This window comes from Roseburia sp. AM16-25 (genome assembly GCF_003473825.1).
Taxonomy (GTDB): Bacteria; Bacillota; Clostridia; order Lachnospirales; family Lachnospiraceae; genus Pararoseburia; species Pararoseburia lenta.
Map to the genome: position 1 here is coordinate 231067 of NZ_QUCW01000003.1, position 57671 is coordinate 288737.

At 39.9% G+C, this 57671-nt stretch carries 43 protein-coding genes and 1 pseudogene (2 of these 44 only partly in view); 40 read left to right on the forward strand and 4 right to left on the reverse strand.

The genetic code is table 11. The annotated features are described in order from the left end of the window. The 12 genes from DW183_RS08450 to DW183_RS08505 form a co-directional block, all read left to right on the forward strand. Nucleotides 1-2177, forward strand: partial view of a hypothetical protein gene (locus DW183_RS08450; protein ID WP_147403374.1) — the 3' portion only. Its footprint begins 1081 nt before the window's first position; only the last 2177 of its 3258 coding nucleotides appear in the window; the start codon falls outside the window, past its left edge; its stop codon occupies nt 2175-2177. Nucleotides 2178-2338: 161 nt separating this feature from the next. Next, on the forward strand, nt 2339-3457 hold the full coding sequence (gene glf, locus DW183_RS08455; protein WP_118281560.1) for a UDP-galactopyranose mutase: 1119 nt from the start codon (nt 2339-2341) through the stop codon (nt 3455-3457). Nucleotide 3458: 1 nt separating this feature from the next. Continuing rightward, on the forward strand, nt 3459-4337 hold the full coding sequence (gene rfbA / locus DW183_RS08460) for a glucose-1-phosphate thymidylyltransferase RfbA (RefSeq protein ID WP_118281561.1): 879 nt from the start codon (nt 3459-3461) through the stop codon (nt 4335-4337). Between the two features lie 9 nt (nt 4338-4346). Continuing rightward, a complete protein-coding gene (locus DW183_RS08465) occupies nt 4347-6542 on the forward strand; it encodes a glycosyltransferase family 2 protein (RefSeq protein WP_118281562.1) in 2196 nt (731 codons plus the stop codon). Between the two features lie 12 nt (nt 6543-6554). Next, a complete protein-coding gene (locus tag DW183_RS08470; protein WP_118281563.1) occupies nt 6555-8465 on the forward strand; it encodes a hypothetical protein in 1911 nt (636 codons plus the stop codon). 12 nt (nt 8466-8477) lie between these two features. Next, a complete protein-coding gene (locus DW183_RS12660; protein ID WP_243069547.1) occupies nt 8478-9881 on the forward strand; it encodes an ABC transporter permease in 1404 nt (467 codons plus the stop codon). 25 nt (nt 9882-9906) lie between these two features. Beyond that, nucleotides 9907-11223, forward strand: coding sequence for an ABC transporter ATP-binding protein (locus tag DW183_RS08480; RefSeq protein ID WP_118281564.1), 1317 nt, complete (start codon nt 9907-9909; stop codon nt 11221-11223). Next, nucleotides 11220-13928, forward strand: a complete 2709-nt coding sequence (locus tag DW183_RS08485) for a glycosyltransferase (protein ID WP_118281565.1) — start codon at nt 11220-11222, stop codon at nt 13926-13928. The genes DW183_RS08480 and DW183_RS08485 overlap by 4 nt, the downstream gene beginning before the upstream one ends. A 13-nt stretch (nt 13929-13941) precedes the next feature. Further along, nucleotides 13942-16020: a GH25 family lysozyme gene (locus DW183_RS08490; protein ID WP_158573047.1), complete on the forward strand. Its 2079-nt coding sequence runs from the start codon at nt 13942-13944 to the stop codon at nt 16018-16020. Nucleotides 16021-16040: 20 nt separating this feature from the next. Next, nucleotides 16041-17897, forward strand: coding sequence for an N-acetylmuramoyl-L-alanine amidase (locus DW183_RS08495; RefSeq protein ID WP_118281567.1), 1857 nt, complete (start codon nt 16041-16043; stop codon nt 17895-17897). Nucleotides 17898-17915: 18 nt separating this feature from the next. Then, nucleotides 17916-19898 (forward strand): transglutaminase domain-containing protein, encoded by a 1983-nt coding sequence (locus DW183_RS08500; protein ID WP_118281568.1) that lies wholly within the window; start codon nt 17916-17918, stop codon nt 19896-19898. Beyond that, a complete protein-coding gene (locus tag DW183_RS08505; protein WP_118281569.1) occupies nt 19899-20921 on the forward strand; it encodes an acyltransferase in 1023 nt (340 codons plus the stop codon). It abuts the gene before it with no gap. Between the two features lie 62 nt (nt 20922-20983). Here DW183_RS08505 and DW183_RS08510 read toward each other — a convergent pair whose 3' ends face one another. Genes DW183_RS08510 through DW183_RS08520 form a run of 3 tightly spaced genes read right to left on the reverse strand, consistent with a single transcriptional unit; the run spans nt 20984 to nt 23545 of the window. Next, nucleotides 20984-21820 carry an MBL fold metallo-hydrolase gene (locus DW183_RS08510; RefSeq protein WP_118281570.1) on the reverse strand — a complete coding sequence of 279 codons (837 nt, stop codon included), beginning with the start codon at nt 21818-21820 and terminating at the stop codon, nt 20984-20986. After that, nucleotides 21744-22742 (reverse strand): YfhO family protein, encoded by a 999-nt coding sequence (locus DW183_RS08515; protein ID WP_118281571.1) that lies wholly within the window; start codon nt 22740-22742, stop codon nt 21744-21746. The genes DW183_RS08510 and DW183_RS08515 overlap by 77 nt, the downstream gene beginning before the upstream one ends. Beyond that, the gene (locus DW183_RS08520) at nt 22727-23545 is read right to left on the reverse strand and encodes a YfhO family protein (RefSeq protein ID WP_118281572.1); all 819 of its coding nucleotides are present in this window, start codon (nt 23543-23545) and stop codon (nt 22727-22729) included. Before DW183_RS08520 ends, DW183_RS08515 begins: the two co-directional genes overlap by 16 nt. A 263-nt stretch (nt 23546-23808) precedes the next feature. On the opposite strand from DW183_RS08520, the gene DW183_RS08525 reads away from it, so the two are divergent. The 27 genes from DW183_RS08525 to DW183_RS08655 all read left to right on the forward strand — a co-directional run bounded on the left by DW183_RS08525 (nt 23809) and on the right by DW183_RS08655 (nt 55959). Continuing rightward, nucleotides 23809-24012, forward strand: a complete 204-nt coding sequence (locus DW183_RS08525) for a tyrosine-type recombinase/integrase (protein ID WP_330416379.1) — start codon at nt 23809-23811, stop codon at nt 24010-24012. Nucleotides 24013-24289: 277 nt separating this feature from the next. After that, nucleotides 24290-25420, forward strand: a complete 1131-nt coding sequence (gene rffA / locus DW183_RS08530; protein ID WP_118281574.1) for a dTDP-4-amino-4,6-dideoxygalactose transaminase — start codon at nt 24290-24292, stop codon at nt 25418-25420. 10 nt (nt 25421-25430) lie between these two features. Further along, a complete protein-coding gene (locus DW183_RS08535) occupies nt 25431-26642 on the forward strand; it encodes an ATP-grasp domain-containing protein (protein WP_118281575.1) in 1212 nt (403 codons plus the stop codon). Further along, the gene (locus tag DW183_RS08540) at nt 26639-27610 is read left to right on the forward strand and encodes a glycosyltransferase family 2 protein (protein WP_243069548.1); all 972 of its coding nucleotides are present in this window, start codon (nt 26639-26641) and stop codon (nt 27608-27610) included. Before DW183_RS08535 ends, DW183_RS08540 begins: the two co-directional genes overlap by 4 nt. Then, the gene (locus DW183_RS08545; protein ID WP_118281576.1) at nt 27591-28559 is read left to right on the forward strand and encodes a hypothetical protein; all 969 of its coding nucleotides are present in this window, start codon (nt 27591-27593) and stop codon (nt 28557-28559) included. Before DW183_RS08540 ends, DW183_RS08545 begins: the two co-directional genes overlap by 20 nt. A gap of 5 nt (nt 28560-28564) precedes the next feature. Continuing rightward, nucleotides 28565-29605: a 4-hydroxy-2-oxovalerate aldolase gene (locus DW183_RS08550; protein WP_118281577.1), complete on the forward strand. Its 1041-nt coding sequence runs from the start codon at nt 28565-28567 to the stop codon at nt 29603-29605. Between the two features lie 33 nt (nt 29606-29638). Further along, nucleotides 29639-31045, forward strand: coding sequence for a lipopolysaccharide biosynthesis protein (locus DW183_RS08555; protein WP_118281578.1), 1407 nt, complete (start codon nt 29639-29641; stop codon nt 31043-31045). A 1-nt stretch (nt 31046) separates the two neighbouring features. Next, the gene (locus tag DW183_RS08560; protein ID WP_118281579.1) at nt 31047-32162 is read left to right on the forward strand and encodes a glycosyltransferase family 52; all 1116 of its coding nucleotides are present in this window, start codon (nt 31047-31049) and stop codon (nt 32160-32162) included. Nucleotides 32163-32179: 17 nt separating this feature from the next. Then, nucleotides 32180-32914, forward strand: coding sequence for a 3-deoxy-manno-octulosonate cytidylyltransferase (locus tag DW183_RS08565; RefSeq protein ID WP_118281580.1), 735 nt, complete (start codon nt 32180-32182; stop codon nt 32912-32914). Continuing rightward, on the forward strand, nt 32904-34460 hold the full coding sequence (locus DW183_RS08570) for an aldolase catalytic domain-containing protein (RefSeq protein WP_243069549.1): 1557 nt from the start codon (nt 32904-32906) through the stop codon (nt 34458-34460). The genes DW183_RS08565 and DW183_RS08570 overlap by 11 nt, the downstream gene beginning before the upstream one ends. Then, nucleotides 34453-34974, forward strand: coding sequence for a KdsC family phosphatase (locus tag DW183_RS08575; RefSeq protein ID WP_118281581.1), 522 nt, complete (start codon nt 34453-34455; stop codon nt 34972-34974). Before DW183_RS08570 ends, DW183_RS08575 begins: the two co-directional genes overlap by 8 nt. 67 nt (nt 34975-35041) lie before the next feature. Next, the gene (locus tag DW183_RS08580; RefSeq protein WP_118281582.1) at nt 35042-37090 is read left to right on the forward strand and encodes a hypothetical protein; all 2049 of its coding nucleotides are present in this window, start codon (nt 35042-35044) and stop codon (nt 37088-37090) included. A gap of 54 nt (nt 37091-37144) precedes the next feature. Continuing rightward, the gene (locus tag DW183_RS08585; protein WP_118281583.1) at nt 37145-38713 is read left to right on the forward strand and encodes a hypothetical protein; all 1569 of its coding nucleotides are present in this window, start codon (nt 37145-37147) and stop codon (nt 38711-38713) included. An 89-nt stretch (nt 38714-38802) separates the two neighbouring features. Next, nucleotides 38803-40575, forward strand: coding sequence for a DUF2142 domain-containing protein (locus tag DW183_RS08590; RefSeq protein WP_158573049.1), 1773 nt, complete (start codon nt 38803-38805; stop codon nt 40573-40575). A gap of 22 nt (nt 40576-40597) precedes the next feature. Further along, entirely contained in the window at nt 40598-41293 is a 696-nt protein-coding gene (locus DW183_RS08595; RefSeq protein WP_118281585.1) for a histidine phosphatase family protein, read from the forward strand. Between the two features lie 44 nt (nt 41294-41337). Then, on the forward strand, nt 41338-44880 hold the full coding sequence (locus DW183_RS08600; protein ID WP_118281586.1) for a YobI family P-loop NTPase: 3543 nt from the start codon (nt 41338-41340) through the stop codon (nt 44878-44880). Between the two features lie 293 nt (nt 44881-45173). Continuing rightward, the gene (locus tag DW183_RS08605) at nt 45174-46925 is read left to right on the forward strand and encodes a DUF2142 domain-containing protein (protein WP_118281587.1); all 1752 of its coding nucleotides are present in this window, start codon (nt 45174-45176) and stop codon (nt 46923-46925) included. A gap of 38 nt (nt 46926-46963) precedes the next feature. Continuing rightward, nucleotides 46964-47662: a glycosyltransferase family 2 protein gene (locus DW183_RS08610; RefSeq protein ID WP_118281588.1), complete on the forward strand. Its 699-nt coding sequence runs from the start codon at nt 46964-46966 to the stop codon at nt 47660-47662. After that, complete coding sequence (locus DW183_RS08615; protein WP_118281589.1) at nt 47662-48009, forward strand: DUF2304 domain-containing protein; 348 nt, start codon at nt 47662-47664, stop codon at nt 48007-48009. Before DW183_RS08610 ends, DW183_RS08615 begins: the two co-directional genes overlap by 1 nt. Further along, a complete protein-coding gene (locus DW183_RS08620) occupies nt 48009-48794 on the forward strand; it encodes a glycosyltransferase family 2 protein (protein ID WP_118281590.1) in 786 nt (261 codons plus the stop codon). Before DW183_RS08615 ends, DW183_RS08620 begins: the two co-directional genes overlap by 1 nt. Beyond that, a complete protein-coding gene (locus DW183_RS08625) occupies nt 48784-49773 on the forward strand; it encodes a glycosyltransferase family 2 protein (protein ID WP_158573050.1) in 990 nt (329 codons plus the stop codon). Before DW183_RS08620 ends, DW183_RS08625 begins: the two co-directional genes overlap by 11 nt. Before the next feature lie 7 nt (nt 49774-49780). Continuing rightward, nucleotides 49781-50884: a glycosyltransferase family A protein gene (locus DW183_RS08630; protein ID WP_118281592.1), complete on the forward strand. Its 1104-nt coding sequence runs from the start codon at nt 49781-49783 to the stop codon at nt 50882-50884. A gap of 1 nt (nt 50885) precedes the next feature. After that, nucleotides 50886-51461 carry an acyltransferase gene (locus DW183_RS12750; protein ID WP_147403375.1) on the forward strand — a complete coding sequence of 192 codons (576 nt, stop codon included), beginning with the start codon at nt 50886-50888 and terminating at the stop codon, nt 51459-51461. Further along, complete coding sequence (locus tag DW183_RS08640; protein WP_118281594.1) at nt 51462-52391, forward strand: glycosyltransferase; 930 nt, start codon at nt 51462-51464, stop codon at nt 52389-52391. Nucleotides 52392-52411: 20 nt separating this feature from the next. Further along, entirely contained in the window at nt 52412-53419 is a 1008-nt protein-coding gene (locus tag DW183_RS08645) for a glycosyltransferase family 92 protein (RefSeq protein WP_118281595.1), read from the forward strand. 6 nt (nt 53420-53425) lie between these two features. Continuing rightward, a complete protein-coding gene (locus tag DW183_RS08650; protein ID WP_118281596.1) occupies nt 53426-54877 on the forward strand; it encodes a lipopolysaccharide biosynthesis protein in 1452 nt (483 codons plus the stop codon). Between the two features lie 11 nt (nt 54878-54888). Continuing rightward, nucleotides 54889-55959: an acyltransferase family protein gene (locus tag DW183_RS08655; RefSeq protein ID WP_118281597.1), complete on the forward strand. Its 1071-nt coding sequence runs from the start codon at nt 54889-54891 to the stop codon at nt 55957-55959. Here the strand turns inward: DW183_RS08655 and DW183_RS08660 are convergent. Continuing rightward, complete coding sequence (locus tag DW183_RS08660) at nt 55956-56882, reverse strand: NAD-dependent epimerase/dehydratase family protein (protein ID WP_118281598.1); 927 nt, start codon at nt 56880-56882, stop codon at nt 55956-55958. The two genes, DW183_RS08655 and DW183_RS08660, sit on opposite strands and share 4 nt — an antisense overlap. A gap of 474 nt (nt 56883-57356) precedes the next feature. On the opposite strand from DW183_RS08660, the pseudogene DW183_RS12670 reads away from it, so the two are divergent. Then, a pseudogene (locus DW183_RS12670) lies at nt 57357-57671 on the forward strand (DUF6020 family protein); it runs 1054 nt beyond the window's last position.

The window sequence follows — 57671 nt, forward strand, 5'->3', positions numbered from 1 at the left end:
CTGCGGCAGGGATGCCGACCTACATATCCGGCAGACAGTCTATCGGATTGGAGGATTTGTCAAAAACGATTGTTGATAATGCCATCTGTTACAGTGACGGGCGCAATTCCGGCATGACAATCAGTGTGACTGCGCAGACGGATGACTCAATCACATTCGATGTGACATTTCCAGATTATGCAAATATGAATCTGTGGGAGACGGTGACGAGTCAGGATGGGACGACACCATTGTCCACGATGAATGCCAGTGCTACACAGTTGGCTACAGATGGAAACGCTATTTATGTTTTGGCACAGAATACAAATTCTTCGACTGTTTTACAGTATGATGGAGCGAATTGGACGAATCTAGGCAAGCCTATAGATAATGTGTCATCATCTGTGAGCATAGAGAGTTGCAATGGTAGTTTGTATGCGTTGATTTCTGATTATCGCAATAACTGCAGCGTCTTGAAAAAATATAGCGGGAATGCCTGGAAGGAAATAACGACTATGAATGCATATGCTACTAATCATCCCGTGCTGGGGGTGATCGGAGATAAACTGGCTACGATCGTCGCTAAGGACAATAAAAATCCACAGTTATATCTTTTAGAGAATGATTCCTGGAAGGCTGTGGGACCGCAGCTAAATGTTTCTTATCTGGTAAGTCCGGTATTGTTTTCGTATAATGGATTTCCTGCTCTGGCATATGGTGATTTTACAGAGCGGACAACGAGTGTGATGGTATATAAAAATGATCAATGGACTTCTACGCATAAGAATACCGATGCGTATGCGAAGAAGATCGTGGTCAAAACAACAGGGGATCATGTATATCTTTTGAGTAATGAAAGCACAGGTAGTGCCAAATTAACCACAATGGATATGTCAGGAGGCGTTACAGAAACGGTTATGTCTTCACTGGGCAGTAACCTTCTGGATATCGGTCTGACAGCAGGAAAACAAAATCTTTACTATGCCATTGTAACTGCAGATGGGAAAGTAAATGTATATAGTTCTACTGTGGCAGATCCGACCGACACGACAATGCTGGGAAGTACGGTTTATTCTCCGGCGTTTGGAACTGCGCTGGGAAGAATGGATGGAATTCTATACTGTGCATCGACACCACAGAGTGATGGGACGATGGATGTAAGGCGTTATCAGGCTCTGGATGATGAGATACCATCTACACCGGAACCAACGCCTGAGCCAGAGCCAGAGCCGGAACCAAAGCCGGAACCGACACCGAAGCCAAATCCTGAGCCGACACCAACACCGGTGGAGCGAACCTACAATGCGGTATATAATGGAGTGGATTACAGTAGTGTTTTTGATCCATACTATTATGCGGATCAGTATGCTGACTTGAAACAGGCATATGGTTATGATTGCAGTCAACTGTTACAGCACTTTATCAATTATGGCATGAGTGAAGGACGTCAGGCCAAGGCAAGTTTTAATGCGACCTCATATCGTCTGCAGTACAGTGATCTGCGTCGCGCTTATGGAAATGATCTGAAGCCTTATTATATGCATTATCTTCAGTGGGGAAGAAGCGAAGGGCGTCAGGGAACAGGATGTAATGTGCTGCAAAACGGACTGACAAGGTATGATGGCATCGATTATGCAGCAGTTTATGATTATAATACTTATGTGAGCCGGTATTCGGATGTATTTCGGGCATATGGCTACGATGATCAGGCGGTACTTCTTCATTTCATCCATTATGGAATGAATGAGGGACGCATTGCGAAAGCGTCTTTTGATGTGACCTCATATCGCCTGCAGTATAGCGATCTGCGTCGTGCTTACGGGAACAATCTGAAATCTTATTATTTGCACTATCTGCAGTGGGGAAGACAGGAAGGACGCAAGGGCAGTGGCTGCATACGCCTGCAGGGGGCGATAACAACACTTAATGGTACTGATTACGGAAAGGTTTATGATTATCAATACTATATAGATAAAAACCCGGATGTATTCCGTGCATATGGCTATGATGATCAGGCAGTACTGGCTCATTTTGTAAATTATGGTATGAAAGAAGGTCGTATCGCGAAAGCATCTTTCGTTGTAAATAATTATAAAGCGCGCTACGCGGATTTACGCCAGGCATATGGGAACAATACAGCCATGTATTATAATCACTATATAAACTGGGGATACAAGGAAGGACGCAAAGGAAACTAACTTACAGAGGGCAGAAGTCAAAGGATGACTTCTGCCTTTTCTATATGGGTGAGGAGGCTTTATCCTGTCTAATTGCTAGCATAAGGTTGTCAAAATGTTACAAAATTGCTACAATACAATTAACTATGTTCGGATTTAAATAAGAAAGGAAGACAGAGATTATGAAGCATTATGACTATCTCGTAGTAGGTGCTGGACTTTTCGGAGCCACATTTGCATACGAAGCAAAAAAGAGAGGAAAGGAAGTACTTGTTATCGATAAGCGCGATCACATCGCGGGTAACATTTATACCAAGGAAGTAGACGGTATCAACGTACATGTTTACGGTGCGCATATCTTCCATACCTCGGACAAGACTATCTGGGAATACATCAATCAGTTTGCAGAATTTAACAATTATATCAACTCTCCGATCGCAGTTTACAAGGACGAACTTTATAACCTGCCATTCAACATGAATACCTTTAGCAAGATGTGGGGCATCCGTACACCGCAGGAGGCTAAGGATATTATCGAGAAGCAGAAGGCAGAGTATGATATAGACGAGCCAAAGAATTTGGAGGAGCAGGCATTGTCTCTTGCCGGTAAAGATGTCTATGAGAAACTGGTCAAGGGTTATACCGAGAAGCAGTGGGGAAGAGACTGTACAGAACTTCCGGCATTCATCATCAAGAGACTGCCGATGCGCTTTACTTACGACAACAACTACTTTAACGACCGTTTCCAGGGTATCCCAATGGGCGGTTATACACAGATCGTTGAGAAGATGCTGGATGGCATCGATGTCGTTACCGGAGAGGATTTCTTTGATCTGAAAAAGTCCGGAAAGTTATCTGACGGCACTGAAGTCTCTTATGATCGGATACTCTTTACCGGTCAGATCGATGAATACTTTGATTCTAAGTTTGGACCACTGGAGTATCGTTCTGTCCGCTTTGAGACAGAGAAACTGGATATGGAAAACTACCAGGGAAACGCTGTAGTCAACTACACAGAGCGCGAAGTTCCATATACCCGTATCATTGAGCACAAGCATTTTGAGTTTGGCAAGCAGCCGACAACCATCATTTCAAGAGAATATTCTTCTGAGTGGAAGCCGGGCGTAGAGCCATACTATCCGGTCAACAACGAGAAGAACAATGCTTTGTATGAGAAATATGCAGAACTTGCTGCCAAGGAAGGCAATGTGATCTTTGGCGGACGTTTGGGACAGTACAAGTATTACGATATGGACAAGGTGCTCATGGCAGCGCTGGAGTGTGTAAAGGAGGAATTTTAAGATGAAAGGTATCATTTTAGCAGGTGGTTCAGGAACCAGATTATATCCATTGACCAAGGCGATCAGCAAGCAGATCATGCCGGTATATGATAAGCCGATGATTTACTATCCGCTGTCAACACTGATGTTGGCAGGTATTCGTGAAGTGTTAATTATCTCTACACCAAGGGATGTGGTTGTCTTTGAGGATCTTCTTGGAGATGGTAGTCAGTTAGGCATGGATATCCAGTATGCCATTCAGGAGCAGCCGAATGGACTTGCAGAAGCGTTTATTATCGGTGCAGACTTTATAGGAAAAGATGCAGTGGCGTTGGTACTTGGCGATAATATCTTCTATGGTCAGAGTTTTTCACAGGTATTAAGACGTGCAGCAGATAGAACTGAGAACGAACCTGGGGCTACCATCTTCGGCTACTATGTCAGAGATCCGAGAGAGTATGGCGTGGTTGAGTTTGACGAAAATGGTAAGGCTATTTCGATCGAGGAAAAGCCGGAAAATCCAAAGTCAAATTACGCGGTTCCGGGTCTGTATTTCTATGATAATTCGGTCGTTGAGATTGCAAAGACAATCAAGCCGTCTGCCAGAGGAGAACTTGAGATCACAGCAGTAAACAACGCTTATTTAGAGCGTGGAGATTTGCACGTAGAGACATTGGGACGTGGATTTGCATGGCTTGATACAGGAAACCATGACATGCTTCTTGCAGCAGCAGACTTTGTATCTGCTTTTCAGAAGCGACAGGGACTTTACATTTCTTGTATTGAAGAGATTGCATACAAGAGAGGATTTATTGATAAGGAGCAGCTGGTAAAACTGGCACAGCCGCTTTTAAAAACAGATTACGGAAAGTATCTGATGGAGATTGCAGAAGGGTTATAGTTTTACGGCATGATTAGACGAGCAGCGAGAAAAGCAAAACGTATTATAAAACGAATATTGCGCATTGGTAACTATCAGAATATTGATGTATTCCGACAGTGGATAGAAGAAGTAGAGCCGACGGTCTGGAATCAGGGGGTCTTGTCATATGCCCCTCTGATTTCTGTTGTAGTACCGGTTTATAATGTTTCAAGCCAGATGCTGCGCGACTGCATCGATTCTGTCAGAAAACAGACATATGAAAACTGGGAACTCATCCTGGTGGACGATCATTCTTCATGGGAGGATGTCCGACAGGTGCTGTCTGAGTACAGTGACATGCCGAAGATCCGTGTGATCTATCGGGAAGAAAACGGCAATATTTCAGAGGCGACCAATACAGGACTTGCACAAGTGCAAGGGGAGTTCATTGCCTTTATGGATTGTGATGACGTTCTGGCTCCGCAGGCATTATATGAGGTGGCATATCTTTTGAATGAAAACCAGGAATTGGACTTTATCTATAGTGATGAGGATAAAATTACCGAGGAGTGTCAGGCAAACAGGGAAGGCAAGTTTGCAATACCTGTAAAAGATCGTCATACACCTTTCTTTAAACCGGATTGGTCACCGGATGCCTTTATGTGTCTGAACTATACCAATCATCTGTCTGTGTATCGAACCGAGATCGTCAAAGAAGTAGGCGGTCTGCGCACAAAGTACAATGGCAGTCAGGATTACGATTTTGTTTTGCGCTTTATGGAGCATACGACAAATCGGCGCGTGGGACATGTAGACAAAATTCTTTACCATTGGCGCGAACGAAAAGAATCGGTGGCGTATGATCCGAATTCCAAGCCGTATGCACTGGAAGTGGCAAAGAAATTAAAAGAAGAAATGATCACACGACGCGGACTGCATGCCGATGTGGAGTATGTGGACGGCGAGTACCAATACCGTCTGGTCTACCACAATGACACAAACGAGAAAGTAAGTATCATCATTCCGTCTAAAGACAATTTTGATATTTTAAAGCATTGTCTGGCTACCATTGCAGAGTTTACGGATTATCCGAACTATGAGGTCATTATTGTGGATAATGGCAGTGCGCAGGATGTGCAGGACAAGATCAATGATTATATTGCCGGCAAGAATATACACTACATCTATGAAAAGCAGACCTTTAACTTTTCACATATGTGCAATATTGGTGCGGAGCATGCATCCGGAAAATATTTCTTATTCTTGAATGATGATATTGGAATCCTGCATCAGGGATGGCTGGATCGTCTGACCGGACATGCCGCCCAGGAACATGTGGGTGCCGTTGGAGCCAAACTTTTATATCCGGATTCGACAGATATCCAGCATGATGGTGTGTTAAACCTGACTTGCGGACCGTCTCATGCATTTAGTCATATGGATGATGCACAGTCTTATTATTTCGCGAGAAATCGTGTGGAATATGACTGGCTGGCAGTGACCGGCGCCTGTTTGATGGTTGATAGGGCAAAGTTCTATGAGGTTGGCGGCTTTGATGAAGAATTTCCGGTTGCCTACAATGATATTGACCTGTGTTTTAAACTGGCAGAGGCTGGTTATTATAATGTATGTCGTAATGACGTCATCTTGTATCATTATGAGTCTGTGAGCCGTGGGCTTGACAATCAGGATGATGAAAAGATGCTTCGACTTGCGATGGAACGCAGCAAATTATATAAAAATCATCCTGCATTTGAGGGTTATGATCCCTTCTATAATCGCAATCTGGGGGGATATAATATCTCCTTTAGTATCCAGATGCAGGGGGCTGGCGATCATGAGCCGCTGCAGACAGAGAGCAGCATGGAAGATTTTGTCATTGATTTTGATACAGAGTCTATCAATTTTATGGCGCGCATTAATAGTGTGGAATATCTGAATTCACTTGTGCGTGTTGTTGGTTGGTTCTATACAGGTAGTCTGAAGGTGGATGGCAAACGTGATCTGTATCTGGTCTTGCGAGGTGAGTCGGGTAAGTGTTACCGGGTGGATGTGGAACGCTTTGTTTCCGAGGAAGCCAGACGGACTTATGACAGCAGATACGGTAATGTAGGATTTGAGATCTTGATAGACAAGAATAAATTGGATCCGAAAGATCAGAAGTATCAGATAGGTGTTATGATCTCCGGAGATAAGCGCCAGGATTGGTTCGTGCAGTGGACGGAGAGATGGATTCTTAGATAGAGGATTGTAGGCATGAAATGGTTGGAAAAGTGGTATGCAAATAAAGGACAGATGGTTACCGTCCATAATATGGATGAATTGAACGATCTCCTGGCATCGGAAAAGAAAATTTATGATGTTATTGTTTTAGAAGATATCATTTTCCCCAATGACCCACAGCAAGTGATAAGGATTTTAGAAGCGTTGCAACAGGTCATGACTGATGATGGAAATATTTTGATAGCAACATATAATAGGTTGGGACTTCGTTTTTTTAATGGAGCACCGGAACCTTTTACCGGAGAGTATTTTCTGGGCATATCAAATTATAATGCATCGAATACTTATAATACCTTTGGTCGTCAGGAATGGGTTGATGTGCTGGAGGGCACACACTATTCCTATCGGTTTTATTATCCATATCCGGAACATCATTATCCGGAGGAAATCTTTAGCGATATGTCGATCAATCAATATGGATATGGGAGACCATATCCGAATCTGGTTGGTCGGCGATATGAGTTATATAATGAGCAGAAGGTAGCACAGGCTTTCTCAGATGCGCGTATCATGCAGGAGTTTGCACATGCGTTTCTTATCGAGTTAAATGCAAAGAAAGAATATATAGAATATACAAAATTCTCGACGGACAGGAAGAAACAATATAGTATTAAAACATGCATAATATCAGATGGAAATGAGAAATGGGTAGAAAAAAGTGCTACAGATGACAGTGCTAATAGTCATATTTATCATATGTGGCAGAATACAAAACAGACGAACTTGCATTTGTTGTCCGCAAAGTTGAAAGGCGAGAACACAGTCTGTTATGATTTTTTACAGGGCGAAAATTACGAATCGGTCATGCTGAAAGCGCTTAATAAAAGAGATACAGAACGGTTATTTATGCTGTTGCATGAGTATTATACCTTATTGACTGAAAATGCACAGGTAATGTCATATCGTTCAGAATTGTTCACAAAGATTTTTGGAGAGAAGCAAAGTGAACCCGAAGTATTATGTGTGCAACCGGCTAATATAGATCTCATCTTTGATAATATTTATTTTTTGGATGATACACACAAGATGACAAATATTCGTGTTATCGATGGAGAATGGATTTTTGATTGTGCTGTGCCGGTAGACTTGATATTTTGGAGAGCCTTAAACGAGTTCTATGGAAAACATCCTATGATGGAGGGGGTAATACCCTTCAAGATGATATGTGAAAAATATGGACTGGATGAGGCAAAATGCAACAAGTTCCAGCAGTGGAACCAATATTTTACATTAGATTATGTTGGGGCAGGGCAGGCAAACCAAAATCAGAAAAAAACAGACCTGTTGTCACTCAATGAGATACGGTGGAAGCAGCAACCGGGAAGACGCATCCTAGTTACTGCGTATTGGAAAATAAATAAGGAAGATGAATTTTGTGAGGAAAATGCTGTTTATCGCGAAGCGGAAGATCAAGGAGATTATCATTACGCGGTAACATTTTATAAACAAGAACTCAAGGGCAGAGCGGAAGTACGATTGGATGTCCAGAAAGGAACGTTTTGTAAATGTAGAATTATATCCACAAAGGGAATAAAAGGTATATTTCCACAAAATGTATATAAACGAGAGGGAGAATTCGCATATTTCTTATCTACAGATTCATCATACATGATAGAAATGGATGAGGATGCAGATGAGATATATGTAGAATATGAACTTATAGACTGTGAACACGAAACAAGAAATTATTTAATAAATCAATTGCAGACGGTCACGAACGAAAATCAGCGTGTCCGTGAGGAGTGCGACCGGTTAAGAAATGAATTGTCCATGCACAATCAAATGGAACAGGAAGATCGAGAATGGCAGAAAAAGTTGAGTGAGAGCAAAAGTTCTCGGGGGTATCAAGGCATTCAAAAATTAAAAAAATTGGTAAAAAAATAAGAGGTACTATGCATGAAGAAAAAAAAGATGTTGTCATTATGCTTGATTTTAGCATTAATGATCATAAGTAATTTTGCAATCGCAACATATGAAAAAAAACCAACAGGTGAAAAAATAAATGTAGAATTCTCTGTAGACTCGAAGGATGCGGTTGATATTAAGGTATATTACACAGAAAAGGGACAGGCATCTAAAGAAGACTTCAGCGAGACAAAGAGTGTTACTATAAATTACAAGGGATCAGGTGAGAAGACAAGTTCTGTTGTATTACCTGCAGCGGTTCAATCCATACGTATTGATCCGGGCGAGGGTACAGCCGATGTTTCTATATCCGAAGTATCTGTTTCATATAAAAAACAAGTATTGCTTTCGACAGATGAAATGCAGATGACAAAATTGAACAATATGAAACAAAAAGCAGGCTTGTATCAGACATGTAAGGGAGATTCTGACCCTTACATTGTATGGTCAATTCCGACAGAGCAGGTGTTGGCTGATGTAGCAAAGGTTATGGCACCTAAAATGTTGGCAGTGGAGATTCTTTTATGTATTATCATTGATTTATTACTCATGGTAATCTGGTGGAAACGCAGGATTTTATTTGCCATTCCGAAGGAAATCGTAGAAAATAGGAAATTGATCATATCTTTGGCAAAAAACGATTTTAAGGCGAAGTTTGCAGGATCATATTTTGGAATTATTTGGGCTTTTGTACAGCCGGTTGTGACGATCGTTGTGTATTGGTTTGTTTTTGATAAAGCGCTAAATTCTGGGACGCAGATTACAAAAGAGGGAATAGAAGCTCCATTTGCATTATGGCTTACCGCGGGTATGGTTCCTTGGTTTTATTTTTCAGAGGTGCTTAGTGCAGGAAGTAATGCTTTGGTTGAGTATAACTACTTGGTCAAAAAGGTTGTTTTTAAGATTAGTGCTTTGCCGTTTGTAAAGGTTTTATCAAGTATTTTTGTTCATGTATTCTTTGTAGTGTTTATGATTATTCTATCTGCATGCTATGGATTTTATCCGTCTGTATATACATTACAGGTAATCTACTACTCATTTGCGATGATGTGTTTGTGTATTGGTATTGTATATGCCACCAGTGCAATGACTGTATTTTTCCGAGATTTAACACAGTTGATCAATATTCTTTTGCAGGTTTTGATGTGGATGACTCCGATCATGTGGAATATGGATGCTATGCAGAATAGAATTTCGCCGATTGTCCTAACGATTTTAAAGATGAACCCAATGTACTATATTGTTTCCGGGTATAGAGATTCGGTTATCAATCATATTTGGTTTTGGACCAGACCGGAGACAACATTGTATTTTTGGGGTGTGACAGTTGTACTATTTATGATTGGATCCGTGATATTTAAAAAACTGCAAGTTCACTTTGCAGATGTTTTATAAGAGTCGAATAGATGAGGTTGAAAAAATGGAAGAGTATGCAATTCGAGTAAAGAATGTAAGCAAAATGTATAAACTATATGATCGCAACAAGGATCGATTGATTGATGCATTTGGCTTATCAAAAACGCCTAGATACCATGAGCATTATGCCCTTCATAATCTGAATATCGATGTAAAGACGGGAGAATGTGTCGGCATTATTGGTACGAATGGTGCAGGAAAATCAACCATATTAAAGATTATCACAGGTGTATTAAATCCAACAGAAGGTGAAGTGGAGATCAATGGGCGTATCTCTGCCCTTCTTGAACTGGGTGCAGGTTTTAACATGGAGTACACCGGCATAGAAAACATATATCTCAATGGAACTATGATTGGGTTCTCGCGAGAAGAAATCGATAAGAAAATGGATGATATTTTGGCATTTGCAGACATTGGTGATTTTGTATATCAGCCAGTTAAGACATATTCCAGTGGTATGTTTGTCAGATTAGCATTTGCGGTAGCAATCAATATTGAGCCGGAAATCCTTATAGTAGATGAGGCATTATCTGTCGGTGATGTTTTCTTTCAGGCAAAATGTTATCACAAGTTTGAGGAGTTTAAAAAGATGGGGAAGACGATTTTATTTGTAAGTCATGATTTGGGAAGTGTGGCAAAGTATTGTGATCGTGTTATCTTATTAAACCATGGGCAGAAGCAGGCTGAAGGTAGTCCGAAAGAAATGATAGGTCTGTATAAAAAATTGTTGGTGAATCAACTGGATGAGCAAGTACAGCAGACTGTCAATGAGACGATTACAGAATCTGTTTCGGAATCGCAGGATTATAGTATTACAAATGAACAAACGGATAATAGTGCCTCATGGAAAAGCCATTATGAAATCAATCCGTCATTGGATGAATATGGTAATGGCATGGCACATATTATTGACTTTGCAGTGCGAGATGAGAGTGGTCTCATAACGGACGCGATAGAAAAAGGTACGACTTTTTCTATTACTTCAAAAGTGAAATTTGAGGAAAAGATACAGAATCCGATTTTTACATTTACATTCAAAAATGTGCATGGAACAGCCATTACGGGAACTAATACCATGTACGAAAACAAGAATGTAGATGTAGTTTATCCGGGGGATATATATACTTGTACCTTTACGCAGGAGATGAATTTACAAGGAGGAGAATATTTATTATCCATCAGTTGTACCGGGTATCGAGAGGGAGAGTTTGTGGTATATCATCGATTGTACGATTTGATCAATATTACGGTCATTTCCGAAAAAAATACAGTTGGTTTTTATGACATGAATTCACAGGTTAAAGTGGAGAAGGTAAAATGAGTTTTTGGACAAACATCAAAAGCAAATTCAATACAACAGAAAAACAAGATGCGGTGACATATCATATTGATTCATTGGTGAATGATGACGGAAAAATGTCGGTAAAGGGATGGATCTTTTCTACGCAGATGGATTTAAAGCAGATCCAGATTATACTGAGTCAGCCGCAGAGGGAACAAGTGATTGAAGTGCCACTAACGTTTCGAAAAGATATTGTAGATGTTTTTTCGTTATCTGTAGGAACAAAGACAGCCTTTGAATTTACCCTAGCATATGAATCTGCGGACACAACGGATGTATTTTTACAATATGCTAAGGAGGCAGGCAAGGAAAGAAAGTTACTTTGTACCTTATCAAAACAGGAACAATGTAAAGAAACCTGGTTTTATCCTCGGGTAGGGCAATCCTATGAGGAGGATGGAGTAGAGTATAATGTGGATACTATTTCCCAAGTGGGGAATAGACTTTATATTCGTGGCTGGATTTTTTCGCATAAACAGTCAATAGATAAAGTCCGATTGGTAGTGAATTCCCTCCATTATGAAGATAGTGTGGGATTAAAGTTAGTACAGCGAACAGATGTTGCTAATTCGCATAATCTGTCGGATCCTTATTGTGGATTTTCACAGGAGGTAGAATTTTCTACGAACGAGTATGCCTGCGTGTTCTTGGAGTATACACAGGGAGAACAGAAAAATCGCGTATTTATAACGGATGTCAATGCTAATACAAAAGAAGCAGGAATTTGTATACAAAAGAGAAAAGATTATTCTTACAATAAATTTGTAGAGAAATTTGTGGAGACATATACAGAAAATATATGTATACCACAGGATGCGTTTGTTGACTTGATTGTTCCTGTTTATAACGGATATGAGTTTTTGGAAAAAATGTTTGCCGGAATTGAGAAGACGGCGGTGCCATACAAATTATATGTGGTCAACGATTGTAGTCCGGATGAACGTGTATTGCCGTATTTAAGTGAGTATGCCAAGAGCAGAGAAAATGTCGTATTGCTGGAAAATGAGGAAAATCTGGGATTCGTGCAAAGTGTTAATCGTGCCTTGGCACAGACATCCCATCATGTTGTTCTTGTAAATACAGATGTGATGCTGCCGGATCAATGGTTGGAAAGATTGATGCTGCCAATTTGGAATAGTGATGAAGTGGCATCTACAACACCTTTTACCAATAGTGGAACAATTTGTTCATTTCCAAATTTCTGTGAAAATAACCATATTTTTATGGACAAAAGTGAGAGCGAGATAGATCGATATTTTCGGATGGTTCAGCCGCACTATGTTGAAATGCCAACAGGTGTAGGATTTTGCATGGGAATGAACCGTAAAGTGATTGATGAAATTGGCAACTTAGATGCGGATACTTTTTATAAGGGATATGGGGAGGAAAACGATTGGTGCCAGAGAGCAATCCGTGCAGGGTATCATAATGTTCAAGTGGAAAACTTATTCGTGTGGCATAAACACGGAGGAAGTTTTCTGAGTGAGGATAAGAAACGTTATATTGAAAGAAACTCAGCTATTTTGGAAAAACGTTATCCTACATACAAAAAGGATGTAGATATTTATTGTGCGATGGATCCGAATTGTCAGGTGCGAGAATATGTTAAAATGCGTATGATTCAAGATAACGTTGAACAGTTCATTGTTGTGCTAGACCATGATTGGGGCGGTGGCGCAGGCAAGTATATGGAAAATCGCATCCAGTCAATGTTGGATCATAACACTGCTGTTATGCGCATTGTGGATAATGCAGATGTAGGTTTGCAAATGGTTGTTTATTATGATGAATATGAGGCAACATTCCGTGTAGATCAGTTGGAGGATACATGTTCCATTTTGACGGGACATCAAGTCCAACAGGTAATGATAAATGAATTAGTGGCATATGAGCATATTGCTCAAGTTCAGCAATTTATTATTGGTTTAAAGAAGAATTTTAAAACAGAAATTACCATGTTGTGCCATGATTTCTATCCGGTGTGCCCGAGTATTTATTTGTTAAATGACCAACAAAAACATTGTTTCCTACCAGCCAATTTGGAAGAATGTGAGAAGTGTTATCACAACAACACGAATAAAATGAATTTGGAATACGATTCCATTGCTTCTTGGAGAAGTATCTGGGCGGAGTTTTTATCCCAGTGTGATCATGTGATCACTTTCTCGGAAAATACAAAATCTTACTATGAACAATGTTATCCGGATATACATTATGAAGTGGTTCCGCATCAAGTGGACTATATAGAACCTGTGGAGAAGATAGATAAGACATCAGATCTCATTACGATAGGATATATTGGGAATATGATGCCTAGCAAGGGCTCTGAGATACTTATTCGGATGGCGGAACTGATAGAAGAACAAGGATTAAATGCAAGAATTGTTGTGATAGGTCCGAATTTGAGTACTTCTGCTAATGAGCATTTGCTTATCCATGGAAAATATTCCCGAGATGAATTACCAGAACTGATGAAAGAATATCAAGTGGATATTGTTTTCATTGCGTCGATATGGCCGGAAACATTCTCCTATACTACAGAGGAGGCTATCAAGATGGGGATGAAAGTAGCGGCGTTTGATCTGGGAGCACCTGCGGAAAGATTGAAGAAGTATGATAAGGGAATTATAATTCCGGAAATATCAGCAGAGGCAGCATTAGATACTTTGTTAAACAATGCATAGAAAAGAGGAAGAAATGAAAAAAGCAATAAGAAAAAGAATCATGGCAGCAGTATTGTTATGCGCAATGGTTATGACAACACTCCTGGGACAGGCTGGCACTTTGGAAACCAAGGCAGCCGTGGCACATTTTGACGGTAACGACTACCGTATGTCAGGACAGGTAGATGAGGGATTTTATGATGATGAGTCCTCAAGTGTCATGGGTTATACAAAAGGGAATCCTCGTGAAGGATATACTGCCATTCGTAAAGGAATTGATGTGTCACATTGGCAGAACGATCGGGGTACGATTGACTGGAGTGCAGTAAAGAATTCCGGGGTCGAATTTGTTATTGTTAAAGTTGGTGGACGTTATAACGATGGCTCTTTTTATACAGACAAATGTTACAAGAAGAATATCGAGGGAGCGCTTGCGGCAGGACTTCGTGTAGGCGTTTATTTCTGGTCGGAGGCTGTTACAGAGGCTGAGGCGAGAGAAGAGGCTAACTATGTAGCCGGACTGATCTATATGTATAATATTACACTTCCAATCTGCATGGATTATGAATGGTGCCCGTCACAATATCGAGGTGAATGTCGCCTATATAATTCAGGACAGAATGCAGCACAAAGAACCGCTGTAGCAAATGCATTTATGAATCAATGCGCAGTGAATGGTTATACCGGAGCTTTATATGCCAATAAATCAACTTTAGAAAATTATTTTGATGGAGCATCACTAGCAGTGAACGGACGTGTCTGGTTAGCAAACTATATGAGACCGCAGGTTACAGACTATGCATGGTGGGTTTCTTCTTCTTATGCACAGCCATATGATTTCTTCCAATTCTCTTCACAAGGAACGGTACCAGGCATCACTGGCTATGTAGATTTAGACTATTGGTATGATGATGGAACCATCAGCGGGCAGGACTATTCGGCTGTCTTTGATGCTACATATTATGCAGAACACAATGCAGATGTCGTAAGTGCAGTAGGAAGTGATGCAGGGGCTCTTTTGAGTCACTTTAAAAATTATGGCATGGCAGAGGGTAGACAGGGTTGCGCAACCTTTGATCCAAAATCTTATTATCTGCAATATGGAGATCTTCGATATGCTTATGGTACGAACTGGCCACTATATTATCAGCACTACATGCTTTATGGAAAAGCAGAAGGACGTAAGGGAACCGGTTGTACTACGATGCAGGGACCGACAACGGTCTATAATGGCATTGATTATTCCGGCGTATATAACTATTACTACTACTTGGAGCACAATGTCGACGTGAAAAATGCATTAGGTACGGATGATGCAACAATTTTGAAGCATTTTGTGAATTATGGTATGGCCGAAGGACGTCAGGCGATTGCCTCATTCAATGTATCGTCTTATCGCTTACAGTATGCGGATCTTCGTAGTGCATATGGTAAGAACTGGAAGAATTACTATTTGCATTACGTCAAATATGGGCAGAAAGAGGGACGAAAGGGAACCGGTTGTACGACGTTGCAAAATGCAACAACGGTCTATAATGGCATTAATTACGCCAGTGTTTATGATTACAACTATTATGTAAATAATAATGTCGATGTAAAAAAAGCCTATGGAGATGATGAAAACGCAGTGCTTGCACACTTTGTCAATTATGGTATGAAAGAAGGCAGACAGGCAAAATCCACTTTCAATGCAAACTCTTATCGCTTACAGTATATGGATCTACGAAATGCATATGGCAGCAACCTCAAGAACTACTATCTGCATTATATGAATTATGGTGCAAAAGAGGGACGAAAAGGGGCCGGTTGTACCACTGTGCAGGGAACTACGACCGTCTATAATGGCGTAGATTATTCTGCTGTGTATGATTACTACTACTATGTATCAAATAACAGCGATATAAAGAATGCTTATGGAAATGATGACCAGGCAGTACTTGCTCATTTTGTGAATTATGGAATGAAAGAGGGGCGTCAGGCGAAAGCAGATTTCAATGTAGGGGCATATCGTGGAAACTATGCGGATTTACAAAGCGCATATGGAAATGATCTGAAAAGTTACTATCTGCATTATATGAACTTCGGTAAAAAAGAAGGCAGAAGCGGAATTTAGGAACTCTCAAAGAAAAGACGATGAAAGATAAATTTTTAAAAAGATTAATAACCATACTGCTTGCTCTTGTTATGTGCATTTGCTTGTATGTGCCGTCAGGCAGCATAGTGCACGCAAAGGAGGGGGATGACTCTACGACAGCGCAGATGCGCAAGGAGTTGGAAGAAGCATTTGGTGATGCTGACTGGGCGTTGCAAAAGGCAGCTATCAAAAAATATGCAAATACGGGACGACTGACAGTTGTCTTGGATGCGGGACATGATAGTACACATCATGGGGCATCCCGTTCCGGTTTGAAAGAGGAAGAACTGACATTAAAGATTGCCCAGTATTGTAAAGCGGAGTTGGAGCAATATCAAGGCGTGGATGTGTATTTGACCAGATCATCAAATGCATGTCCGAATCCCGGAACTTCATCTACCATGGATAATTACTATCGTATGGTGTGGGCTTCTAATATGGGGGCAGATGTTTATATCAGCCTGCATCTGAATGTCTCACAGTCAGCGGCGACATCCGGTGTGGAAGTGTATGCACAAAATAGCGGCTACCGACCGGATCTGAGTGCGGAGAGTTATTCATTGTCACAAAATATAGCCAATGTACTACAGTGGATTGGCTTGTCAAACGCAGGGGTTAAGACCCGTAATTCGGATGATGGAACAAAATATCCAGATGGATCTGCGACAGATTATTATAGTGTGAATCATAACAGTAAATTGTTAGGATTTCCTGGTATTATCGTAGAGCATGCCTATCTGACCAATGCTAGTGATATTCGATATTTTCTGGGAAATGAAAATGGATTGCGACAACTGGGTGTAGCAGATGCCACAGGTATTGCGAATTATTATGGTTTGTCTAAGGAGGACTACTCTGCGGCTTTTGATGCATCCTACTATTATAATCACTATGGTGATTTGCAAGAAGCTTACGGATATGATGAAAAGGCATTGCTTGACCATTTTTTGAATTATGGTCTGGCAGAGGGACGTGTCGCAAGTCCAATCTTTGATATTACATATTATAAGAAGAACAATCAGGATTTGGTTGCAGCATATGGAAATGATCTGAAGAAATATTGTACGCATTTTGCAGTGTATGGTATGAACGAGGGACGCCAAGGCTGTGCATCATTTAATGTCAACTCCTATAAGCTGCAATATGCAGATTTGCGTCAAGCATATGGGAATGATCTGCCAAAGTATTATAAACATTATATGAAATATGGGTACCGTGAGAATAGAAAAGGTACAGGCTGCACCTCCCGACAGGGCTATGTGACACAGTATAATGGCGTGGATTATTCTTCGGTTTACAATTGTGACTATTACCTTGCAAATAATGCAGATGTGAAAAATGCCTATGGATCAAATGATGATATTGCAGTTCTGCAACATTTTGTCAACTATGGCATGAATGAGGGACGGCAGGCAAGCAGCAACTTTAACGCGATATCCTATCGCCTGCAATATGTGGACCTGCGCAATGCTTATGGCGGACAGTTGAAGTCCTATTATGAGCATTATATGAGATACGGCAAAAAGGAAGGTCGTGTTGCAACGGGCTGCACGACGGTACAGGGAGCCACAACAATACATAATGGTGTAGATTATTCTGCGGTGTATGATTATTACTATTATGTGGCAAATAATGCGGATGTGAAAAAAGCCTTTGGCAATAACGATGTGGCAGTTTTGCAACATTTTGTTAATTATGGAATGAAAGAAGGCAGATGTGCAAAGGAAACGTTTGCAGTGCAGTCTTATCGAAGCAGATATGCGGACTTGCAGTTTGCGTACGGTGATAATTTACCGGCATACTATATGCATTACATATCTTATGGACAGATTGAAGGAAGAAGCGGTGTGCGATAGTAAGTGAGGAGAAAACCTATGAAACGAATGAAGAAACTGTTGCTGGTATTATGTAGTGCGGTATTTGTGACCGTGTCAGCGCTGGAGGCATTGCCGGTTTATGCGGCGAATGAAATAACAAATGCAGAGGGATACCATGCACCGCAAGTCACAGAACAGGTCGTTTCAGAGTACACCGATGTATATGAGCCGAGTTATACCAGAAATGCAGGCAGCAGTTACTGGGCAAAGTATGGCTCAGATTATTATTACAACCAAATGACAGCGAGTCAGAAGAACCTTTATGATGGTCTCTATCAGATGTGTATGGCATATCTGACAGGGACAGGGGATATCAATGGAAAGACTGCTGTCATGAACGCAAGCCGTGAATATACACAAGGTGTGTCATATAGCGGCTTGACAGACACAGAGGCAATCAATACAACGATTGCCTTTGTTAATTCTAATCCGCAATTTTATTTCCTGGATGGTGAGGATTATGTCAGGGAATATTATGCCGGTGTGGAGAATGCAGGAACGATCTATGTTGATGTCTATGACGAATTTGTAGATGGTGCAACGCGCCAGAATTATACCGACCAGTTTCAGAGTGTGATCGATAACTGGATGAGTCAGGTCAATGCGCAGGCAAGCGTTTTGGACAAGGAGTATAAGGCACATGAATTGGTGATAACCAATACGATATATAAGGATGGTGCATCCTATAATCAGTCTTGTTATAGCGTTTTTATGAGAGGACAGAGTGTATGCGCCGGCTATGCAGAAGCATTTGAATTATTGTGCAATGGAGCAGGAATTGAAACGATCATTGTGACAAGCACAACGCACGAATGGAATCAGATCCATATAGGAAATTATTGGTATGCTGTAGATCCGACGTGGGCGGATACATCCGGCACTTTGGCATATTACAATGTAAGTGATGAGACTTTGCGGAAAAATAACCGGTCACATGTACCGGAGACTTTCTGGAGTACGGTCAATCGTCCGGAGTGTAAGTATGACTATGGTAAGGAAGATACCTCGTCAGATAATGGAACAACGAGCGGTGGTTCATCATCGGGCGGCACAAGTAATAGTGGCGCACAAAATCGCGCCTATACGGCGGTGCATAATGGCACTGATTATAGTAGAATCTTTGATCCATATTACTATGCAGATACTTATGGCGATCTGAAGCAGGCATATGGTTATGACTGTAATAGCCTGTTGCAGCATTTTATCAATTATGGCATGGCAGAGGGACGACAGGCAAAGAGTGGTTTTAATGTGACATCATATCGTTTGCAGTATGCAGATCTGCGCAGAGCCTATGGAGCGGATCTGAAATCTTATTATATGCATTATGTCAATTATGGAGCAAAAGAAGGACGAAGCGGCATCGGATGCACGACTTTGCAAGGTGCCGTGACGGTCTTGGGCGGTGTAGATTATAGTGCGGTCTATGATTATCAGTATTATGTGAACAAGTATGCAGACATCAAGACGGCATACGGCTATGACGATCTGGCTGTCTTGCAGCATTTTGTAAACTATGGGATGAAAGAGGGACGACAGGCGAAAAGCAGTTTTGACGTAAATTCTTACCGTTTGCAATATGCGGATCTGCGAGGAGCTTATGGAAACGATTTGAAATCCTACTATACGCACTACATCAATTATGGAAGAAAAGAAGGGCGTGTGGCTACTGGTTGTACGACTTTACAGGGAGGGACAACCGTCTATAGAAGTGTCAATTATGCCGCGGTCTATGATTTTTCTTATTATGTTGCTAACAATCCGGATGTATATAGAGCATACGGCAATGATGATGTAGCAGTATTACAGCATTTTGTAAACCATGGAATGCAGGAAGGACGAAGAGCCTGCGCAGGATTTTCCGTGCAGACTTATTGCACGAATTATGCAGATTTGCAGAGAGCTTATGGAAATGACTGGAAAGCGTATTATATGCATTATATCAATTACGGTGTGCGAGAGGGACGAAGAGGAGTATAAATGAGAAAATATTATATTGATTATTTAAGAGTGGTTTTAATGATAGGAGTTATTATTCTGCATGTGTCAGCCAATAATTGGTATGGCTATGTGGAAACGAACCGCTGGATAGTTTTTACAATATATAGTGCAATTTGTCGTGTGGCAGTGCCTTGTTTCTTTATGATCTCAGGAGCATTATTTTTAGACGATAGTAAAAAATTAGAGTACATGAAGTTTGCTAAAAACCATATTATCAAAATGATAATTGTGTTGTTTGTATGGGCTATGTTTTATCAAGTATATGCATTGGATGGAAATATCAATGTATTTACAATTAGAGTTGCTATAAAAAATGTTTTACTAGGGGAAACACAGACACATTTGTGGTTTTTATATGTGACGATAGGTTTTTATTTGTTGGTTCCAATTATAAAAGTGTATACCAATTCTGCTTCGAAAAATAGTATGGTATACACACTATTGATAATAGGTATGATAACAATAGGGATAGACACATTGTCAATGCTTACCGGCACAATACCTGTAATTGTGAGTAATAACATTTCAAAAATGACGTTGTCATCTGGAAAATATGTCTTTTATTTTCTTGTGGGACATTATATTGATAAATATAATCTCCCTAAAAGACCTTGTCGTATTTTGAATATAGTAGGGGTTATTGCTTTAGGATTAGAAATATATATTACGGTTACTCTATCGAGGGTTAATATGATACCAAATGAAAATTGGATGCGCTATACATCAATTTTTGTAGCAGCGAATGCAGTAGCTGTTTATGCATGTTTCCGCAATCTCGAGGTTACCGAACCATCACGTCTGATTAAAAATATGGCAAATTGCTCTATGGGAATATATTTAGTACATATGTTTTGGATTTTGGAATTATGGAAACATAATTTTACAACGTTTTCATTTAATGCAGTAATATCTGTGCCCGTAATTTCAATAATTGTATTGACACTGAGTTGGATTACAGTATTTGTTTTAAAAAGAATACCCGTAATACGAAAATTTGTATAGTGATTATAACAGAAGGGAAATAACAAGTTTACTTTTTATTTCCCTTCTTGTGAAGAATACTGTTACCTCACATACACCCGGTGTGGTGCTCCGTGGAAGGTATAACAAGCAACATCGTGATCTTTCAGATATGCTAATGTATTCTTACATTTATATTGTTCCCCAGTGTATAAAAAATAAGGCGCATCTGCGTAAACGGCGGATGGATGCAAATTCAAATAGTAGGATGGGGCAAGTGCATTGTTACCGTGATGTCCTAATTGAATATAGGTGGCGTCCAGTTCGTGTCCGTATTTTTCATACAGTTTGTCAGCCAATTCGGCATCTTCAAAATCAGCAAAAAATAACATACTTTGTTTTTTCCCGGATATTTTGAAAATGAGAGAACTACTGTTCGGCAAATCAAGATTTCGTTCTATAATCTCAGGCGTGTATTCGCTATATACCTTCAACTGGCTGTCTCCCAGATGCAGGGTGTCTCCCTCGTGTAGATATTCGACAGATAATATATTCTTATCCTCCAGTGTTTGCGTGGTATCTAAAAAAGTATAGTAGGTGTCAATATCGTCAACATCACGTGCAATCTGTTCATAAGCTTCTAATGGAAATTCCACTGTATACAGATGGTCGATTGTGATCGAGACGGCGTCATCCTGCATGATACGATTAAAGGCTCCCATATGATCTGGGTGTGGGTGCGTAATAATCCAATTATCCACATGGTTATTATGTTCCTTTATAACTGTGCGAACAAGGTCAGCCATAGCTGGTATACCGCCGTCAATGATGGAAAAGGAGTCTGCTGTTTCAACCGTCCAAAAACTAAATTGCGTTGCGGTATAGCAGAAGATAAAGAGCCATGCCCATGAGCGCAAGCCCGCTGATGCAGATGCTGACATATATCATAGGGTCACTGTAGGCCAAACGTACATCATGCTCACCGGGGCTGATGCTTATGCCTGTCAAACCATCGTTAATATTGTATGCTGTGACTTTTTGCCCATCGATATAGGTAGACCAACGATTATCATAAAAGATAGGGAGGCATAACATGGCATCGGCTATCTCGGTATTATTAATCTTTCCGCTTAGTTCATGGTCGACATAGGATATATCATATAAGGATTCTTTTTGCAGTTGTTCCAATGCGAGATTAGCTTGTTCTACACAAAGGGAAGACGTGTCAATGGTAGCATATTGTGAGAGCAACTCAGACTCATTTTCAGACTTTGTCAGATAAAAGCCGGAAGTCATAGCATATGCTTTCTGCTCAGGATTCAGCTTATCGTAACCGTCATGGGAAAGTGCATGGTGATACAAGTAGAGCCCGAGGTCTTTACTTTGTATGTCAGCAGCAGCCTCTTTTGTCCCGTCATTATACAGAGATGTTTCATAGTTCTCCTTGATAATGGCGGTTCTGGTATTAGCAATCGGATAAGTCTCTAGTGCAATATCAAGGCAGACCACGAGCAATAAACTGAGGGCTGCAAATTGCCGGCTTTTCTTGACCATTGCGATAAAAACCATATTGTATAAAAATAGGATAAAGATTACCTTTACAAAGGCACGTTTGCTAATCTCTATCTGTCCGGTTACGGCAAATCCGAATACAAGTGTAAGTAAGAGTAAAATAATCACATCGCTGATGAGCAGCCAGCGTTTGAGAGGAATATGGTCGACATGTTCTGTAATATCATCTAATGTGTAAATACATAGGCAGATTAGCGCTATGATATAGACAAAAGTCCAGCGCTGCTTGGTTGCATCAAACGTAAAGAGTTTTGTGACGATCGGAAAGAGCAGCGTTAAAGTGCATAGCAAAAAATGATGCGTTTTTTATGGTTCCCCCGAAAGAACAGACAGGAAATCAGCATCATGATCGACAGAAGGGAGCACCAGAGGATTGTACCTTCATAGTAATTGTATGCCCCAGTATAATCGTTACCAATGCGCAAAAGGTTGCTAGATAAGAGTCTTGCGCTGTCAGTGATTAAATATTTGATGTCATATAGGAAATTCACTGCGACATTAGAAGAGATATTGGTGGATCTTGTACTCTGCGTAAAGGTATAGAGATTAGGAAGTAGAGAGAAAGCGCACAATAAGACAGTAAGCAACCCTGCTCGCAGTAGGTGTAGCAGTTTTCGGACAATCGTTCGTGCATTTTCCTTCTTATATAATCCGTAGATAAGTAGGTAAAGTGCGGAAAAAATCCCTGCCATATATAAGAAATAATAACCGGTCCAAGAAATGAGGCAAAGAGAAAGCAGGAGTTTTAACTCCTCGCGTAAATCTTCAAACTTACATTTTAATAAATAGTAAGTGTAAACAATCATTAAACTATAAGCACTGCCGAAAAGAGGCTGCTGTCCCCAAAGACTGATATATCCGGAGTAGGCAAAAAGTATTGAAGCAATGGTACATAGCATATTGTTTTTAGTAAAAATGTTACCAATGCGATAACCGTAAATACCTGCAAGCATAGTGGAAATATACATGCTCAGTATATATGTATAGGGAAGCAGGGCTGATGGCACAATATAGGTCAATATTTGCGCTGGATTGAGATAGGAAATCAGCAGAGTATAAACCACCACACAGTCTCGATTGAAAGGAATAGTCATTCAGGCTTCCGATATGGCTATCTGCGGCTGCGGATGCAAAGGGATGAATAATGGAAATCGTATCAAATCCTATGTCTGTAAACATAAATAATTTATCACCAAAAATATATTGGTGATAAATTATGAGAAAAAGAAGTGTGATGCAAGATAGCGAAAGTAGCCATTTGAAACGTAAGGAACGGTATGGTAGTTCCCTAATATCACAATGAAACAGTTCATCAATTGGGTCTGTGTAGATAAGAGTACCTTCTATATATGAAAAGATTTTGAATAGGCTAGAAATTCCCTACCGTAATTTCCACTGCCTCAGACACACATTTGCTACAAGGTGTGTTGAAAATGGCGGTGATTATAAATGCGTCAGTGAAATACTTGGGCATAGTTCTATCAAAATCACCATGGATCGCTACGTACATCCCAGAATGGAGCAGAAAAGAGAAATTGTGGAAATGCTATGTAATTCATAAACAATATGATTTTATACGAAAAATTGTTGATAATTTGAAAGAGAATGCTATAATATAAGCACAATTGAAAAGCGATAGTTTTTATAGGGTGTGTCCATAATGATATGGCACTCCTTATTTTTTGTGAATATTACATTAGAAAAGGGAAATCAGACATCATGGAAACTCCATTGTTAGCTGATTTTTTCAAACTAGACAAAATACGACAATAATAGTATAGTAGATATGACCTTATTGGTTTTCAATGAGGTCAGTTTACCCTGAAAGAGAGAAAATTATGATTAATTTTAATGTACCGCCTCATGTGGGAGACGAAGAAAAATATATTGCCGAGGCGATTGGCAATCATAAAATATGCGGTGATGGACCTTTTTGCAAAAGATGTGCAAAGTGGTTTGAAGATACTACAGGAACAGAAAAGGCGTTACTGACGACTTCTTGTACACATGCGACGGAGATGGCAGCAATTTTGGCAGATATTCAGCCGGGAGATGAAGTCATCATGCCGTCGTATACTTTCGTGTCGACAGCAGATGCTTTTGTATTACGTGGAGCAAGAGTCAAGTTTGTAGATATTCGACCAGACACGATGAATATAGACGAGACATTGATTGAGGATGCAATTACAAAAAAGACAAGGGCAATTGTACCGGTTCATTATGCAGGTGTTTCCTGTGAAATGGATACAATCATGGATATTGCACGTAGACATAATTTGTTGGTTATAGAAGATGCAGCGCAAGGTGTCATGAGTACATATAAGGGGAAAGCTCTTGGTACGATTGGTGACTTTGGATGTTATAGTTTCCATGAAACAAAGAATTATAGCATGGGTGAAGGTGGACTTTTATTAATCAAAAATCCAGATTATATAGACCGAGCAGAAATTGTACGTGAAAAAGGAACGAACCGAAGCAAGTTCTTCCGTGGACAGATTGATAAATATACATGGGTAGATGCAGGCTCGTCTTATCTGCCAAGTGAACTCAATGCAGCATATCTCTGGGCGCAGTTGGAGAAGGCGCAGGAAATTTATGATGATCGCATGAACAGTTGGAATCAGTATTATGAAATGCTGAAGCCGTTGGCAGAGGCGGGATATATTGAGTTACCATATGTTCCGGAGGAATGTATACATAATGCACATATGTTTTATATTAAGGCGAAGGACTTGGAAGAGAGAACAAAACTGATCGAGTATTTAAAAAACCATGGCGTTGGAGCAGTGTTCCATTATATTCCGCTGCACAGTGCACCGGCAGGCAGAAAGTTTGGTCAATTTGTGGGACAAGATAAGTACACGACCAAGGAAAGTGAAAGACTTATGAGGTTACCAATGTATTATGGCTTGAAAGAGAATGAAATAGATAAAGTGATTGAGTTGATATCTGCATTTTATCAGAACTGAGAGGAATTATATGAGTAAAATTATGGTTATAGCCGGTGGAGATTGGCAAATTGAACTTATCAAAAAGGCAAAACAGATGGGGCATTATGTTATTTGCTCTAATTTATACGAGGATTCACCAGCCTTTCCTTATGCGGATGCATGTGAAGTGGCAAATGTGTTAGATAAGGAAAAAAATCTTCAAATTGCGCAGAAATATCAGCCGGATGCGGTGATCTCTGATCAGAGTGATATAGCAGTACCAACCGTTGCTTATGTAAATGAAAAAATGGGCTTACGAGGCATCGGTACAGACAAGGCAGATATTTTTACAGATAAAACACTGATGCGTCAGAGATGCAAAGAAGCAGGTCTGCCAGTGCCGGATTTTAAAATTTGTAAAACGCTGGATGATGCATTAGAAATGCTGAACAAACACAAGAAAATTATCATAAAGCCAATTGATAGCCAATCTAGTCGAGGTGTCTATACAATTACAGACGAAAAAAAATTGAGAGATAAATTTGATGATACAATGTCATATTCAAATCGACGAAAAGAAATTCTTGCTGAGGAATATATTGGCGGAGATGAGTTTACCATTGATGGACTTGTAGTGAATGGAACACATTATCCTTTATGTATTTCAATAAAGGAAATGTATAAAGAAAATCCTAATGTTTCTAAAGTACAGACATATACATATAGTCATCCGGTATATGATTATGAATTATTACGGAACACGAATAAGGCACTGGTTGAAAGCATTGGTCTGCCGATGGGATTGACTCATTCAGAATACAAATTTTATAAAGGTAAGTTTTATTTGATAGAGGCTGGCGCAAGGGGAGGCGGAAGCAACCTTTCAGGGAAAATCGTACCATATATGTCAGGCGTTGATAATTATGAGTATCTGATAAAAGAAGCATTGGGGCAGAGTGTTGATCAGAAGGCACTGGATCAGTTACATTTGCCAGAACAGCGATGTGTTGTTATGCGCTTCTTTGATTTTGGAGAGGGAATTGTACAGAAAATACATGGGAAAGAATATTTAGCACAACATGCGAACGTCCTTGATTATCAGTTGGAGATCCATGAAGGAGATCGATTAGAGAATCCAAAGTATGGACGATTGAGACCGGGGCATTTCATTGTAGGGGCAGATTCCTATGATGAAGCACAGAAATTAGCACAAGACATTTTGAATAATGTATATGTGACTTTTGAGGAGCAAAAAGGGTGAAAAGAGAATTAGTGAGTTTTGTGATCCCGTGTTACAATTCTACAAATACCTTAGAGGATGTTGTATCTCAAATAGAAGATGTTATGTGCCAGAAATTATCACAATATGAATATGAGATTATTCTGGTAAATGATTGCTCGCCAAATGGGACAACCTACCCAAAAATATGTGAGATTGCTACTGGAAATACACATGTTAAAGGCATCAATCTTGCACGCAATTTTGGACAACCGTCGGCTGTAATGGCAGCATTAAATCACGCTAAAGGTGACTACGTGGTGTGCGGTGATGATGATGGGCAGACGCCATTTTCAGAATTACCGCGTTTGTTTGAAAAAATTGATGAAGGATATGATGCGGTCGAAGCAAGGTTTATTGAACATGAAAAGCGTTCTTGGTTCAGAAAATTTGGAACGTTCATGAATGAAAGTATGCAATCCTGGCTTATTGATAAACCGAAGGGGGTTGTTTTAACAACCTTTTGGCTGGTAAAGAGATTTGTAGTTGATGAGATGTGCAAGTATCCTAACTCACATCCTTATTTGGGCGGTTTAATCCTGAGAAGTACAAGAAATGTATGCAATGTTGATGTGAAGAAAAATGAACGCCTTCGAGGCAAATCAGGATATAACCTAAAAAAGATGGTAGAACTTTTCTTAAATGGCTTTACAACTTTTTCGGCGAAACCATTACGAGTTACGATGTTTTTGGGCTTATTTGTAGGATTTATGGGGCTGATTTGCGGCATAGTGACGATTGTTCGCAAATTAATTGATCCGGCGATAAGTGCTGGTTATAGTTCAATGATGGCTGTGATTTTAATACTATTTGGTATTTTGTTTGTCATGTTGGGAATATTTGGCGAGTATATAGGGCAGACATATATAGCGCTTAATCAGGCACCACAATATGTTATCAGAGATAAGATTAATTTCGAAGAGGAAGTAGATGGTGAAAAGAAAGCATAGTTCATATGGTGGATTTCAACCATTAGAATTAAAACAAGGACAAGCGTATTATTCGGAAGATAAATATAATTTGCTGAAATATAACTCGGCAAAAGTAGGAATCGATATATTGATAGAAAAGGAACATATACAGAAAATATTCGTTCCTTTTTACTTATGCCCAAATGTATGTAGGGAAATTGAAAGGCATGACTTGGAGGTTGAGTATTACTCAATAGATGATAATCTACTTCCGATCATAGAACGAGCCGAGGAAGAAGACTGGATTTACATTGTTGATTATTTTGGAGTAATGGATACCAAGGTAGATAAGTATATCAGTGAGCATCCAGAGCAGCATTATATTGTTGATAATTGTCATTCCTTTTATCACAAGCCCAATGTAGGAGACAATTATATATATTCATGTAGAAAGTTTTTTGGTGTTCCGGATGGGGCTTATCTTATAACAAACGCTGTTATTGCTAGTCAGCCACGCCTTGTGTGTAATGCCAAGCAAGCGGGATATTTATTGACTTGTCTGGAAGAAGGAACCAATGCCTGTTATCAGGGAAAAAAGAAGATGGATCAATATATTGCAGAACGATATGAAGGAATGTCTCTTTTGGCGGATGCAATCATGCAGAGTATTGATTATGAAAGTGTAAAGCAACGACGGCGAATGAATGCACAGGTATATGAGGAGAGATTTAGAAAAATCAATCGTATTTCCGTTGAGCCAGAGAGTATACCCTATATTTATCCATTAAACATAGGAAAAAACATAAAAAAGGAATTGATTGAGAATAAAATTTTTGTGCCAACTTTATGGGATCAATGCGGCGATGAAAAATATAAAGAAACATGGGAGTATGATCTGACGAAGAATACAATATTTCTTCCTGTAGATCAAAGATATGATGAGGAGGATATCCGCTATATTATTTCTGTAGTGGAGTCATTAATTTAGAAATTATGAAAATACTTGATACAACAATCCGCGATGGCAGTTATGCAGTTGATTTTCGATTTACGTGTAAAGATGTTGAGCATATTTGTTCAAGATTAGAAAAATTAAATATTGAATATATAGAAATAGGGCATGGACAGGGACTGAATGCAAGTTCTCAGGAACATGGCTATGCTTTGCATTCGGATGAAGAGTATTTAAAAGCAGCAAAGTCAGTTGTAGGAAAATCAAAAATAGGATTTTTCTGTATTCCGGGTATAGCGCGTCTGGAAGATTTGGATATGGCAAGGCAAGGTGGGTGCGATTTCGTACGTATCGGTGTTAATGCAAATATGCCGGAACAAGCAGGCGAATTTATCAAGCATGCAAAAAACCTGGGCTTGATAATAATGGTCAATTATATGAAGACATATATTGTATCGCCGGAAGAATTTGCAAAAAATGCATTGTGGGCACACGAGCAAGGGGCTGAATGTGTGTATATCGTAGATTCGGCGGGCAGTATGCTGCCGGATGAATTGAGACGCTATTATGAGGAAACAAGAAAATTAACAAATGTGAAATTGGGATTTCACGGGCATAATAATTTAGGGCTTGCTGTCTCAAATAGTATATATTGTGCAGATCTTGGATTCGATATGATCGATACGTCTATGCAGGGACTGGGACGGAGTTTGGGAAATGCATCTACAGAAATGACGATAATGGCATTGAAGAAAAAAGGATATGATCTTGACGTAGATATCCCGCGCTTATTGGAATATGGTTATGTTTCACTGCGAGATATTACGGATGGCAAGGTACAAAATCCGCTGGATTTGATTTGTGGATACGCAGGCTTTCATTCCAGTTATATTAAGGATATTTACAAGTGTTGTAATGAGAAGAATGTAGACCCACTGCGACTTATTTTAGCATATAGTGAGGTGGATCAACGAGATATGGATTATAAGAAACTGTGCGATATTGCTGAAAAATTGCCAGAGGATTTAGAGGATAACCCATATACGTTTAGAGAGTATTTTTCGAGTCGATACATCGACTAATACAGTGTTTGAAGTAATAGAAAGGTTTAGATATTGAGAGAAAAAAAGATCAATCCATTCGTAAAGGCATCTGTGGTGTATTTTATAGCGACTGTTATTGGTCAAGGCATGACATTTCTGGGGATTATTGTTTTTACTCGCTTGATGAGTCAGGCTGATTACGGGAATTACAGTACCTATTATGCATATGTTTCAATTTTTACGGTGCTGATAGGAGCAAACCTTTTCTATGCCTTAAATAATGCGTATATAGATAAAAAGAATGAAATTAAGGAATTTCGAAAATCGGTATTGATTTTATCTACCATTATTATGGTTATTATGTTGCTGATCGCCTTGATAGTTGGCTGTGCAGTAACGCACCAATTCTCAAGTTTTACGGTCATCATGGGGGCGTTGCATTCTTATGGTTTTTTCCTGATTAATTATCGGATGTATTCTGCCAATATGGAAAACGACTATAAGACTAAAAAATGGCTTTTGGCATTACCGTATGCATTGCAATTTTTAGTAGCCTTAATTTTTGTTTTAGTGTTTCCTGATATGTCATATGAAGCAAGGATTATTGGAAGTGTGTTGGGCGTTGGAGTAATAGCAGCCATAGCATATATCGAAATCATGAAGTGTGAAGGCAAACTTATAGTCCTAGATTATTGGAAGTATGCTTTAGGAATTGCATTACCCACAATTATCATGTCAATATCATATATGTTGATGCAACAATGTGATAAGGTAATGATTACCAATCTTTGTGGTGCAGAGGAAACGGCGGTTTATTCGGTTATTTACTATTTGGGGTACGCTTTGATGGCTGTTGACCAAGCGGTAGCACCAGTGCGTCAGGCATGGATATTTAGAAAATTAGACAAGAAAGATACATCTGAGACGTACATTTTGCAAAAATGGTATTTGGTCATAATTGCTATTCTGGCAAGTGTCTTGATTTTGGCAGGACCAGAAATAGTAAGAATCATTGCCCCGAGAGACTATTGGAAATATGAATATATTGTTCCGTTTGTATTAAGCGCCTGTATGATGGTGCTGTATCGATTTTACACAGAAATATTGTTATTTTATAAAAAAAATCTATGGTTGTCAGCAAGTGTGTTGGGTGGGGCGATCATTAATATTATATTAAATGTACTGTTAATCCCGCGATTTGGTGCAGTGGCGGCATGTTATACAACCGTTGTTGCATATGGAGTGATTTTTGCTATAACGAAAATGATTGCAAATATGCAGGCAAAAAGATTGTATGCGAACAGATTTTTTGCTAGTTTTATAGCGTACTTGATTGTTATTGCAACGATTTATTCATTGTTGGTAAATCATATACTGGGACGTTATGTTGTTTTAATCGTATTATTTGTTATGTTCGTAATATATATGTTGCGCTACAAAAGAGAGTGGAAAAGTTTTTTGGGCAATAGAGAGGCATAAAATGAGTAAGGGCTTGGCGGTAATATATGACCCGCATAATTTATATCAATTTGTGTGGTATTATTGTAATCATGGAAAACAGAAAAAGTGGGATGCATTAAGTTTACCCAATGGAGGAAGAGGGGAATATATGCATTCATTCTGTGAAGACACTGGAATCTTTGAACATGTTTATCGGAGCGATAATGATTTTTCGGTCATGGAAGCAAAGAAAAAATGTGTAATCGTTGCTCAGATGTTTGTGAATTGTATATTGGGAAAACAAAAGGATTTTTGTAAAAAAATGCTAAACCAATACGTGGATTTGTCGGAATATGATGAAATTGTTGTCATTGCAGATGTGGGCATCATATCTGGGGCGTGTGTTGTACTGGGCGAGGAGAAGGAAGTCGTTATATTGGAAGATGGTATAAATGACTATAGCATCCGTCCTAGATGGATACCTAAAACAAAATTATTTTCGACATATATGTGGCAGGGCTTCATTTTGGCTAGGATGGGATATTGTAGTCCGGGATGGTTTGCTTTTGATGCAGATAGGTTCTGCATTAAATATTGCAGCCAGCCTGATAAAATGAAATATAGAAAATATAAAGAAATGCGGCAATTATATGCAGAACAGGGAACAGATTGGAAACTGTTTCAAGAAATCTTAAGAAGGATGTATCCGGCGCTTGAAAATTATGATTTAGATGCGGCTGATGCTGTGTTATTTACCCGACCATTAGAAGATTATGTGCCGGAGACGGACAAATATCAAAAAAAATTAGAGGATTATATTAACAAGAAATATAGCAATATTATCTTAAAGAAGCATCCACGTGAGTGCGGCAAATATGAATTCTCAGAAAAGATCAATGTGCAGGAAATTGATAATGCAATCCCAGCGGAGGCATTATTATCGTATTTGAAGGGAAAAGATATTTTAATAGTAACGCCAAGTGCGATTATCATGTATATGAAAGCGTATAATTTGAAATGCAAGATTATTACGTTTGCAGGGCTATATGAGGACAGTTTGAGTAGCAATTCAAATTATAAACCACTTACTGATAACGAAGTAGTGGAATTTGGAGAGACGTTTGCACAAAATTTCTATGAGGTCATTAATTTATAGAGGTAAGGAGGATAAATATGAAAGTATTAGGAGTAATCCCGGCTCGATATGCATCAGGAAGAATGCCGGGGAAACCATTGGCTGATATTTGCGGAAAACCAATGATTTGGTGGGTATATCAGGCTGCCATCAAGAGTAAGGATCTTTACGACGTTGTTGTTGCTACAGATGACAAGAGGATATATAAAGAATGCGAAAAGTGGCATATCAATGTAGTTATGACGAGAAATGATCATGATACACCGACATCACGTTTGTATGAAGTATCAACGATGATTGATGCGGATCTATATTTGATGTTGATGGGGGATGAGCCATTGATCAATTATGAAAGTTTCTCATTAATTATTCCTGAGAAGTTAAAGGAGTATTATGTGGCGGTATTGACTAACATAATTGATAAACCATCTGAAGTCATTGATTTTAGTAACCAAAAATGTGTTACAAATGCTAAGCGAGATGTTTTAATGATCTCTCGTAGTCCAATCCCATATCCAAAGGGAACATTAGATTTTGATTATGAAAAAGTGACTGGTATACAACTTTTTTCAAAGAAAGCATTACAATTTTATGACGAAACTGCCAAATCGGTTTTGGAAATTGCAGAAGAAAATGATCTGATGCGGTTTGTAGAAAATGGAATCACAGTAAAGGCAATACAATCAACATATAAAACTGTATCAGTAGACACCCCGAAAGATTTGGAATTAGTTAGAACAATAATTAGTGAGAGAGAAGCATATGATGCATAATGATTTAAAGTTATTAGATTGTACGCTCCGGGATGGAGGGTATATTAATGATTGGCACTGGGGATATCATCAGGCAAGGGCAATCATTCGTTTTTTGACAAAGGCGAAGATGGACTTCGTGGAGGTTGGCTTCTTACGAAATGTGGACAATTATGATGAAGATGTTACAGTGTGCAATACTATTGAAGAATTAAATAGGCTGTTGCCTAAAAATCCGGGTAATACTGTATATACAGCCATGGCGATGCAAAGTAATTATGACATCAATAAACTGAGTGAATATTCTGGAACGGGAATTGAAATGATTCGTGTAACGGCTCATGATTATGATATCGTAGAAGGCATGGGATTTGCACAAACGGTCAAAGATAAGGGGTATAAACTGTCAATCAATCCAATTAATATTATGGGATATACAGATGAAAAGATATTATGGATTATTGAACAGGTTAATAAAATCCAGCCTTATCAGTTTTCAATCGTTGATACGTTTGGAAGCATGAAAAGAAGAGACTTAGATAGAATAGTAAGTTTGGTCGATAATAATCTGGACAAAAATATTCGTGTAGCGCTTCATTTACATGAAAATATGGCACTTAGTTGTAGTTTGGCGCAAAAATTTGTTGATAAGCATTTGGCAAGACCGGTTGCCATTGATGGAAGTTTGATGGGGATGGGAAGAATACCGGGAAATCTGCCGATAGAACTGATTGCAGATTATTGTAATGAGTATATGGATAAGGTATATGATATTGACTTTTTACTAGATGCCATACAAGAGTATATTGCACCGATAAAAGGTAAGACAGAGTGGGGCTATACACCGGCCTATTTTTTGTCAGCGAGATTTAATGTTCATCGTAATTATGCAGAATACTACTTACAAAAGGGAGACTTGACGCATAGAGATATGGATCACATTCTTGCTGGCTATGATAGAAGTAAGGCAACCGCATTTGATGAAGAGTATGCTGAGTTAAAATATAATGAATATAAAAATCAAGTAATTGATGATAAAGAGGATTTCCAATATTTACAGCATATTTTGAGGGAAAAAAAGATTTTGGTATTGGCACCGGGAAGTTCTATTCGTTCTGAAAAGAATTATATAAGCGATTATATTGCAAAGGAACAAGTGGTAACGATAGCAGTCAACTTTGTGCCGGAAGATTTTGAAGCGGATTATATTTTCTTTAGTAATTCAAAACGTTTTTCACAGGCAGCAGATACTGCGGCAAACCTTATCATAACATCTAATATTGAAACGGATAAAAAGGCGATTAAATTAAATTATAATGTCCTTTCGAGTTCGTTTGATCAAGGATGTAATAGTATGGTTATGTTAATCAAATTGTTAAAGGATATAGGAGTATCAGAAATTGCCGTAGCGGGAGCAGATGGCTATGTAGAAGGAGAACGCAATTACTACAAGACATCTTTGAGAAGTACAGCAGAGAGATCAGGAAATTATAACGTGGCAGTACACAATGCCATTCACCGAATTGGAATGAAAGTTAATTTTATAACGAGGTCGCTTTATGAGTAAAGGAGGAAAAATCCAATTATTAGTCATAGATGTTGATGGAACGATGACTGATGCGGGGATTTATTATGATCAAAACGGAAATGAACTGAAAAAGTTCTGCACCAAGGATGCAGCTGGATTTTTTGCAGCAAAAAAATCGGGAATAGAAATAATGGTTTTGACGGGGAGAGAGTGTGCGGCAACCCAGCGGCGAATGGAGGAGTTGAAGGTTGATTATCTGTATCAGAATGTTAGAAACAAAAAGGAGTTTCTAACAGAATTTATAGAAAAACATCATCTTAACGGAGAAAATATTGGATATATAGGGGATGATTTAAATGATCTGGCGCCAATGCAATTGTGTGGATTTATTGCTTGTCCATGTAATAGTTGCCAGGAGATTAAAAATATAGCGGATTATGTTAGCCCTGTTAAAGGTGGGGAAGGTGCAGTACGAGATATTATTGAACACTTTTTAAATGAGGCTGGTATATGGGAAAAACTGATTACAGAGATATATGATGTGGGACGATAAAACTTTTATCAAAGATATGCAGGTGTATTGACAAATCGGTGCAGTGCAATAAAAAGGTCTTAAGTATATGGGAAAATGTTTAAATAGAAAGATAATAGCAAGTGGTTTCACCATCAATAATTCTGTTTGGGAGAAACAAGGAAGAAAGAATTGCCCAGAAGAAAATAGAAAAAATCTCATTGTGTCGTTACTATATAATGTCTGCTTTCTAAGTATTATCCTCTTGTGTCTTCAGATTCGATATGAAACAAATGATGATTTGTCAATGGCAACCATTGCTAATATGGGAGAGGAACATTTAATTTATATCAATATTGTTATAGGTTATTTGTTGAAATTTTTATGGAACATATCTGCGGTAATTCCGTGGTATCCACTTTTAGAAGTCGTGAGCATTTTTTTTGCCAATGTTTTTATCGAGTATGTATTATTACGAAACATAAATAAGAACGTCATTAAAAAAATCATAGTTCTTTTTGTTGGTGCAGGTTTTTCCTACTTTTTCTATACACAACTACAATTTACAAAAGTAGCTGGCATACTTTTGGTAGCGGGAATTTTACTGGTTGTGGATAACCTGATGAGCAATGAAATCAACATAATAGAGATTGCAGTTGCATTCATGCAATTGACTATGGGCATTATGTATAGAAGATCATGTTTTTTTATGATTATTTGGGCGATGCTACCTTTGATCTGTATATGTTTCATTTATCTGCTGACACAAAAAAATATCAAAAAAATTATTGGCGCTTGTTGTTTGGGTATAACAGCACTTTTTTTGTTTTGGGGATTAAAGCAGATAGACACTCATAGTTATTCAACTCCGGAATGGCAAGATTATACAGAATATAATTCTGTGCGAGGGCAGTTGTTGGATCATGGATTTCCTGACTATGAAGAAAATCAAGAGGTATATAAGCAGTTAGGCATGCAAAAGGAGGATGTGCAATACTATAGTAACTGGAATTTTGCAGACCCGCAGATCTTCAATGTGGAATCTATAAGTAAGTTGGTTGCTTTGCAGCAGGATACCAAAGAGCAAATGGTAGACAAAAAAGATTTTGTCCGAGTACTTACTACAGGATATACCAAATATGGATGGATGCCATTGTTCCTAATTTCTTTTTTGATGCTGGCCTTTATTAAAGGAAAAGAAAAGTATTTTCTGGGAGCACAAATATTAAATTTTATTCTCATCCAGTGGTATCTTTATGCTATTTTGAATCGCTACTTGCAACAGAGGGTGGATATATCAGTTGCATTTGCAATAGTATGTGTCAATCTTTGGGTGATTATAAAAAATTGTGGAAATTGTTCAAAAGAGAAATGTATTGGTCTCATAACAATCTGCAGTGTGCTTATTACAACTTATATCGCGAATTCGTATGAATATATTCAATATGACAATGAAGACAGTGATTATTCCGCAGGGATGATGGAGGATGATGAACATTTATATTGCAACTTGGTTAATGGATCAAAAGATGAAATCATAAACGACATATGGTATCGTTCAGGAAAATTAGCAAAGAAAAAGCATACGATGGCGATGGGAGGAACGACAACCTATATTCCGTGGGATGCGGAAGCAATGAACAATTTTTCTATTGTAAATCCGTATGAGCAATGTATAGATAATGAACAAGTGTATATTGTTGGAGAAAATATGATAGATGCAACAGTAGCATACATACAAAGGCATTATAATATGGGGGCATACGCTTGTTTGGTAAAAAAAATAGATGGACGGGCAGTTTATAAAATTAGGACAGACCAATTTGATTTAAATATCGAGAATATGATTTATAACTCAGAAGAATTGAAAAGTAAGGAGTCATATGAGATAAACAATCAGACCTGTAAACTGGTGTTAGAGGCATACTTACAAGGAGAAAATTCCTATTTGGGCGAAGGATATGCAGAGATACAATATGCTGATGGGACAAGCCGGATATATCAGATGACGCAGTATACAAACGATGAATATGATAAAAATTCAAAATATAGATACTCAAAATACCTTTTAGATGCAGACTATATAAATGGTATGACTGTAAATTATTACTATAAATATCATAATCAGGTTTATTACATCAAGACTGTAGTTCTATAAAATCGGAAATAGTACGTGTTGAATAACACGATACGGGATATTGTGAGAAATATTATGAAAAAAGAGTTAATAATAAATAAAGCAAAACAATTATACAGCAAGCCGCAGGCAAGATCATTGTTACTAAATGTGCTTGCCCTTGTTGTCGTGTTATTGATTGGGGCACCACATTATGAATATGATATGGATGTGATGATGCAGGCACAACTATTTAATATTAGTGGGGCTTGGTCTACGGGAATGATCGTATTTAGCAATATATATGTGGGGCGTTTCTTGAAGTTGCTTTGCGAGTTTATGACAGGTGTAAATTGGTATACCGTATTTCAGTATGTGCTGACATTCATGGCACTCTGGAAAATAGGGCAACTATTTTTGAAAAGGAATTTTTCACGAATTGCAAACCTGACCTTTCTGATCTTTGCTTTGTTTATAGGGTATGAATGTTATATTTGCCCAAGTTACATGAAAACGGCTGCAATATTAAGTGTGAGTGCTTTATATGTGTGCTGGGGAATACTTGTAGGAGAATTTACTCAGAAACGCTGGCTGCAGCATTTTTATATTGGGGTGGCATTATTGTTGGCAGGCTTAATCAGTTGGAAAGCCTTGTTATTAAGCGGAAGCCTGACGATCGTATATATTATTCTGTATATGCTTGTTAGAAAGGTGAAAATTGATAAAGAACTGGGCAAAGAATTATGGATGCCATTTGTCAGTGCATTGGTTCTGCTTGTCATTTTGCAGGCACTGGACTATAGGGAATATCAGAAAACGGATGATTGGGCGCAGGTAAACCAGTACAGAAGTGCTGTGGAACAGGTGGGAATGTTTAGAGCACCGACCTATCGGGCAGATCTGGGGGAAAAATTAGAATTACAGGAATATCAATATAATATACTGGTAGATGGTCATTATATTACTTCTGAATGGAGCGCCTTTGAAAAATTGGAAGAGTTGACCCAAGCGGGGCATGATCTGTCAGGAAAGAATATTTTGCGTTTTATGCGAACCGTTCCGGTGAGTTTGATTCAGGTCAGTATGTTCTATGGGATGTTCGTATTGTGGTTGTTGCTCTTTTTTTCACATATGGATAGAGAGAAGGTCATGTTGGCAGCAACCGTTATTGTCACAGGTTTAGGCTATCTCATTATGTTTATTTTAGCATCTTGCAGTACATCCATGGTTCATTTCCTGATTTTATTACCGGTGGGAATATGCGCATTGATGAATGGCAATGATATGCAGGCGACCAAGGAAGAAAGACGCAGCGCCTTGATCTATCTGGTACTGGGAACAATCGTTTTATATCAGGGTATGGGAAGCAGTATTATAACAGTAACAAATAAGGAAAATATCAACGAAGATTTGACACGGACAGTGGAAGGATTAGGACAACCGTGGCATGCTGTTTGCTTGAATGAGTATTTGAAATCCTATTCTGCTTTCTGCCGTTATGATGAAGGCTTGATCGCAGATAAGAATTTAGTTGTGATCGATGGTGCGTATACGTTGATACCGCTTTACAATATATGTACCTGCCCGGCGGGCTGGAACGTTGATCAGCCGATAGACAATGTCAATATAGGAGACGATTTCATGATATGGATGCATGTAATGTAACAGATAAGAAAATACAAAACCGAATATTGGCAAAAAACATATGCATTTTGCTTATGCTGATTCTTATTTTTGCTGGCTTTCTAAAGTGCATGGATTTTTCAAACCAATTGGAAGTCTATTATTATGGCAACAATAGTAGCAGTTATCAGGGTGAGATGGCGCAGACCTTTTGGGACACCGGGAGTGGTTACAGCGAGGAAAAATCCTCCTTTTATTCTGTATTCAAACGTTTAGCGGTGTTCCCTTACAAAAATGAAGGACAAGGATTGCAGAGCGTGCGCGTGGATTTTTCAGCCAGCGATGAAGAGATTGGCATTGCAAGGATCCAGGTGCGCAGTGGGATGTTTGCGACTTATACAATCTCTGGGGCAGATTTGGCAAGAAGTGCCCTCTGGCAGAATTGTAGCCTACAGGTAGAGGACGATCATGTCTGGATCACACCGACCTCGGGTGATCCTTATCTGGTGTTGGATCAGAATAATGCACCTGATTTTATGGCACGTTTACAATCTGACCGCTGGTGTAAAATAGGTCTGTTGGCACTATTTATTGTTAGTCTTTTCTTATTGGCAGGTCTGGAGATTTGGTTAAAGCCAGAAAAGAGTGACCGTGTCTATAAACTCTTTTCTTGGCTTAGCATTGCTATTGTTATTGCTGTTTTTGTCATGTCCTTATTTAGCATCACCTATGGACATCCGGATGAAGATGAGACGAGAGGTAGTATTGACTACTATCTGACCCATTGGGGATTACCGGATTTTGATGATATATCTCTACAAAATGCTTATTCCAATTATGGCACAATCCGATTGGCGGAACGGAGTTTTTATTATATTTTAGCCGGGAAGTTTGGATGGATTGGTAAAAATATTTTTCATATTTCAGCCTACTATCGGATGTTTAATGTGTTGCTGCTGGTTCTTTTGGTTGCCTGGATTCTTATAAAAGGGCGCAAAGACAAATGGATGTTTGCATTCTTGTTTGCAACGCCGCAGTTATGGTATCTGTTTTCCTATGCCACGTCGGATGCCTGGGATATTTTTATCGGATTTTTTGTTGTGACAGAAGCCATTCGCGAAGACGGTCTGATCGCCGGTGTGTGGAAAGAAGGTTTTTCGTGGAGACAATTTGGCGGGATGTTTTTGTATGCCTTCCTCTGTGCGCAAACCTTAATGGGAAAGAAAAATTATCTGATCATCCTTCTGTTTGCCTTTGTGGTTTTATTGTTTAAATTGTGGGATGCGGAGAACAAGAAGCAGTTATTCTTAAAGTATATGATGATTTTGGGAATGGTCTTTGGCTTTTATGCGATACGAGCGGGAATTGACCTGTGGAGATATCCGGAGGGAAAGGGCTATTTGTATCGAGCAGAACACCTAAAACATCAGTCACAGGAAATCGTCGAAATGCAATCCTTGAAGCAGCAGGGCTACACTTATTTGCAGACTTTGACGGCAATTGATGATGGATTGTTCCCGACCATGTTTAACTCTTTCGTGGGACGCTATGGTTGGATGTCTTTGTATAGCGCAAATATCTATGTGTATATCATGTTGGTTTTATATATTGTGAATATAGTATCGACATGGAGAGCCTGCAAAGAAAGAAAACACATTGTCGCCATCGTGGTAACAATCTCTTTCTTGTGTGTAGGAACCGTATACCAGATGTGGACGCAGGATTATCAGGCACAGGGAAGATACATGTTGCCTTGTATTTTAGGTGAGGTTTATATTTTGTCAGATAGCCATGTATGGAGTAAAAAGACATATCTTGTTTCGCAGACATTGATCGTCGGTGCAGGCATGTTGTCTTTTGTGCTATGGGGTATCATACCATTGTGTCTGGAACTGGTACACTAAAGGGATATTTGAGGAGAATAGATTGAAAAAGAAATTCTGGATCGGACTGGTAGGAGCGGTCTGCGTGTTGGGGATTGCCGTGTCACTCTTTGGCATGTTGCAGCGACCAAGTTATATTTATATGGTACGCCATGGGAGAACCTATGCAAACGAGCAGGGGTTGCTTATGGGTGGAGAAGGAAATGCGGAGCTGACACAGGAGGCTGTTGACCAAGCCAAGGCAGTGGGACAGGCTTTATCAGATGTTTCCTTTGGAAAAGTTTATACCAGCACCTTGGGGAGAACCATTGATACGGCTAGTTATCTGTTGGAGGGGGCAGGGCAGGAAAATGTAGACCGGCAACAGATGGAAGCCTTGGACGATATTTCTTGGGGAGATGCAGAAGGATATACCAAGCAGGAGTTTATGGAGAAAAAACAATTAGACATCTTCCCGGATGCGTTTGGCTCGGTAGACGATGCGGATTATGTTTCTCCAATCCACGCGGAAACCAAGTATCATTTCTATCAGCGTTTTGATAAAGGAATGCAGCAGATCATAGACGATATCAATCCCGGGGAGAATGTCTTGGTTGTGGCACATTCCTCGATGCAGTTTTGGCTGGAAAAGCAATTCCCGGAATTGGAAGGTCAGGAAATAACTAACTTGGGTGTGACCGTAATAAAGGTTACACACGGAAAGATGGAGTTGGTGGAGTATAATCGGGTGATGTACTGATGTTTTGAAGCGAATAATTGATGGAGATCAGAAGGAGCCTACGCATGGGGAAACAGAAGAAAAATAGCAATAACACTATCTATCTGAATCGCCCGATCCAGAACGAAGACGAGGACTGGATCGGTATATCTACATATGTGGATAAGTTGGATGCGGCGGTGGATGCAGATGCAAGAATCGTTGCCGTGACATCTGATTTTGGTACAGGGAAATCCAGTTTGATATCCCTGTATAAAAAACGTGTGGAGCATCCGCTGTGTGCCTGTTTCGGATTTGGGAAAAAGGTACTCAGTATCAATATGTGGGGGACTTATGCGCAACAGGAGGAGATCCCTGCAGATAAACAGGGAGATTGGGGACATGAAAAAGAAGTTATGCCAACAGAATTGCATAAGGCATTTATTTATCAATTGGTCAGCAGGATCAATCCGCACGATAGAAGAAAAAGTCATTATATCAGCCGTAGATTAAGCAAGGATTTTGGCATATGGGCAGTCAACGGGAAGAACGCAATGTGGTCATTTTTGGCAATGTGTTCTCTTGTTGGCTTCTTTTTATCTGGGCTTCTATATAAATTTCAAAAGTATATACAGGCATTTTGGCAGTTAAAGAATGAGACTTTCTTTATGCTGACTATTGTAGTGTTTATCGTTTCTTTAGCGTGCTTCGTATTGGCAGTTACAGATTCTGAAATTATTTTTAGTTCAACAAAATCGGAAGGAAAGCGGACGCTGGATGAGAACATTTTGATTGATCTGTTCAAGCAGGAAGTGTTGAATCATAGAGGAAGACAACATTATATTGTTGTGATCGAGGATTTGGATCGCATTGATGACAAGCAAAGTGTACTACAGTTCTTACGCGAATTGAGAAAGTACTATCTTACGGATGGTGGCAGGCACAAGATTACCTTTGTTGTGTGTATCAAACCGGAGGTCATGTTGGTAGATGGCAGAGAGGAGCAGATTCCGGAGTACAAGAAGATCTTTGATTATGTGATAAATCTCCAAAAAATTAATATAGAGAATTACGATACAATCCTAAAAGGTTTATTGTCTGAAAAGAAGGACTGGTTAGCCTCATTAGATCTGCAGGCGGAGATTGAAACCCCTGGTATGGATTGGATGATGCATGGGCGGAATATTGATATCCGGGAAATTAAGAGCCGGCTCAATGAATCCCTGACTTTGTATGAAAGTCTTCTGAATAGATTTCCAGGGCGTGCAGGTGATGAGGTGATCACCTTTGAAAAATGTGCAGTTGCTACCTATTTGAGAAGAGAATATGAGAACGATTTCTATCTGCTAGAAGATAATACCTTAGATGTGTTGGTTTCACAATACGGTATGCGTGGCATGGAAGTAATGGAAGAAGAAAATCAGCCAGAACAATGGGAGCAGTTCAGCGAGCGTTTTAAATATGAAATAGAAAAACTCATAAAGAGCAAATTGGTTGATGCAAACTATCGGCTATACTTCTATAACTATCCTGCAAACAGTATATTGTTTTCACTGGCAGAGATGCGCGTATATAACAGCATTGTTTATCAGGAAGCACCCAAGAACAGCGAAGAATATGAGGAATATCTGGAGCGGGCTTCTGAGAAAGTTATACAGGATGCCTATAAAAAAGTCGGTTCTCTAGGTGTTCGAATACCTTCATTTATACTGGATTATGACAAATTGTTTGTTCTTTTGTGTGAAAATGCAAAGGATAAGATCTATGAAATGATAGCATCACTACACTTTGACGAGCAGAATGAAGCACGAGCATGTGAGACGATTGAAAAATGTATCAGACCAAGAAAAGGTGATTATGACCGGGATGGCTTGATCTATGAAATATCTAACCAGTTAAATGAAAACGTTGAGGATAAGAATATATTGTGGACGATCCGCAAAAGAATGTGTCAGACGATCCCGGACAAAGTGAGATTGTACCGTTGCCTTTTCGTGGGAGATAATCCATTCTGGAGTAAGGAAGAAGTGGAGGCGATAGATAACATTTCGGATGTTTTTGCGGTCACTAATTTAGATGCACTGGATCAGGATGACGAAAGCCCGGAAAGCATACATAGGAGAATCATAAAGCAGAAAGATTGGAAACCGGAATATATAGAATTTTATCAGCAGGTGATTGCGCGTCAGGGAATAGAGCAGTGGTTTGAAGCACTTGCTCAAGCATGTCAATGTTTTGGCTGCATACCCGAGCAGATGGTTGCTGTGTATAAACAGCAGATTGCATCGGGAAAATTGGGAATTGCAGATTATGTATCCTGCATGGAACAAGTGAAGGAATTGGGAAAAACGCAGTTGCTGCTTTTGCGGGATTACCTGTGGGTGAACGGACTATCCGAACGTTTATGTCAACTTTTATATGAGAATGGATTTTATTTGGAATATGTCTGCAATTATTTGCTGCAAGAGGATGCAAAAATAGATTACGAGGATCAAAATGTCTATGGCACGATACAGTGGAATGCAGAGTGGATACAGGCGCATGCCAACACTGTTTTTATGCGCATCCGAAAAGAAGTCCTGTGTGAGCCTGAACTGTTGGAAAAATATATTTTCTTATATGAAGCCCCATATGCAATGCCGGATAAGGATGAACTGGCATTAGTTGATGATATGGCAGATGCATTGAAACTGTTACAAAACCGCATCTTAACGGAAGTACAGGCAAAATATGTGTCAGAGTACTTTAATGCCAAATATAGAAATCCTGCAATCGCCTATGATATTATGCAGTTTATTGTGGGACAAACGGCAGAGATCGCACATGAAATGTTTTATCAATTGCATCTGGAGAAGGTAGCATATAAGAAAATGAGGCGGGATCGACGAAAAGCGATGAACCGGAAGTTATATGAGATCTTTGAGATGGAGGATAATGCAGAGGAAAAAGTACAGTTTTTGCATTTCACGGAAACACCGATAGAATATATTGAGAAAAATCTATGGCAGGATCTGAATCAGAATGAAAATCTAAGAAAATTATATGTGGAATATGTCAACTGCCTGCATCAGATTCCGGGTTATACTTTGACTAATATTGTGAAACTGAATACAGTTTATATTTATAGCAATGTCATTATCAGTCGGCTTTGGAATAACAGATACTATAAATTGTATGTGGTGTCGAAAACGATGCGTGAGAAACAGTTTACAATGGAGAGGGATAAACTGGAACTTCTCTGGAAGGTTTATGTTGAAATCTTTCACACAAGGGACGGTTGGTCACAAACTAAGATCTATATGCGGGAAAATCAAGAGTTTCTGCATCGTCTGGTAGAACAAAAGGAGTATGAGTTCCTGGATGAAGAGGACATTGCTATGTACGCTGATGCCAAACAAACGGTGGCACTGATGGATTATGTGACAAGTTATGATAATGCTACACAAGTGGCATATTTCCGGAAGATAAAAGGCTTTGAAGGCAAAGATGCGGCACATCATTTCTGTGAAATCGCAAGAGATAATAAGGCAATCGGTAGAGACGATGCGGTGTATAAAAATGTTAGTGGTACTTTGGTGAATCCGGGATATGAAGGATGGCTGACGAGAATCTGGAAAGGCAAGAAGTGACAGACTGCCACATCAATTGCAAATACAGAATAGTGGTAAACAACACATTGAGAATTTCGCAGAAATTCGAGAGAGTGGCTTTTATTATACTGACAGGGTGTTTGCGAATATCTAAGGAAAGTGTGTTTACTGGTCTGAACAATTATGGGATTGCCTGCTACAAAAAAGATTGCAAGGTAGTCATGGGAGAGTGAGAAAAATTGGGGTTAACGTGGCAAAAGCCGTCTCATTGTATTATGAGACGGCTTTTGTTATAATGAGACACAGTAAGAAATCAGAAATGGAGTTTCGGAATGAAAGAGACAAAAAGAAACTACTGTGTTGCATTAGTAAGCATGGTGGTTATGGCGATACTGTGCTATCGGGCGTTTTATTTTCCTGAGAATATGTTCGTCAAGCGTCGCATCGCATTATATGTAGGTTTGGTAGTTCTTGTGGTCTTGGTGCCGGTTTTGATGATCAGGATAACAGGTCTGAACCGGTGGCTTACACATGTGATAGGTCGCTTTTGCGCATTAGGATCCAAGGTGCGGCAGAATAAAAAGACGGTTCTTTGGGGAATGGTGGGTACCTTGCTTGGCGCCATTCTTCTATATCCGCTCACTTATGCTATATGCCATATGTCAGGGGCGGCAATGAATAACCACCGCTATTTGATCGCGCTTGCCATATATGGCACGCTTCTTATTTGTTTTGCGATGCATCGTATTGCTTATGCACGTGCTGATCTCTTGGTTTTTTTGGCGATTATGATCATGGGGACTTGTTCCATTTTCGTGACACCGCGTATTCCTGGAACTGTACCGGACGATGAGACCCATTATCGCCGTACGACGGAAGTGATCGGCTTTTTTACCGGAAGTATTTATGAGGCAGAAGAGCAGACCTTACGCGAATATGTGGGAAACGTGCAGGGGCATTTATATTATGATGAGGCATCGTCAGGAGCGTATCTGAAAAGCCTCAACGACTCTTATAAGAAGGGCGAAGTGATTCCATACGGTGTCACCAGATTATCCTACTATCACATTGCTTATATTGTTCCGGCGTGCGGAATTATGCTGGGACGAGCCCTGGGCTTACCTTATGCATATACCTTTATGATGGGCAAATGGTTTACCTGCCTATGCTATGCTCTCTTAGTCGGGGCGGCAATGCGAAGGGTAAGAAGGGGAAAGGCAGTATTTGCGGCGGTTGGCATGATTCCATCCATGGTCTTTTTGGCGAGCGCCTATAACTACGATTATTGGATCGTAGGATGGACTTTGCTGGGATTTGCAAAATACCTTGCTTTGTATGAAAACGATGAGCCGATCACCACAAGGCAGTTGGCGGATATTATTGTTACGATCATCATAGGAATATTGCCAAAGATTGTCTATTTTCCATTGCTGTTTCCGCTATTGTTCTTGCCCAAAGAGCGTTTAAATAAGCGGCAGAAGGCTGTGATCCGCGTATGTGCGATCGTGGTAGTTTTGGGCATATGTGCAGCCTTGCTGGCACCGATTGTTACGAATTCGCAGGCATATGCAGATACGCGAGGCGAGGGTGTGATCAGTACCAGCGCACAGATCAGTTATATTATGTCGGATCCATTGCGGTATATTAAGTTACTGTTTATTTTTGGCTTTGAGTATTTTTCTGCATCTGTTCTGGGGACAAAATTGCAATTCTTCTATTATGTCGGTCAGGGCAAATGCTGGGGGATTTCATTGGTGATTCTCGTTATGGCAGCCTTTTTGGATCGAGACGAAGAACATAAAATGACAGTAGGAGCACGTATTGCGGTGATCGTTGGTGCAATCGGGGCTTATGCATTGGCGGCAACGGCGATGTATCTGGCATTTACAGAAGTAGGAAGTGATACCATTTTGGGCGTGCAGTCCAGATATGCCTATCCATTATTGGCCCCGTTATTGTATGCAATCGCCCCAGATAAGGTACGGATTACAGGCAAGAAAGAAAATTGGATGGTTGCACTTGTGCTATTGATGAGCCTGCCAATGATATGGAATTTGAATACATTAAGTGTTGCTCTTTATTAGTAAAGTAAGAAGTGTGGAAAAGGAGACAAGTGTTAAAGATGAACAGCACATTGCTGATTATTCCTGCCTATAACGAGGCAGAGAATATTGAACGTGTCGTGGACAATTTAATAGAGAATTATCCGCAGTTTGACTATGTGGTTATCAATGACGGCAGTCGTGATGATACGCGTAAGATCTTGTATAACAGAGGTTACAATTATCTGGATCTTCCGGTCAATACCGGACTCGCAGGAGCCTTTCGGTGTGGTGTCCGCTATGCGAATGCGAAAGGATACGATTATGTCGTGCAGTTTGACGGCGATGGTCAGCATAGACCGGAATCTGTTGACAAAATGCTGGCTAAAATGCAGGAAACGGATGCAGACATTGTCATAGGTTCGCGCTTTTGCGAGCAGAGAAAGGATCACAGTGCGCGTATGATGGGAAGCCGTCTGATCACGTCCTTAATCCGAATGCGTACGCATCAGACGATCACAGATCCGACATCAGGTCTTCGTATGTACAATAAGCGCATGATCAAGTTGGTGGGATATGATGTGGCATATACACCGGAACCGGATACTTTGGCATACCTGATCGGATGTGGGGCAAAGGTAGAGGAAGTCCAGGTGGAGATGGACGAGCGTATGTTTGGTACAAGTTATCTCAATTTGTGGAATTCCATCAAATATATGGCGACAGTTGTAATGAATATTATCGTATTGCAATGGGTTCGTAAAAAGGAGGTCTTGTAATGTCAGTTGCTCTTAGAATTTTATTGCTTATTGGCGCGCTTGCAATGCTCCTGTTCGTTGTGAAGTCTATCCGCAAGTCGCGTATTCAAATGAAAGATGCTCTGGTATGGATGCTGATCGCACTCTTGATCGCGATATTTGGGATTTTCCCGAGCGTTCCGATGTGGATCGCGGGCATCTTAGGTATTGACTCCGCAGCCAATATGGTATTTTTGATCTTTATCGCTATTTTGTTATTGTGCATTTTTTCTTTGGCACTCCGTGTTTCCATGCTTGAGGACAAGTGCACGACATTAGCCGGGGAAATTGCGATTCGAACGCATCAGGAAGAGGATGAGGAAAAGTAATGGACAAACATAATTTTGTGATTTGTGCCTATCAGGAAAGCCCGTATTTAGAAGAATGTATCCGGTCTTTGAAAAACCAGACGATACAATCGCCGATCAGGATGGTGACATCAACACCGTGTGAGTATATCAAAACGATGGCGGAAAAATACAAGATCCCTTTATATGTGAATGAGGGCGAGGGAGGAATTGCACAGGATTGGAATTTTGCTATGTCCCAGTGCAATGCGAAATATGTAACGATCGCACATCAGGATGATATTTATGAACCGGCATATGCAGAGAAGATCATAGATCGGTTGGAGCAGGCAGAGCGTCCCTTGATCGCTTTTTCGGGATATGGCGAATTGCGAAATGGTCAGAAAATATGGGCGTCACCCTTGATCAACATAAAGAAGACCATGTTATTACCAATGCGGATCAAAGAATTTTCCGGCAGTAAGTTTATCCGGCGGCGTTGTATGTCATTGGGCAATTCTATTTGCTGTCCGGCAGTCACTTATGCGATGGATAATTTGCAAATGCCGGTATTTCAAGTGGGCTTGAAAAGCAATCTGGACTGGGAGACCTGGGAGCGCATATCGCGGGAACGCGGTGAGTTCTTATACATTCCGGAGCCGCTGATGTTGCACAGACTGCATGAAGAATCGACGACTTCGCAGTTGATCAATGAGCATAAACGTGGTGGAGAAGATCTGGAAATGTTCTTGAAGTTCTGGCCAAGTGGGATCGCACATTTGATCAACAAGTTTTATGCGAGAGGAGAAAAGTATAATGGATCGTAAGCCGATGGCAACCATTATCATTCCTGTTTATAATGCACAGGCGTATCTGGAAAAGTGTTTAGACAGTGCCTTACAGCAGACCTATGACAATTATGAGATCATATGCGTGAATGATCAAAGCCCGGATGACAGTCAGCGTATTTTGGAAGAATACGGGAAGAAATACTCGGAAAAACTGCATTACATCTGCAATGAAGAAAATATTGGACAGGGCCAGAGCCGGATGCGTGCCATCGCTATGGCAAAGGGCGAGTATATCTTTTTCCTTGATAGTGATGATTATCTGGATCAGGATTATCTGGAAACTTTTATGCGCGAGGTGCAGGAGGAAGACTACGATGTGGTGGTTGCCGGCTTTAAACGTATTATGCCGGATAAAACGGTAGACCACGATATTATAGAGAGTGAATTTACGCGCGTGTGCTACACGGTAGCCTGTTGTAAGATGTACCGAAAAGACTTTATATTACAGCACCGGATAGATTTTACGGATCAACGTATAGGTGAGGATATATTCTTTACCTTATCTTTTTATTGTAGCAAGGCAAGGACAAAATTCATTCATTATTTTGGATATAATTATCTGTATAATCCCAAGTCTACCACGGGGGCATTGCGTTATAACAAACATTTCGAGAGAGTGGCAGCGGATATGTTTGCCCGCTTGATGAACAGATACCCTATGGAGTCGTTGGAGGGAGAACAGCGCTATCTGGTAGAGTATGCTTATGTTTCTACGATGACGGATGCACTTTTACATTATGGACGAGGGGCAAAGCCGGCATTGATGAAAGAAATGCATGCTTTTGTCTTACAGGATATGTACGAAAAATTCCCGGATATAAAGAGCAACCCATATTTTAGGATCCGGGGACTGGAAGGGCCGAGCCTGATGAACAAGATAGGTGTTGCCGTATTTATGGGAAGTATCAGGTTGCATCTGGATGGTGCATTGTGTTGGCTGGTTTCATTGATATAGGTGGAATATGGTTAGTGTAGTGATCCCTGTTTATAATGGGGCAAAGTATATAGAAAAAACGATTCGTACAATTTTAAATAGCACATACCAGAATCTTGAGATCATAGCGGTTGTTGATGGAAGCCCGGATAATAGTCTGGCAGTCTGCCAGAAACTGAGTCAGGAAGACGCCAGGGTAAAGACTTTTTATAAGGACAATGGTGGTATTCCGGATGCGCGTAATTATGGAATAGAAAGAGCCACCGGAGAATATATCTGTGTCTGCGATCAAGATGATCTTGTGCAGCCGGCGATGTATGAACATATGGTGGAACGTCTGGATGCAGAAAAGGCGGATCTGTGTTTTTGCAGTACCGGTCAGATGGTCAATGGCAGTGTAGTTCCATTTGAAAGTTTTGAGGATGCGACATTTACAGAGGATGAGATCCGAACGCAACTTTTATATCCGGTTATTTTTGAAGGCTATGATATACCGGTTGCAATGAGTAGTGTAAACCGTCATCCGAGTATTTGGAAAGCCCTGATACGGAGATCTTTTTATGAGCAGTATCACTTACGTTTTCATGCATATGTGAGTTATGAAGATGATCTCCTCATGATCGTACACCTGTTATCCGTCGCAAAAAAAGTATGTACGGTAAAGTATAGAGGATATCTTTGGTATATCAATATGGCATCGGAGTCTCATGCCAGAAAATATATTGACGATATGGGACAAAAGCAGCGAAAGTGGGTAGATGATATCTGTGCGTCTGTCGCACTGACAGATGCGTCACCGGAGATAAAAAATTACACCCGTCAGGTTACCAACTGCAAGGTGTTTGTAGATGCCATACTCAATCTGTGCAGCCCTTACCGCAGGGAAACATTTTCCGATATCCCTCAATATTATGCACAGAATATCTATTGCTATGATTTTGAGGATGCAATGCAGGTGGCAGGTTATGCGCAGAAAAAGTTTCCTATGCAGCGGTATATCCTACATTCGCTGGCAAAGCATCATACATATCGGAGTTATTTTGTCGCACGGATATTAGTTTTTGCATTGGACAAAGTGCTAAAGAGCAAAATGATGATAAAACTGGATAGTCTCCTGAAAGGAAATGGATGAGATGTCATTACTGAGTAGTGTGCGTAATGCGCTGTATAGCGCTATACAGGCAAAGAAAATAGGTCAACTGCATGGCAGGTTTTGGACGAATGGCAGGGTTTCGATCATTGGCGGCAGGCATATTACTGCCTATGGAAACTTTTTTGTGGGAGATGGCTTTCGTATAGAAGCAGTAGAACAGCATTTAGGCCATCATTACGAGCCACAGATCATCATAGGAAAGAATTTCTCGGCGGGAAATTATGTGCATATCGGAGCCATGAACCGGGTAGAGATCGGTGACGATGTTTTACTTGGTTCCAAGATCTATATTACCGATCATCAGCATGGAAGCACTTCTTATGAGGATATGTCTCTGGCACCGGAGGCGCGGGAACTGTCAAGCAAGGGACCGGTGATCATTGGCGATAAGGTGTGGATTGGAGATAATGCGGTTATCATGGATGGCGTGACGATCGGTCATAATGCCCTTGTCGCAGCAGGAGCGATCGTGACAAAAGATGTTCCGGCATATGCTATCGTGGGCGGTGTGCCGGCGCGGGTATTAAAACAAGTTGGTAAGGATGGAGAAGATTAAATGACAGAGCAAATCAAAGTTTCCTTATGTATACCGACCAATGGTATCGTAAAGTGGGTCAGACCTGTTTTGGATAGTATCTACGCCAGCCGGTGTCGGGAATCAGAATATGAAGTGATCGTTACGGATAATGGCAACGATCCGGAATTTCAGTCCATGATGGAACAATATGCGGCAAGATATCAGAATCTGATCTATAAAAAAACAGATGCAGTCCAGTTTTTGAACCAGATCGAGGCATTCAAATTAGCGCGTGGCAACATGATCAAATTTATCAATCACAGGTATGCGTTAAAGGAAGGTGCTTTGCAATATCTTATTGATTTCTCAGAGAAATATACAGACAAATGTCCGGGCATTTATTTTTTAAATCAGGCGGAAAAACGAAAAGAGACGCAGGCGGTTTATGAAAATTTTGACGCGTATGTGGGGGCATTATCGTATTGGTCCTCCTGGTCGGCGGGTACGACGATCTGGAAAAAAGACTTAGAGGAATTGGACTTTACACAGACATTCAATAAGATGTTTCCGCATACAGATGTGATCTTTTCGGCAAGAAAGAAAGATATGTATATTATTGATAATACAGCACTGCTTACGGATCTGGAGCCGAACGCGTCACAAAAAGGAAAGTACGATCTGTTTGATACTTTTGCAGTAGAGTATGTCAAGATCATTGAAAGATTATATAAGGATGGCGATATTACACTGGAGACTTTTGAAAAGGTCAAAAAAGAAAATCTGGATCTGGTGATGTCATTCTATGTTTCGTTTGTTATGATAAAACGACCATGTTCTTATGATCTTAGTAATTTTAGTGATTCTATTGTTGTTTATTATAAAAAGAGTGCAGCATTTTGGAGTGCTGTGCGCTATATTGTAAAAGAATGTTTCAAAGCTGCGGGACGGATATTGCATATCATCAAGTGAGCAGGCTTTAGGAGAATATCATGCAAAAAGAAATGAAGCAGACACGGTATTTGATGTTAGATCAGCCGACGAATGGAAAACAAGGCAGATGGATGCATCTGGCATATAAGGGGATGGCAATGCTGTATCAATGGGCATGGAGGATCAGTCCTAAGAAGCGCGATATGGCGGAGAGACAATACAAGGTCTCTATAGGGGCAATTTTTAAGAATGAAGCCCTTTATCTCAAGGAATGGATTGAGTTTCACCGCATTGTGGGGGTGGAGCATTTTTATCTTTACAATAACAATTCTGATGATAACTACCGCGAAGTCTTAGAGCCGTATATCAAAAGAAATATCGTGACTCTGGTAGACTGGCCGAAAAACCAGGCGCAGATAGAGGCATACAAAGACTGCATCCATAAGTATGCAAAAGAAACGCGCTGGATGGGATTTGTGGATATTGATGAGTTTGTCGTGCCACGAAAGACAGATAATATTTACGATTTCTTACAGGCATTTGAAAATAAATATGGCGCGGTCAAATTATACTGGCGTATGTATGGGACATCAGGGCATATGGCGCGTGATGTGAAGGGGCTTGTCACAGAAGATTTTACGGTGTGCTGGTCCAAGTATTATGACGTAGGAAAATGTTTTTATAATACGGCATTCGGATTTGACGAAAAATCGCCGAAGAATGATTATTTGCATCACAATTTATGGACCAACAATGGCAGACGTAATCTTCCTCCGGTCAATATTTTTGGCAAAGTATGTTTTGGGGATGTCAATGTGATCCCGACAGCGGAGTTTCCGATACAGATCAATCACTATTTTACAAAATCATATCAGGAGTATGCATGGAAAAGGGCAAAGGGGGATGTATATTTTAAAGTAAATCCTCATGACGAAGAATACTTTTATAACCATGAAAAATGGTGTGAAGCGACAGATTATGCTGCATACAGATATTTGGTTAAACTAAAACATGCAATGGCACAAGGGCAGCAGCCGGTGTCAGCAGAAGATGAGCAGGAGATCTAAGAGAGTATGGCAGAACCATCATTGAAAAAACAGATCATGTCAGGTATGGTATGGAAATTTGCAGAGCGTTTTATCGCACAGGGAGTTTCCTTTATCGTATCGCTGGTATTGGCGCGCATATTGATGCCGGATGATTATGGTGTTGTATCTATCATTAATGTCTTTATTACAGTGGCAGATGTTTTCTTGACGAGTGGCTTAAATACAGCCCTGATCCAAAAACAGGATGCGGATGAACTGGATTTTTCAACAATCTTTTATTGTAATTTAGGTCTGGGAATTTTATTATATGCCATTTTGTTTGTGGCGGCACCTTGGATGGCAAAAGCATACCATATGCCGATATTGACATCTGCCGTGCGTGTATTTGCATTGCGCCTGCCGATTTCCGCCTATCAATCCATACAGACGGCATACATTTCCAGACGTATGGATTTTAAACGCTTTTTCTTTTCTACGATCATAGGTACTTTGGTGTCTGCTGTCGTTGGCATTGCTATGGCGCTGCAAGGATATGGGGTATGGGCATTGATCGCACAGTATCTGACAAACACGATCATTGACACCCTGTTTTTAGCAGTTACGGTTCGCTGGCATCCGCGCCTGATGTTCTCCTGGAAAGCGGCAAAGCCCATGATCCGCTACGGCGGAAAGGTTATGATGACAGACCTGCTTGGGACGGTATGCAACAATTTGGGAGATTTCATTATCGGAGCCAAATACACGTCAGCGGATTTGGCGTATTATACGAAGGGAAAACAGCTGCCAACATTGATCAAGAGTAATATTTACACCTCCTTGATCAGTGTTCTGTTTCCGGGAATGTCAAAGATCAATGACGAGGGCGAAAAAGTGAAGGCTTTATCAAGAAAGAGCATCCGTGTATTGACCTATATCATTTATCCCTTGATGACAGGGCTGTTAGTAGTGGCAGAGCCATTGACGATCTTTTTGTATACGGAGAAATGGATCGCTATGGTTCCGTTTGTCTGGGTCGTATGTATTGAGGCAATTTTTTCAGTGCCCGGAACGATTACCCTACAGTCAGTTAAGGCAATGGGCTACAGTGATAAAATGCTGAAGGCAGAGATCTTCAAGAAGCCAATTCTGATCCTTTCGATCATCATTGCCATGCAATATGGCGTGATGGCGATTGCGTTGACGCTTCCTTTAAATACCTTGTTGGAATTTGTGATCAATGGTGTAATGGCGCATAAGACCGTCGATTATTCGATCAGAGAGCAGTTATGGGATTGCCTGCCGGCAACCATTATGTCAGTCCTTATGGGAGCAGGCGTGTTGTTGGTAGCCCATTTACCATTGGGACTTGGGACGATAGCATTACTGTTTGTAGAAATTCTGGTGGGTATTGTTATTTATGTTTTGCTCTCCGTGATAACGCGCAACGAGGAGTTCATGGCATTGGCTTCTATGGCAAAACAATATCTTAAGAGATAAAGGGGTTAAGTATGATAAGTAAAGGGGAAAAACGAAATTCCAGTTTGGACTTGTTAAAGATCATTGGTATGTTCCTTATCATTGCACATCATTATTATGTGCATGGAGGATTTGCACCGGTCAGCGTGGATAATATCAGCAAGGGACGCATCTTTTTGGAACAAGTCTCTATGTACGGATCATGGAGTTGTGATCTTTTTGCGCTGATCACGGGCTTTTATATGATCGGATCTCGGAATGACGGAAAGAAACGTTTGAAAAAGATCTTACAATTAGTAGTGGAAATATATTTCTATGCGATTGTAATCTTTGCAATATTAGCCTACAAGGGATTGGCGGCATTTTCTTTTTTCAATATGCTGCGGGTCGTTTTCCCGACCTTGTGGGGAAATTGGTATATCATAGCCTATTTGCTGTTCTATCTTTTGGTGCCATACATCAATCCTTTATTAAATCAGTTGTCGCAAAAGGAGTATAGACGGCTCCTGCTGATCTTATTCCTTTGTTGGTCTGTTGTACCAACGCTGACACAGTTGGATAAATCATGGGAATTTAGCAATGTGGACTTTTTCTTTGTCATGTATGCGTTTGGAGGTTACTATCGTTTACATATATATGGAAAGAAAAAGTATGCAAACGTATGGAATGCCCTTGTGGGAATGATCTGTTTTGGCATAGCCATAGGATCTGTGGCACTTTGCAATTATGTGGGGATTAAGTGGCAGAATAATTCAATTTTAGGATGCGCACAGTATCTGATGCCTTTGTATTCTTTTGTTGGCGTGATCTGGGCACTATCCTGGTTTGCCTTTTTTGCCAATGTCAATTTCTATTCGAAACTTGTGACATATATTGCGGGCTCAGTTTTTGGTATTTATATGATACATGAGAATGACTTCTTGCGACCTGTGGTCTGGACCATATGGAAACCGAATGCATTGCAGACAGTTGAACCATATGGTCAGTTTGCAGAGAAGATGTTAGTAGTTTTCTTTGGATGTTTATTGATTGATATGGCTCGTAGGTGGCTTTTCTGGGGCATTGGAAAACTACTGGGCAGTATAAGGAATCTTATAAATTAGGAATGAGCCTTAAGAAAATCAGCAGTACGCCGGATGCCATCATCGATTGGAGTGTGAACTAGTGTACCAAATTCCGTTTCGTATCGTGTGATGTCCAGATAATTTGCGGGGAGATCGACACTGCGCTTTTTTTCATAATTTACGTCTATTCTGATATCAAGCACAGAACGAAGATGATCAATTAAGTCGTTGAGACTTGTTCCGGTGCCACTACCAATATTATAGATATGATATTGGGGGGATCCAAAGGCGATTTTTAACATTGCGTCAATGGCATCATCAATATAGATATAATCGCGAACAACAGATCCATCTCCATAGACATGAAGTGTCTCTTGGTGAAGAGCCTTGTAAGTGAAGGTGGTGAGGGCACCAAGTTTTCCGTTTGGACGCTGATATGGTCCGTATGGGTTTGCTAGACGCAAAATACTATAGTCAATCCCATGCATACAATGGTAGAGATGACATATCTTCTCGATTGTCAATTTCTGGATGCCATATGCGGTAATGGGATTTGTAGGGGCATTTTCTGTGATTGGACATGCGACATTTCCATATACGGTTCCACCAGAGGAAATAAAAATAATTTTGGAAACATGATGCTTTACACTGGCTTCTAGTAAGCGAGTGGAAAAAGTAATATTTTCGTTTAATTCGGCTTCAATATCATTATTAGAAGAAGACGGATTTGTCGTACTGACGAGATGAAATACAAGATCTATATTTTCCAGAATATTCTCGAAGTTGTGTGTCTGTGTGTGGAGCGCAAGGCAAGAGACATTATTGGCAGCAATAATTGTCTCATTAGTGAAATATGAAGTGTCTGTGTCGGTAATTGTAATGTGATTTGCAGGATTTTTCATCAGTGCTAATGTAAGGTTTGTTCCTATAAAACCAGCGGCACCAGCAATTAGAATGTTCATGATAATACCTCTATTCCTATATTGTATAAGGGTAGTTTACATGATGAGATGAATGTTGTCTATGAGAAATTGGTTATAAATATGTATACTATTCAATAGAATCAGATGCATACAGACATACAAAGAAGCAACAACTAAAATAAATAGAGAGGGGACAAATCATACATGGATTTCAAAAAATCAGTAGTTGGATTACGAGATAAATTTGCAACAATACTATTCTCCGTTGGCTTGTCGGCTGTGATTATACTTGGAAAACACATACATCTTACTGATCAGGTTTACCAGGGTACAGGGAACACAATTGATAGTTATCATAGATATGATCTGGCAGAAGGATTATTATTTGCATGTTGTATTTACATTGGTATCTTATTGTGTGAACGAATGATTAAGAAAAGACCTATTGAAATAAAAGGAGTTTCGGGAGAGCGCATTCCACTGGGGAAAATCACAGTAAGTAGTATCGTCCTGATGCTTCTATGGTCACCATATTTATATGTTTATTATCCTGGATTTATCTTTGGCGACAGTACAGCAAATATTGCGCAAGCCTTGGGACAGCAACCGCTTACCAATCATCATCCGGTTGCATATGTGTTGTTCATTCGATTATGCCTTCGTTTGGGGCAACATCTAGGCGGATTGACAATTGGCCTTGCAATTTATTCTGTGATACAGATGGGAATTATGGCTCTGGGAATTGGATTGATGGTTCAATGGATACGGACGCGATTTCGATTGAACCGATGGCTTACTTGGCTGATGCTTGTAGGCTTTGGATGTTCG

Excerpts from the sequence above, each read along its gene's own strand:
- DW183_RS08600 (WP_118281586.1), top strand. The coding sequence starts at position 41,338 with ATGGGGAAACAGAAGAAAAATAGCAATAACACTATCTATCTGAATCGC.
- DW183_RS08480 (WP_118281564.1), top strand. The coding sequence starts at position 9,907 with ATGGAAGAGTATGCAATTCGAGTAAAGAATGTAAGCAAAATGTATAAA.
- rfbA (WP_118281561.1), top strand. The coding sequence starts at position 3,459 with ATGAAAGGTATCATTTTAGCAGGTGGTTCAGGAACCAGATTATATCCA.
- DW183_RS08625 (WP_158573050.1), top strand. The coding sequence starts at position 48,784 with ATGGATCGTAAGCCGATGGCAACCATTATCATTCCTGTTTATAATGCA.
- DW183_RS08620 (WP_118281590.1), top strand. The coding sequence starts at position 48,009 with ATGGACAAACATAATTTTGTGATTTGTGCCTATCAGGAAAGCCCGTAT.
- DW183_RS08630 (WP_118281592.1), top strand. The coding sequence starts at position 49,781 with ATGGTTAGTGTAGTGATCCCTGTTTATAATGGGGCAAAGTATATAGAA.
- DW183_RS08465 (WP_118281562.1), top strand. The coding sequence starts at position 4,347 with ATGATTAGACGAGCAGCGAGAAAAGCAAAACGTATTATAAAACGAATA.
- DW183_RS08565 (WP_118281580.1), top strand. The coding sequence starts at position 32,180 with ATGAAAGTATTAGGAGTAATCCCGGCTCGATATGCATCAGGAAGAATG.
- DW183_RS12750 (WP_147403375.1), top strand. The coding sequence starts at position 50,886 with ATGTCATTACTGAGTAGTGTGCGTAATGCGCTGTATAGCGCTATACAG.
- DW183_RS08650 (WP_118281596.1), top strand. The coding sequence starts at position 53,426 with ATGGCAGAACCATCATTGAAAAAACAGATCATGTCAGGTATGGTATGG.
- DW183_RS08605 (WP_118281587.1), top strand. The coding sequence starts at position 45,174 with ATGAAAGAGACAAAAAGAAACTACTGTGTTGCATTAGTAAGCATGGTG.
- DW183_RS08500 (WP_118281568.1), top strand. The coding sequence starts at position 17,916 with ATGAAACGAATGAAGAAACTGTTGCTGGTATTATGTAGTGCGGTATTT.
- DW183_RS08610 (WP_118281588.1), top strand. The coding sequence starts at position 46,964 with ATGAACAGCACATTGCTGATTATTCCTGCCTATAACGAGGCAGAGAAT.
- DW183_RS08495 (WP_118281567.1), top strand. The coding sequence starts at position 16,041 with ATGAAAGATAAATTTTTAAAAAGATTAATAACCATACTGCTTGCTCTT.
- rffA (WP_118281574.1), top strand. The coding sequence starts at position 24,290 with ATGATTAATTTTAATGTACCGCCTCATGTGGGAGACGAAGAAAAATAT.
- DW183_RS08660 (WP_118281598.1), bottom strand. The coding sequence starts at position 56,882 with ATGAACATTCTAATTGCTGGTGCCGCTGGTTTTATAGGAACAAACCTT.
- DW183_RS08510 (WP_118281570.1), bottom strand. The coding sequence starts at position 21,820 with ATGTCAGCATCTGCATCAGCGGGCTTGCGCTCATGGGCATGGCTCTTT.
- DW183_RS08580 (WP_118281582.1), top strand. The coding sequence starts at position 35,042 with ATGGGAAAATGTTTAAATAGAAAGATAATAGCAAGTGGTTTCACCATC.
- DW183_RS08575 (WP_118281581.1), top strand. The coding sequence starts at position 34,453 with ATGAGTAAAGGAGGAAAAATCCAATTATTAGTCATAGATGTTGATGGA.
- DW183_RS08640 (WP_118281594.1), top strand. The coding sequence starts at position 51,462 with ATGACAGAGCAAATCAAAGTTTCCTTATGTATACCGACCAATGGTATC.
- DW183_RS08490 (WP_158573047.1), top strand. The coding sequence starts at position 13,942 with ATGAAAAAAGCAATAAGAAAAAGAATCATGGCAGCAGTATTGTTATGC.
- DW183_RS08550 (WP_118281577.1), top strand. The coding sequence starts at position 28,565 with ATGAAAATACTTGATACAACAATCCGCGATGGCAGTTATGCAGTTGAT.
- DW183_RS08485 (WP_118281565.1), top strand. The coding sequence starts at position 11,220 with ATGAGTTTTTGGACAAACATCAAAAGCAAATTCAATACAACAGAAAAA.
- DW183_RS08520 (WP_118281572.1), bottom strand. The coding sequence starts at position 23,545 with ATGACTATTCCTTTCAATCGAGACTGTGTGGTGGTTTATACTCTGCTG.
- DW183_RS08570 (WP_243069549.1), top strand. The coding sequence starts at position 32,904 with ATGATGCATAATGATTTAAAGTTATTAGATTGTACGCTCCGGGATGGA.
- DW183_RS12660 (WP_243069547.1), top strand. The coding sequence starts at position 8,478 with ATGAAGAAAAAAAAGATGTTGTCATTATGCTTGATTTTAGCATTAATG.
- DW183_RS08585 (WP_118281583.1), top strand. The coding sequence starts at position 37,145 with ATGAAAAAAGAGTTAATAATAAATAAAGCAAAACAATTATACAGCAAG.
- DW183_RS08470 (WP_118281563.1), top strand. The coding sequence starts at position 6,555 with ATGAAATGGTTGGAAAAGTGGTATGCAAATAAAGGACAGATGGTTACC.
- DW183_RS08505 (WP_118281569.1), top strand. The coding sequence starts at position 19,899 with ATGAGAAAATATTATATTGATTATTTAAGAGTGGTTTTAATGATAGGA.
- DW183_RS08545 (WP_118281576.1), top strand. The coding sequence starts at position 27,591 with ATGGTGAAAAGAAAGCATAGTTCATATGGTGGATTTCAACCATTAGAA.
- DW183_RS08590 (WP_158573049.1), top strand. The coding sequence starts at position 38,803 with ATGGATTTTTCAAACCAATTGGAAGTCTATTATTATGGCAACAATAGT.
- DW183_RS08560 (WP_118281579.1), top strand. The coding sequence starts at position 31,047 with ATGAGTAAGGGCTTGGCGGTAATATATGACCCGCATAATTTATATCAA.
- DW183_RS08615 (WP_118281589.1), top strand. The coding sequence starts at position 47,662 with ATGTCAGTTGCTCTTAGAATTTTATTGCTTATTGGCGCGCTTGCAATG.
- DW183_RS08645 (WP_118281595.1), top strand. The coding sequence starts at position 52,412 with ATGCAAAAAGAAATGAAGCAGACACGGTATTTGATGTTAGATCAGCCG.
- DW183_RS08655 (WP_118281597.1), top strand. The coding sequence starts at position 54,889 with ATGATAAGTAAAGGGGAAAAACGAAATTCCAGTTTGGACTTGTTAAAG.
- DW183_RS08535 (WP_118281575.1), top strand. The coding sequence starts at position 25,431 with ATGAGTAAAATTATGGTTATAGCCGGTGGAGATTGGCAAATTGAACTT.
- glf (WP_118281560.1), top strand. The coding sequence starts at position 2,339 with ATGAAGCATTATGACTATCTCGTAGTAGGTGCTGGACTTTTCGGAGCC.